Source organism: Levilinea saccharolytica (assembly GCF_001306035.1).
In the GTDB taxonomy this organism is placed as follows: domain Bacteria; phylum Chloroflexota; class Anaerolineae; order Anaerolineales; family Anaerolineaceae; genus Levilinea; species Levilinea saccharolytica.
The window spans coordinates 1-56971 of the sequence record NZ_LGCM01000038.1 but is presented as its reverse complement, the minus strand read 5'-3'; the positions used below and the strand labels follow the sequence as shown (position 1 = coordinate 56971).

Here is a 56971-nt window from a genome sequence, read left to right as displayed (position 1 = left end):
GCGTTCCAAATTGCGCCGCAGCAGCCGCGATACCAGCGTACACCAGGGCGTGCCCGCCGCCTCCATATCCTCCACATCAGCCACGTAAATGCCGCCGCATTCCATGATCGGATCGAGGGCGATCATGGTCAGGGGGATGCCGCTGCGGAAGACCAGATCGGCGGCTTCAGGGTCGGCATAAATGTTAAATTCCGCGGCCGGGGTGGAATTGCCCGCGTTGATGCCGCCCGCCATCATGGTAATCGAGCGGATCTTGGAAGCCAGACGCGCATCCTTGGCCAGCGCCAGGGCCACGTTAGTCAGCGGGCCGATGGTGATCAGATCCAGGTCGTTCTGGCTCTCCAAAAAGGCGCGCACCAGGAAATCCACAGCGTGTTCAGCTTCCACGCGGATTTTCGGCTCCGGATATTCCAGGTCGCCAAAGCCTTTGCGCCCGTGCACCGAGGCCGCCGTCTCCCAGGCGCCCATCAAAGGCCGGTAGGCCCCCGCGTACACCGGCACGCGTTTGCCGGAAAGCTCCACCACCGTCAGCGTGTTGCGGATGACGTGCTCCAATTCCACATTCCCCGCCACGCAGGTGATGCCGACCACTTCCAATTCCGGCGAGCGCAGGGCCAGGCTCAAAGCCATGGCGTCGTCCACACCGGTATCACAGTCAATGATCACTTTTCGAGGTGTCATCTTTTTGGCGCTCCTTGTGCCAAGACAATAGAATACCAGAGGGGAAACGAGGGGTTTCCCCTTGGTTCAGGGCTGTTCAATTCCGGCTAAACCGAATGCTTATGCGCCGGCTGCAGCGTCCGCCTGTGCAATCGCTTTCATCGCTTCCAAAGCGATGCGGATGGCGTTTTCTTCTCCGCGCCGGAAAGCCTCTTCTCCCCATTCAGGCTTGGTTTCTTTGGAAGTACCGTCATTGGCATACAAAGCACCGGCGCGCCACCCGCGTAAGGCGGCGATCACGAACAAAGTGTCGCTTTCCATCTCACCCGAAATAATCCCGGACTGCTTCAAATAGTCGCGGCTGGATGGGTCGCGGGGCGCATAAAAGGCGTCTCCGGCCGAGCCCAGGCCCACATGTACCTTTAAATCCAGCCGTTTGGCCGCTTGAACCAGGGCCGCGGTCACATCGTAATTGGGCACCGCTGGAAATTCAATCGGCAGGTAGTTGTTGGCCGTTCCGCCCGCGCGGAAGGTGCCCGTGGCCACCACCACGTCGCCCACGTTCACGTAATCCTGCATGGTGCCGCAGGAGCCCACGCGGATCATCGTATCCGCGCCCATGTGGCCCAGTTCTTCCACCGCAATGGCTGTGGTCGGCCCACCCATGCCGGTAGAAGACACGGTCATAAAAATGCCGTCCACCATGCCCGAATACACCAGGTAGCCGCGGCTGTCCGAAACCAGGCGGCACTCCTGAAAATGTTCTGCCATCATCTTGGCCCGCGCGTGGCTGCCGGGCACAAACACGTACCTTGAGATCTCTTCTGGGTTGCAGCGAATATGGAATTCCATGACGTTTCCCTTTCTGCCTCAGGCGGCCTGCCGCTGTTGATCTTCCAGGGCAATGCGCTTCATGGCGCGAACGGCCACCTGGATGGCGCGTTTTTCACCGTCCAGGAAAGCCTGGCGGCCCCATTCGGGTTTGATCTCGGTGGAGGTGCCGTCGCAGGCCAAAACCGCCCCGGCCCGCCAGCCGCGGAAGTTTGAGATGATGAAGAGCGTGTCGCATTCCATCTCAAACGCCATCACCCCCGCCTGCTTCATCTTGGCGTACAGGGCCGGGTCGCCTTCCGCATAAAACGCGTCGCTGGAAGATGCGATGCCCACGTGCGCCCCCGGGCCGGTGGCGCGGGCTTCTTCCACCAGCGCGGTCAACACCCCAAAATCAGGCGCCGCCGGAAACGCCGGGGGCAGGTAATTGTGAGCGGTGGCCCCACCGCGGTACACCCCCGTGGGGACGATGATATCGCCCACGGTGATATTATCCTGCGCCGTGCCGCAAGACCCCACGCGAATGAACACCTTCGCGCCCAAATGGGCCAGCTCCTCCACGCCGATGGCAACTTGCGGGCCGCCCATCCCCGTCGAGCAGACGGTCATGGGAATGCCGTCCACCGTGCCGGTGTAAATGTGATACCCGCGGCTGTCGCTCACAAAGCGAGCCTGATCGAATTGGTCTGCGATTTTCTTGGCCCGGTCGTGATCCCCAGGCACAAAAACGTAAGGGGCGATATCTTCAGGTTTGCAGAGGATGTGAAATTCCATCTCGTCCTTCTTTCTCTCGCCAGGCGCCGCTGAGACGCCTGGCAAGCTAATTACCGCTCATGCTTTTTTGGTGGCGGCCCGCTTGCGCGCGTTTTCACGCCGGATGGTGAAATAGGTCAAAGCGGCCAGGGTGACGATGTAGGGCATCATACTGACAAAGTAAATGGGGATGATGCGCTCAGCCTGCAAGCGGAAACCCAGCATATCCACAAAACCGAACAGCAGGCTGGAGAGGAACACACCCAACGGTGCGCCCCCGCCAAAGGTGTTCACCGCCATGCCGATGAAACCGCGGCCCGCGGCCATCTTGTCCACATAACCTTGCAGATGGCCCAGCGAAAGGTACACCCCCGCCAGCGCGGCGAAAACGCCGCTGGCCATCACCGCCAAAAAACGAATGCGCTGCACATTGATGCCCATCGTTTCGGCGGCTTCGGGGTTCTCGCCCACCGCGCGCAGATGGAAGCCCCAGGGCGTGCGGTACAGGAACAGAGCGGTTGCGGCCACCAGGAACCAGGTCAGGTAGACGATGAAGGTGTAACCGCTGAGCAGCTCGCCCAAAATGGGGATATCTTTGATGAAGGGGATTTCAATGGCCCCAAAGCCCACAATCTTGGGGTCGGTAAAGCCGCCCGCCACCCCAAACACCGAGCGCGTCAGGAAAATTGTGGCGGCGTCTGCAAAAATGTTAATGGCAATACCCATCACGATGATGTGGGCGCGGAATTTGAGCGAAAAGAGCGCAAACAGCGCCCCCACCACCAACCCGGCCACAATCCCACCCAACAGGCCCATCATCGAGCTGCCGAAGAAATAGCTGGCCGCCACAGCGAACCAGGCTCCCAACAGGATCATCCCTTCGCCAGCGATATTCAGAATGCCCGCCCGATCGGTAATCAGCGCACACAGCCCCGCCAGAACCACCGGGGTGGCCAGGCGCAGCATGCCTTGAATGTTGGCGATGTTAAACACGTACCGCGAAAGAATATCTAGCAAGACACTTCCATCCATGGTTTGGTCCGCTCCTTATCGGTTCATCCAGTTCACTTAGCCTGAGCAGCCTGACCGGCGGCTTCCGTCTTTTCGGCGGGTTTGGCCGGTGTCTGTCCGGCGGTGGGGGCGTCGCCGCCGCTCTTGGCAGCCGCCTTGCGCCGCCGCAGGAAATCCCACATGCCTTCGGCGGCCATGAAGAAGATCACCAGACCGACGATGATGTCAATCAACTGGCGGGGAACCCCTGCGCCCCATTCCAAACTGAGCGCGCCCGATTCCATCCCGCCGTAGAAGATGGCCGCCACGGTTGAACCGATGACCGTCTGCCCGCCCAGTAGAGACGCCAGGTTGCCGCGAAAACCGAAGCCAACCGCAAACAGGTTCTTGTATTCGCGCCACACCCCCAAAATTTCCACAATGCCGCCCAGGCCAGCGATGCCGCCGCTGACCAACATGCCGCTGATGAAGGTGCGGTTGAGGTTGACGCCGCCAAATTCCGAGAACATGTGCGAGAGACCCACCATGCGCCATTCGTAGCCCAGCTTGGTGCGGCGGAAGATGAACCACATGATCACCACCACCGCTAAGGCGATGAAGATACCCACATGCGCCTGCGAGCCTTTGCCAAACTCCTTGCTGATCTCCACAAACTGCGGCAGCCGCGCCGTCACCTGCACAGGAGGGGTCTCCGGTGTGGTGGCGCTGGCGCGCATGGGGTAGTTGGTCAGATACGAGATCAAAAAGGTGGCGATGTAGTTGGTCATGATGGTGGTGATGATTTCGTTCACCCCCAGTTTCTGGCGCATGACAGTGGGGAAATACGCCCAGGCCGCCCCGCCGATGAAGCCCGCCAGCAGCGTCAGCGGCAGGTGGATCACCGCGGGCATCTGGAAGGCATAGCCCACCCAGGTTCCCACAATGGCGCCGATGAAGAACTGGCCTTCCACACCCACGTTAAACACGCCCGTGCGGAACGCCAGGGTAGAGGCGATGGCCGTGAAGATCAGGGGCGTGGCGCGCTGCATGGTGATAAACAGCCCACGGGTACTGCCAAACGCGCCTTCCAGCAGCAGCCGGTAGACCTCAATGGGGTTATGGTTATCAATCAGCATAATGATCGAACCCACCAGGATTGCCATCAAAATGCTGAGGCCCAACGTGAATGAGCGCTGAAGAATGCCCCGCATGGAATTCATGAATTTGCTCACGAGAATCCTCCTTTAACCTTTCAACGTCTCGGCGGTGTGTTCACTGGAGGCTTCATGAGCCGCTTCCGCATTTCCGCCAACGCCCGCCATCCACAGCCCCAGGGATTCTTCGTCCGCCTCGGCGCCGCTCACCTCACCCATAATGCGCCCTTCGTACACCACGTTAATGCGGTCGCTGAGCGACATAATTTCTTCCAATTCAGCCGAAACCAGCAGCACGGCTGCCCCCCGGTCGCGGGCTTCGATGATGGTGCGGTGAACAAACTCGATGCTGCCCACATCCAAACCGCGGGTGGGCTGGGCGACAATCAAAAGGGTTGGGTCCAGACTCAGCTCGCGCGCCAACACCACTTTCTGCATATTGCCGCCCGAAAGCGCCCCAGCGGTCACTTTGGAACTGGGGGTGCGCACGTCAAATTTCTTGATCAAATTTTGCGAGAATTCCGTCACCTGGTTCAGATCAATGAGCATCCCTCTGCCAATCGGCTCTTTAAAATAGGATTCCACGATCAAATTGTCTTCCAGGGTGGCGCGCAAAGCCACGCCGCGCACATAGCGGTCTTCGGGCACGCAGGAAATGCCGTCGTCGCGGCGCTGGCGCACACTGGCATGGGTGATCTCTTTGCCTTGCATGACCACCTTGCCGCTGTACACCGGCCGCAGCCCCACGATGGCTTCCACCAGCTCGCGCTGCCCATTGCCTTCCACACCGGCAATGCCGAGGATCTCGCCCGCCCGCACCTGCAAGCTCAAGCCGCGCACGGCTTTCAGATTGCGGTTGTCGAGCACTTCCAGGTCTTGCACTTCCAAAACCACATCTTTGGGGTTGGCCGGGGCCTTATCCACGCGCAGCAGCACGTCGCGGCCAACCATCATGCGGGCCAATTCGGTAGGGTTGGTGTCTTTGGTATCCTTGGTTTCCACCACCTTGCCGTCCCGCATCACCGTTACACGGTCGGAAATCGTCATCACTTCATTGAACTTATGCGTAATGAAGATAACGGTCTTCCCCTTGGCGACTAATGAACGAATCACGCCAAATAAATCGCGCGTCTCCTGGGGGGTCAACACCGCCGTCGGCTCATCCAGAATAAGAATATCTGCGTTATGATACAAAGCCTTCAGAATTTCAACGCGCTGCTGAACGCCCACGGGCAAATCGCGAATGCGGGCGTCAGGGTCCACCTGCAGACCAAAGCGTTTCGAAATTTCCACAATATTGTCATGAGCCGCTTTGCGGTCTACCAACAAGCCTTTGCGCGGCTCACCGCCCAGGGTGATATTTTCGGTCACGGTGAAAGAAGGAACCAGCTTGAAGCTTTGATGAACCATGCCAATGCCCAGCGCAATCGCATCAGAATTCTTGTGTATATGCACCTGCTTGCCGTTAATGAAAATCTGGCCTTCTTCCGGACGGGTTAACCCAAAGAGAACGTTCATCAACGTGCTTTTACCAGCGCCGTTTTCGCCAACCAGGGCGTGAATTTCCCCCGTCGCAACCGAAAAGTTCACATTGTTGTTCGCTATGACCCCTGGGTATACCTTGCGGATCCCAATCATCTCAACTGCGTTCGTCACGTTTGCTGCCTCCTGGTTGAAGGAAACGGGAGGGCAAGGGCAGGCCCCTGCCCTCCGTTCTCTTACGACAAGATCCGCTGCTTACTTACCCATGCCACCTTCGGGGGCCGGATTTTCACAGGGGAACACTTCCATGTAATCCTTCACGCACATCTCACCCGATTTGATCTTTTCCACAGCGGTCTTAACAGCAGGGATTACTTCGTCTTTCATCTTAGCGGCCATATCTGCAGGGCCGTTATCCAGGAATTCGGTATCAATGTCGTACAGGTAGCACATGCCAACGCCGTCTTCTTTCAAACCGAAGACTTTGGTGCCGCCAGAAAGTTCACCCGCCACCAGGGCCTGAACCGCGCCGTAGATGGAGAGGTCCACACGCTTCATCATGGAGGTGATGACATGGCCAGGATAGAGGTAGTCCTGGTCGGAGTCCACGCCGATGGAATACAGACCGCGTTCCTTCGAAGCGTTCAGCACGCCTTCGCCAGCCTTACCAGCCGCCGCGAAGATGATGTCCACGCCTTCCTGATACTGGGTCAGGGCCAATTCCTTACCCTTGTTGGCATCGTTGAAATCGCCGATCCAGCCGGAAACCACTTCGATGGAAGGATCCACGTACTTGACGCCCTGGATGTAGCCCAGTTCGAAGCGGCGCAGCAGCGGAACATCCATACCGCCGATGTAACCGACCTTCTTGGTCTTGGTCAGCATGGCAGCCACCATACCCACGGTGAAGGAGCCTTCGTCCTCGCGGAAGACCAGGCCCGTGCCGTTGGGCTGAGCCAGGGTGGCGTCCACAATGGCGAACTTAGTGTCCGGGAAGGCAGCCGCAATTTCATCGGTCCAGTCCGCGGAGCCGTAACCAATGGTGACGACCAGGTCATAACCCTGCTCGGCCATGGCGCGGGCGGCCAACTGCTGTTCACCGACATCCGCGTTCTCGATGATCTTGGTTTCAACATTGGGCATATTCTCGTTGACCAGCTTAATGCCGGCCGCGGCCGAGTCCATGAAGGACTTATCGCCGAGCAGGGAAGCGATCAACGCCACTTTGTAGGTTTTGGCTTCGGGCTGAGCCGGGGCAGCCGGTTCCGCGGGGGCAGCCGGTTCCGCGGGAGCGGCGGGTTCGGCCGGAGCGGCAGGTTCCGCCGGGGCAGCAGGTTCGGGCGTGGCGGCCGGGGCGCAGCCCACCAGCATGGCCATCATGACCATCAACAGTACCAGGGATGCTAAAGTTTTGCGAATCATGCGTTCTCCATTTGGTAAAACAGGGTTAGGGTTGAAACTGGGTAGAGTTTCTCGCGTGTTTACCCATTCGTTGGAGCGAAATATCTACATCATCTCACGTATAGGCGGTCCTCCTCCTCCTCGCTAAGAATGCGGGCGGCATTTGCGCGCCCACCCACGGCTCACAGACAGGCCTGGAGCCACAATTTGAAAACTGGCCATCCGGCGTTCGGGCGACAATGGGGGCCAGGATTCAACCTGAAGGATGTAGGGTTGTCAAAGTTCGCTGAGTCAGAACCGCTAAGAGTCACTTTTAAGACTGTGGACGTCATACACCGAAATTTGGCGGCTGTGCAGCAGATGGCGTTCCATCGCGAAACGCGCGCGGGCCTCATCGCCCAGTTCAATTGCCTCTAAGACCTCGACAAAATCCTGGTCCAATTCGCTGGCTTTGGAAAAATGCACCTTCTGTTCGGCGCGGTAGTTGTTCCAAATGCCGTGAATGGTATCCAACAACTGACTCAAGAGGTTGTTTTGCGCCATGTTTAAGATGGTACGGTGGAATTCCCAATCCATCTCCACCGCTTTGAGAATATCATCCCCTGAGGTCAAGTAACCTTCGACCACCTCACGCAGATGCGCCAATGCTTCGGGGGTGGCGCGCAGCGCTGCCAACCCGGCCGCCTGAATCTCCAGCGGGTCGCGCACCTCGATGATTTCGACGATATCCGGCTCGGTGAGCAGACGCGACCATTCCAACTGTTCGGCGATCATATCGCTGGCCAGGTTTTCACTCACATAGGTGCCGCCCCCTGGCACGGTTTCCAGCAAGCCCACCAGAGTCAAGGAGCGCAGCGCCTCGCGCACCGGCGAGCGGCTGACTTTGAGCTGTTCCATCAATTCACGTTCAGAGGGGAGTTTGGAACCCGGCCGGAGTTTGCCGGTGTTGATCATGTCAATGATCATCCGGATGATATCTTTACTCATCGTACTGCGAGCAATGGGTTGAAAGCGAATGTCCATGAATCTACCTGCCGTTCCTATGGTATGCTGGTAGGATCAGTTTCGATTGTACAAAATAGCGGATGATATGTCAAGTTGCGACCTTGCAAGCATCACTGCGCTTTTTTGCGCTCGGCCACAATCTCCAACAGGCGCTGGCGGTAGGTGCGGTCGCGGTCGGCCAGTTCCGGCTCCACCTGCGAGCCGACAGCCAGGAAATAATCCAGATCCCGCCCCATCTGCTGCCCGCGGGCGGTGTGCATATCCAGCGCATAATCGGGAATTTCCGGCAGGCGTCCGCCCTCTTCCACCACCGCGTGCATCCAGTTGACCAGCTCGTCCGTTGAGCGGTCCTTCTGGCTCAGGCACAGCACGCGCACGGCGTGAATGCCAAACAGCAGCCGGTCGCCCTCACCGCGCTGGTAGACTTCGTGCATTTTGAAGAGGGTGTACACCTGGCTGGCGGCCTGAGGGTTGCCAAAGCCCACATCTTCCACCGAAATGCACAGCAGCCGCTTCCACATATAGGCTTCCAGTTCCGCGCTGGTGGTCATCATCTCATAGGCGATCAAGGCCGCGTTCTCGGTGTGCCCGCGGCGAATTTCTTTTTGCAAAGCCGAGATGATCTCATCCGCGGGGATATCGTGGCGGGTGCGCACGCGCGTCCAGGGGTCTTGCGAATAATGTACAGGCATGGTCAGTTTTCCTCCGTGTCAGAATTCAATACCGCATGAATGATGCCAGCATACATGGCCATTGTCACCGGTAAACTAGCCAGATCCACCCACTCATCCGCCGCATGCGCGCCGCCGCCTGTGGGGCCAAAGCCGCACAGGGTGGGGATGCCCTGCTCGATGAGCATATAGCCCTCATTGGCTGGTCCAGCCCCCTCCACCGGCCAACTGCGGCCCGTCAGAAGGCGGGTGTAATCCTGCGCAGCCCGCACCAGACGGTGATCCGCGGGCACCAAAGCCGCGGGCAGGCGGTTCTTCACTTCCAGCGACAGGCCCAAACCCGGCCGCGCCGCCGCTACCTCTCGTAAGACACCCTCCACCGCAGCCAACACCGCCTCGGCGCTCATCCCCGGCAGCAGGCGCACATCCACCAGCGCCTCGGCTGCCGCCGGAACCATACTCTCAAATTCCCCCCCGTGCAGCAGCGTCCCCGGGGTCAGCGTGGTGCGCATCCCCGGAAAAGCCGGGTGAGAATCGGGCGGCAGCAGCTTTTCCAGGCGCAGCAAAACCTCGGCCAGGCCGGTGGAAGCGTTCACGCCTTCTTCACCGCGGCTCCAGGCCGGGCTGCCCGAATGCACCGCGCGCCCGCGGGCCAACACGCGAAAACGCAGCAGCCCGCGGTGGCCAATGCAGATGATATCGCTGGTGTAGGTGTAAATGGCCGCCTGTGCCGGAATGAGCCCCTCATCCAGCAAATAGCGCACACCCAGCGGCGAACAGGCGCCGGATTCTTCGTCTGCCACCCCCGCCATCCACACCCGCGCCGCGTCAGGGTCTAAAATGCCCTCATCGCGCAGCAAAGCCAGGGTGTACAGCCCGCAGGCCAGCCCGGCTTTGTTATCCGCCGCACCGCGCCCCAAAAGGCGCCCCCCGCGCACCTCTCCCGCAAAAGGCGGGCAGCTCCACGCCTGCGGGTCACCCGCCGCCACCGTATCCATATGGGCGATCAGCGCAAAACCAGCCCTGCCTCGCCCCCATTCGGCCAAAAAATTGGGCCGCTGCGGGTCGCGCGCGGGCAGAGCCGCCGTCAGCCCCAGGCGCTGCGCCTCTGCGAAAGCCCGTTCCGCCGCAGCTTTTTCGGGGTGGCTGCCGTTCACCGACGGGATGCGCACCAAATCCCCCAAAAAAGCCTCCACCTGGGGGGCGTAGCGGCGCGCGCTGCGGAGCAAGGCTTCGGGCGAAAGCATGTTAACCCGCCGCCTGCACCCGCCGCTGAAGTTCAGCCTGGGCCAAATCTAGCCCTTCGGACATCAACGCATAATCCAGGGTGGTCAGGCGCCCATGCCGCAGCAGCCAGCGCCCGTCCACCATCACATCGCGCACATGGTAGCCGCCCACCGAATACACCAGCGCCGTGTAAATATCCTGCCCGCCGCGCGGGCCCCAGCCAATTTCATCCAGATCCAGGGTGATCAAATCGGCCTTCTTGCCCGGCTCCAGCGAACCAATTTCATGCTCCAGGCCCAGGGCGCGCGCCCCGCCCAGGGTAGCCATTTCCACAATCTCGCGTGCGGGAATGGCGGAGGGTTCCTGTTCCCGCAGCGACATCAGCTTACCCGCCAGCTGCATTTCTTTGAACAGATCGTAGGAGTTATTGTTGGCCACATTATCCGTGCCCAGGGCGGTGTTAATCCCCGCTCGCCGCATGCCTTTCAGCGGGGCAATGGCCGCGCCGCTGCGCATGCAGGCCGAAGGGGCAATCACCGCCGTGAAAGGATGGGCAGCCAGGGCCGCAAAATCCTCTTCGGGGATGGTGATACAGTGCGCCGCCAACAGACGCCGATCCAGCAGCCCCAGGCGCCGCATCTGCTCCACCGCCGAAACGCCGTAGTGCTCGCGGCAGTAGCGTTCTTCTTCGCCGCTGGTGGCCAGGTGAAAATGCAGCCCGGTGGAAAATTCATCCGCCAGGGCGATTTCCATCTGGATGGCTTCCAGGCTGTTATCCACAAAAAAGGCGTGCGGCCCCACCCAACCCGTCAGGCGCGGGTGGTCGCGGATCAGGCTCAAAAAGCGGCGAGCCGAATCCAGTTCGCGGCGGCGGGCACTTTCGTCCCCCAGCTCCACAATCCCATAAGCCAGGGCTGCCCGCAGACCGCTTTGGGCCACCACCGGAAGCACGCGCTCCATGTAGAAGTATTGGTCGGCGAAGCAGGTAGTGCCCGTGCGGATCATCTCCGCGCAGGATACCGCCACCGCCTGAGGGACCATATCGCCGTCCATCACCGCTTCTAACCCGCGAATGCCCGCATACCAGCCTTCAAAGGTGAATAGAGAATAGGGCTCAGCCATGCCGCGAAAGAGAGACATGGGGGTGTGGGTGTGCGCGTTCACCAAACCCGGCATCACCAGCCGCCGCTCCAGGTGAATTGCGCCGTCCAGGCGGCGGCCTTGCAGCGCGCTTTGCGGACCCACTTCAACCAGCCGGTCGTCATCGATCAAGACATAACCCGGCTTAAAAATATCCCCCTGCGAATTGAGGCTCAGCACCTCATCAGCTAAGAAAAGTTTTGGCGTCATCGTCGTTTGGGTGGTATAGTAGGGATAGAAGTGGATTGGGAGGGCAGGCGTCCAGACAATACCGCGAACATGGTATACTGATCCTACCAATATATCTTATATTAGCCAGTAGGTGCGGGTTTGTCAAGCGGTTTTGCGCACCGCTGCCCTTTCCAAACCGCTCCCGCTTATTTGTAGTCAAAACCACCCAAGGAGAAACCACATGCAGCCAATCCAAAGAGCCATCGTGATTGTCTTAGACGGCGTGGGCGCCGGTGAGGCCCCCGACGCCGAATTGTATGGGGATCGCGGCAGCAATTCGCTGGCCAATACCGCCCGTGCTGTGGGCGGGCTGAACGTCCCGAATATGGAAACCCTCGGCCTGGGACATATTCAACCCATTTTGGGCGTTTCGGCCGAAAAGCCCGCCGCGGGCGCTTTTGGGAAAATGCAGCCCAAATCCGCCGGAAAAGACTCCATCAGCGGTCATTGGGAACTGATGGGCGTGCCCCTCAACCAGGCTTTTCCGGTGTACCCCAACGGCTTCCCGCCCGAGGTGCTGGCAGAGTTCAAACGCCTCACCGGTTTAGACGTGCTGGGCAACAAGCCCGCCTCCGGCACCGAGATCCTCGTGGAATTGGGCGAAGAACATATGCGCACCGGCAAACCCATTGTCTATACCTCCGCCGACAGCGTGTTCCAGATCGCCGCGAACGAAGCCGTCATCCCCCTGGAACGCCTGTACGAGCTGTGCCACATCGCCCGTGAAATGCTCACCGGCCCCCATGCCGTGGGACGGGTCATCGCCCGGCCCTTTGTGGGCACCACCGCCGACAATTTCAAGCGCACCCCCAACCGCCACGATTACCCCCTCAAACCCATCTCGCCCACCATCATGGATAAGCTCATCGCCAGCGGGCGCACAGTTTTGGCCACCGGCAAGATTGACGACCTGTTCGCCAACCAGGGCATCACCCGCTCGGCCCACTCCGCCGAAAACGACAAAGCCATGGCCGCCACCATTGCCTTCGCCGAAGAGAAGTTTGAAGGGCTGCTGTTTGCCAATCTGGTGGAATTTGACATGACCTACGGCCACCGCAACGACGCCGCCGGTTATGCCAACGCCCTGGCCGCCTTCGACCGCCAGCTGCCCGATCTGCAAGCCCGCATGCGGCCGGAAGATATTGCCATGATCGTGGCCGACCACGGCGTGGACCCCACCACTCCCGGAACCGACCACACCCGCGAATTCATCCCCCTGCTGGTCTTTGGGCCGCAGGTGCGTGCCAATGTCAATTTGGGCGTGCGCAAGACGTTTGGGGATGTGGCCGCCACCCTGGCCGAAATCTTTAATCTGGAAGCTCCGCTCATCGGCGAAAGCTTCTTAAAAGACGTTCTGGCCTAAAAAGCCCCTCCTCCTCCACAATACCCTCCGCAAAACAAAAAAATCCCCTCCCGTTTGGGAGGGGATTGGCTTTGCTATGGGCTAGGTAAAGCCAGGGATATTTATTGCGTGCCCTGCAAGCGGGGATCCAAAGCGTCGCGCAGACCGTCGCCCACGAAGGTGAAGGCCAACACGATCAAGGAGACGCAGATGGCAGGCAGCAGCAGCAGCCAGGGCTGCGCATTGATGGCCGTCTGGCCTTCCAGCAGCAGCGAACCCCAGGAGGTGATGAAGAAATCTTTGGGGTTGGTGCTGGGGCGCAGGCCCAGGCCCAGGTAGCCCAGAATGGCTTCGGTGATGATCATGCCCGGCACGGTCATAGCCGAGATGATGATGATCGGGCCGAGGCTGTTGGGCAGAATGTGGCGGAACATGATGCGCGAATCGCGGGCACCAATGCAGCGGGCGGCTTCGATGAACTCTTTCTCTTTCAAAGACAACACCTGCCCGCGCACCACGCGCGCCACGCCCACCCAACTGACGATGGCCAGTGAACTAAACAATAGGAACAAGCCGTTTAGCATTTGGCCAATAAACGTATCCCGCAGGGTGATCATCATGATGATGAAGAACAGCAGGTCGGGGAAGGCATACACCACATCCGTCACGCGCATGAGCAGGTTATCGACCCACCCACCGCGGTAGCCGGAGATCAGGCCGATGACCGTTCCCACGATCAAGATGATGAAGGTCGGCACGAAGCCCACCACCATCGAAACGCGGGCCCCGTACAGGGTGCGGCTGAGCACATCACGACCCAGGGTATCCGTTCCAAAGAGGAAGGCTGGGTCACTCTTGTAGCCGTTCGGGCCAACCTCCACAAACGCCGGGGGCAGGAAGCCCTTGCCCGAGTTGATCTGAATGGGGCTGAAGGGAGCCAGGAAGTTCGCGAACAGCGCGCCCAGCACGAAGATGGCGATGATAATCAGACCCACGACCGAAGCTCTGTTACGCAGCAGCCGGTATAGGCCGTCCATCAGCAGATCGCGCTGCGGCGTGGCAACTTCCAACGCAGCAATGCGATTTTTGGTTTCAGTTGCAGAATCATGTGCAGTCGTCATGGCAGTTCTCCACTAATCCAATCGGATGCGCGGGTCGAGCAGAACGTAGGTCAAATCTACGCTCAGGTTGGCCAGCGCCACCAAAACAGCATAAATCAACGTGGTTCCCATAATCATGGAGTAATCACGCTGTCCGATCGCCGTAACGTATGCACGTCCCATTCCAGGGAAACCGAACATGGTTTCGATGATGAAGGAGCCGGTCACCAAAGCAGCCAGGGAGGGGCCCAACATCGTCACCACCGGAATGAGCGAGTTCTTGAGCATGTGGCGGAAAATCACCAGGCGTTCGGCCATACCTTTCGCGCGCGCCGTGCGCACATAATCCATGCGCATCACTTCCAACATGGAAGCACGGGTCAGGCGTGCGGTGCGGGCCATCGTGCCAAATCCCAGGATGATTGCGGGCAAAATCCAGACATCCACCTGATCCCAGCTGCGCGGTACAATACTGACCACATGCAGCCAGGAGGCAAAGATGATAATCAGGAAAATCGCGATCACGAAGTTTGGCACCGAAATACCAATGGTCACGATGAATAGACTGATGTAATCCGCCCATGTGTTTTGTTTGAGCGCAGAGATGATGCCAGCAGGAACGCCCAGAATCACGGCGAAAAGCATAGCATATACACCCAGGCGAATGGAATAACCAAAACGGCTGTAGAAGAAGTTCTTTCCTTCGGGCGGCATGAAGAGGATCTGTTGAATCGTCAGGCCGCGCTGGCGGTATGAGGGGCCAAGATTGCCGCACACCAAACCGCACTTAAAACTGCCGTCTTTGTTGTAATCGCCAATAATATACGCCACAAACTGCCGCCACAGCGGCTTGTCCAGGCCGTAATACTCATTGAGCAAGCGCTGGGTGTTGGGGTCCACCTGGCGCGCGCTCAAATCTCGATCCCAAGGTCCACCGGGGGCGCTGTGCATCAGAATGAAGGTAATACCTGAAACCACCAGGATAACCGGGATCAGCCACAACAAACGCCGAACAACAAATCTGCCCATAGCATCTTCCTAGTAAAAGGGGTGTGGTTCTTCAAAAAGGGCTGGTCGGCCCCGCCCGGAGGGCAAGGCCGACCAGCGGAATTACAAGTTGCTAGATCTTACAGCTTGGTTCGATTTTGCCAGGGATCCTTACGGAACCATGGTGGTGTCGATGGTGATGGTCAGCGGGTCGTTGTCACCCACCCAGCCGGAGTCCTGCGGGGTCTGGATGATGCCCTTGACCCACGGCTTGACCAGGTAGCTGTTGACGTTGTTCCACATGAAGGCCACCGGGGCGCCGTCGGTCAAAAGACGCTGGGCGTCGGCATACAGTTTCATGCGGGCTTCGGGATCGATGGTGCTGTCAGCCTGGGCCAACAGGGCGTCGAGTTCGGGGTTGGAGTAGCCAATCCGCTCGCCAAACGCGCCGGTCTTCCAGTACACGGAGAGCCAGTTCTGGGGATCCGGGTAGTCAGCGCACCAACCGAGGATGAACATCTGCGGGGCCGTCTTGATGTCTTTGGTCAGGCCGGTGAAGGTGGTGGATTCCACGGGGTTGAGTTTCACATCCACGCCCAGGACTTCCTTCCACTTGGCAACCATCCACTCCCAGCGAACGCGGTTGCGGGGGGTGTCGCCGAAGGTGGCGGTGATTTCGGGCAGTTTGTCGACCGAGCCGTAGCTGGATTCAGCAATCGCCTTCTTGGCGGCTTCGGGATCGAAGCCCCAGCGATTTTCCTCAGCATCGTAGCCGGGGAAGCCCTTGGGGATCCAGGTCAGGGTGGAAGAGCCGAGGCCCTTGAGCACGTCCTTCACCCAGGTTTCGCGGTCGAGAGCGTAGGAGAACGCTTCGCGAACCTTCTGATCGGTGAAGGGTTCCTTGAGCTGGTGGAACATGAGCGCGAAGGTGCAGGAGCCGGGGTAGATCTGAGCTTCTTTGCTCAGGACGGCGTCGTTCTGCACGGTGGCCAGGTCTTCAGCACCCAGGGGAACGATATCGAATTCGTTGTTCTTGTAGGCTTCGAAGGAAACCGCGCCATCGGTGATGTAGCGGTATTCGATGTCATAGGTCGCGGCGCCGCGCCAGTAAGCCGCATTGGGGACGAAGTACGCGCGGACGAAGGGCTCCAGGTTCTGGAGAACGAAGGGGCCGTTACCAACATGGAACTTGGAGGCGTTCCACCAGATGTCGCCACCCTCGGCGATCAGTTCTTCCTTCGCGGGGAAGGTGACCCACAGGCCCATCACAACATGGAAGTAGGGGGCGGGTTGGGCAAGACCGATCTTCAGGGTATTGCAGGTGGTCTGTTCGTAGTCGGTGCAGGGCTGGCCAGCATCGTCAAGCGCCTGAACCATCACACCAGCCTTCAGGGTGGCGAGTTCTTCTTCGCTCAGGTTAGCAACATCAGCGGTGCGCCATTCAATTGCACCCTTGATGTCGTCAGTGATGGCGGCATATTCACCAGCGGTAGCGGGGTCAATGTTGCGCAGGATCGAGTACTCGAAGCGCTTGGCATTGAGCAGGGTTCCGTCGCTGTAGGTGAGGCCGGGGCGCATCGTGAAGGTAATCTCGGTGGCGTCGGCGTTGTATTCCCATTTCTCAGCCGCGGCGGGGATGGTGTTCAGATCGCCATCCAGACGGGTCAGACCTTCGTACATCAACTTGAGGTGAGCAATTTCGTTGACGAAGGACGACTTCTGGGGGTCGATCGTGTCGGGGTAGGTCCCCAGGTTGATGCGCAGGACCGCGGGCTTGGCCGCTTCGGGAGCGGGGGTGGCGGTCACGACGACTTCTTTAACCTCGCCCTCGACCACAACGGTCTGGACGATGGTCTCGGGGGCCGGCGCAGCAGCAGGTTGGCAGGCGGCCAAAACCATGCTGGCGACGATCAGCAGTGCTGCAACAGCAAATAACTTAGAACGCATTCTTTCTCCTCCTAGTAGAGATGGATACGAACTGCTTGTAAGCTTGGCACTTGCGTTTAACTGGACCTCTTTTAGCCGTAGCATCACCTCCTTGGAAAAATTATACCAGGTGGCAAGCCACAAAGTGACCAGGACTTACCTCACGGAACTCAGGCTTGGCTTCCGCACAAATCGTGGTAGCCAGCGGGCAGCGGGTGCGGAAATGGCACCCAGAGGGCGGATTGATGGGAGAAGGCACATCCCCTTGCAGGATGATGCGCTGGCGTTTCTCTTCAGCCAACGGATCCGGAATCGGCACCGCGGAAAGCAGCGCCTGGGTATAGGGGTGCAGCGGGTTGTTATAGAGTTCATCCCGAGTGGTCAGTTCCGCAATCACGCCCAAATACATCACGGCCACGCGGTCGCTGATATGGCGCACCATCGAAAGGTCGTGAGCAATAAACAAGTAGGTCAGGCCCAACTGTTCCTGAAGGTCTTCCAGCAGGTTGACCACCTGTGCTTGAACGGACACATCCAGGGCCGAGATGGGCTCGTCGCAGACGATCAGCGACGGTTCCAGGGCCAAAGCGCGGGCCACACCGATGCGCTGCCGCTGGCCGCCCGAAAATTCATGGGGGTAGCGGTTGGCAAAAGCGGCGTTCAAACCCACCAGCTTCAACAGGTGTTCCACGCGGTCCTGAACTTCTTTGCCCTTGTGGGTTTCGTGGATGATCATCGGCTCACCCACGATCTCACCCACGGTCATACGCGGGTTCAGGCTGGCGTAGGGATCCTGGAAGATCATCTGCATCTTGCGGCGCATATGGCGCAGCTCTTCACCCTTGAGGGCTACCAGATCTTTATCCCCAAAAAACACAGATCCAGAAGTGGGGCGGTGCAGCTGCAAAATGGCGCGGCCCGTGGTGGATTTGCCGCAGCCAGACTCCCCTACCAAACCGAGGGTCTCGCCTTCGAAAATATTAAAGCTCACGCCGTCCACGGCGCGCACCGCTCCGACCTGTTTCTGAATCAGCACACCTTTTTTGATCGGGAAATGCTTTACCAGGTTTTCAACACGAAGGAGAACTTTGTTGGATGTCATATTAGCGTTCTCTCCCAGTCTTAGTGTCCACCCAGCAAGCAGCGGTATGATCGGGGCCGACGTTGAAGTCGCCCGGGTTTTCATTCCAGCAGCGGTCCACGGCGTACTTGCAGCGCGGCGCGAACGGGCAGAAGTGCGGGGCTTCCAAAAGCACCGGCGGGATCCCTTCAATCGAGGTCAGGCGTTTGCGGCCGCTCACATCCAGGCGGGGCAGGCTGCCCAACAAGCCCATCGTATAAGGATGGGTCGGGTTGGTGTACAGTTCTTTCACTGGCGCGTGTTCAATAATGAAACCGCCGTACATGACTGCCACCCGATCCGCCAGACCCGCGATAATGCCGAGGTCGTGGGTAATCCAAATAATGGCCATCCCAAGTTCGTCGCGCAGGCGTTTCACCAGATCTACAATCTGCGCCTGAATGGTCACATCCAGGGCCGTGGTCGGCTCATCCGCAATCAGAATCTGCGGGGTACAGATCAGCGACATGGCGATCATCACACGTTGGCGCATACCCCCGGAGAACTGGTGGGGATAATCGTTGAGGCGGTCCTTCGCATTCGGGATGCCCACCATCGCCAGCATTTCTGCCGCCCGATCATAGGCTTGTTGGCGCGAAACCGCGGAGTGAATTTCCAACGGTTCTGCAACCTGTCGGCCGATGGTCAACACCGGGTTGAAGGACGTCATCGGGTCCTGGAACACCATGCTGATTTGCGAGCCGCGAATGTGACGGATTTCCTCATCTGTCGCTTTGAGGAGATCTTTTCCCTGATACATCGCGCTCCCCGCCACAACCTTACCTGGCGGAGATGGGATCAGGCGCAACATTGACATTACCGTTACGCTCTTACCGCAGCCGCTTTCGCCCACGATGCCTAACGTCTCGCCTTCCTTCAAAGAAAACGAGACCCCGTTCACAGCATGAACGGTGCCTTCGCGGGTGCGGAACTGCGTTTCGAGGCCTTGTACATTCAGTATTTCGGCCATGCAGCTATGCCCTCTGGAGATGGATTTTTGGGGATACGAACAATGGATCCTCGCTTTGCCCTTGGCAAGCAGTATAAGTCTTTAGCATTGTACCTTGATTGAACATCTTTGTCAAACATCATAAGACAATCATCACGCCAAGCAGCGATGAACGATATAATTAATCATATGAACCTGAACGCCATTTTGACAAAAATCACATCGTTGGGCGGCTCCTACGCCGTTTTTTGGCAAATTCAAGGCCAATCGCCGGTTTTCTTTGCCAATGCCGAGCGTTTTCCCTCGGCTTCCATCATCAAAGTGCCCCTGCTGCTGGCCTGGCTGCTCCTCGAACGCGAGGGTCAGGTGGATTCCGGTGAGCTTTGTCATCTGGACGCCGAGCCGCAGGTGCAAGGGGCAGGCTTCGCCTGGCAGATGCTCGCCCGCCAGCTGCCCTACGGTGATGTGCTGCGTCTGATGATCGCCCTCTCCGATAACCTGTGCACCAACCTGATTCTCCAGCGGGTGGGCATGCAGCACGCCAACGAAACTTTTCAGCGCCTGGGGTTAACCGGTGTGCGCTTGCAGCGCAAGATGATGGATCTGGAAGCCCGCCAACGCGGCTTAGATAACTGGATCACCCCCCAGGACTGCATGCGCCTTTACACTCTTTTGGATCAGCTGCCCCCCCAGCAGCGGCTCTTTGCCGATTCACTGCTGGCCTCCTGCCAGGATGACAGCCTGCTGATGCGCGATGTCCCCCGCGACACGCTCACCTTTCATCACAAAACTGGCTCGCTCAGCGGCATTCTGCACGACTGGGGCTATACCAGCGGCCGGCAGGTGTTCCTGCTGACCCACGGTTTCATGGATGAGACCGCCGCGGCCCAGGTGTTCGGCGAACTGGGGCGCGCCGTGCTGTTGGACGCCTAGACTCGCTCCATCTCCGTCACCAACAAATCCAGGGCCGCCTCCAGCGGCAGCTTATCGCCGCGCCCCTTGGAGGCCAAATCCATCTCCAGCAGGCGGCGGTAAATACCTTTCAGCTGCCCCAGGCTGTAGCGGCGCGCCTGCGGGAAGGCCTTCTTCATCACAAAGGGTGGTTCGCCGCAGCGCCGCGCAGCTTCGTCCGGCTGACTGATGCCGTCGTCCAGCAGTTCCCGTGCCAAAATCAGCAGCCGGTATTGGCGGATGATCATGCCAAACAGGGCCATAGCGTCTTCTTCGGCCAGCAACTGGTGCAAAATGCGCTGGGCCTTGCGCGCGCTGCCCTCTGCCAGCGCATCCACCAGTTGAAACACGGTGGCCTGTGTGCCGGGGGCCGTCAGCGTTTCCACATCCTCCACGCTCACCGCCCGGCTGCGGTCCACATAGGTGAGCAGCTTATCAATTTCCAGCTCCGCCCAGCGCGTATCGCTGCCGGTGTGCCCGGCCAGCACCTGAGCCGCGTCAGGGCTGAATTCACCCCCAAAATCGCGCGCCTTTTTCACAATCCAGCCCGGCATGTCTTCGGGTTTGGGCAGGCTGTAGCCTTCCATCTTGCGCGTCTTGGGGTCGCGCCGCACCCATTCGCTCAGCCAATGCTTCTCTTGCAGCGTCTCCCATTCCCAAAGGAACTGGTTGTCCTTTTTCTTGAGCTTCAGCTGGTCGTCCAGGGTCATCACCAGGTGCGTGGTGGGCGGCAGCCCGTCCAAAAGGGCCAGGAACCGCTCCCGCGCTTTTTTATCCGCCAGACGCGCCAGCGGGTGACTCAGCACCACCATGCGAAATTCAGATAGAAAGGGAATGGCGCCTGTGGCGCTGCGCAGTTCATCTTCGCTGGCCTGCCGCCCGTCCAGGCGGGTCAAGTTCAGATCCAGCATGCCCGAAGCGTTCAACGGGGCCAGCAGTCCATCCACCGCGTGGCGGATGGCGATCTCATCATCGCCGTGCAGAATCCAAACCTGAACCGAGGTCAAAAGGGGCGCTCCAAAAAACTGAGGTTTCAGAAATTATACGGCAGAACTCAGCCGCCGCGGGTTTTCACCCGGTGAGTCACCACCTGGCCGCGTACATATTGGTTAATCTCCGTCACCTGCAATCCACCCAGGTCGGCCTCGGTGGTCACGCGCGCCTGAAGCGCCGGGCCCAGGGGCTGGGCAGCGATCAGCGCCAGGGTCGCCAGGGTCACGGCCGTGGGCAAACGGTCCAGCTTGCGCCGGAAACTGCCGTCCGCGCCCAGCATGGCCAGCCAGGCGGCCGCCCCCGCCGCCAGACCCGACACCGCGAAGTTGGTGCCGCAGTGCGGGTGCACGGCCAGGGCGCGCTCCCCACCGCGCAGGCGCTTGAGCGCCTCTTCGATCGCCTCTCCCAGTTCGATCGGGTCGGTGTTCCCCACCACCCAAAACCCGCCGGGGTCCGAATACCCCGCCAGCGACCGGTGAGGGTTCCTGCGGGCTAAGATTTGTAAGGTAGCATGTTCCAGCGCGTGATTGCGCCGGGTGCGCAGCACAGCGCCGCGCTGAAAAATGGCTGAAAACATAGATGCAATCCTTTCGGTTAAGACGCTTCGTTCACCAGGGCGGCGCGCTCGCCGATGCTCAGCTCGGTCTGCTCGCGGAAAAGCTGCACATCCACCCGCCCCAACATCCACCACGAGACCAGCAGCATCAGCCCTTGCAGGCTGAAGACCACCAGATAGCCCGATAGGGCCTGGCCCAAAACCGCCGAAACCACATCCCGCACCACCCCACTCATCAGCGTGCCCACCCCGCGCGCCAGTGCATCCGCCACCCCCCACGCGCCGATGAACAGCCCCACCTGATGGGTGGTCATGTCAAACATCAGCGAGAGATTGGCTACGGTAGACAGGCCGGTGCCAAAGCCCAAGATCACCACCCCGGCGTAAAACACACCGCTCTGATGGATCAGCCCGCTGCCCACAATCAGCGCAAATCCCGCCGCCGCTACCCACGCGCTGATTTTGGCCAGGCGCAGCTTGCCCAGGCGGCGTTCAAAAAAGCCCGCCGCCAGCAGGGCGATCAAAAAGGTGCCGCCCCAGATGGAGGTGATGCGCGTGGTGGCCGAAACCGACAGGCCAAAGGCCTCTCCGCCAAACGGCTCCAAAAGCACATCCTGGCCCAAAATGGCCGCCAGCAGCACAATCAGATAGAAAAAGAAGTGGCGCGCCTGCGGACTGCGCAGCACCCCGCGCAGCAGGCTGTTCCAGCCCGTGCGGCTGGGCGCGGGCCCATCGGAACGCGCCGCCTGGCGCGGCTCCAGACCCACCAGTCCCAGCAGCCCCAGGGCCAGCGCCGTCAACGCCACCCATTCAAAGGCAATTTGCAGCTGCTGGGGAGAATATTCGCGCAGCAGGCGGCTGAGGGTGGCCGCGGTGAGGATGATGCCGGTGATCATCACAAACCACATCACCGAAACCGTGCGCGAACGGCCTTTTTCGCCCGAAAGTTCCGAGGCCAGCGAAAGGTAAGACACCGAGGCCACGTTGAAGCCCATGCCCCAGGCCGCGAACACCCCAAAGCTGAGCACGTATCCCCACCAGCCCCAATCGGCCAGGTGATAGACCGCCTGCGGGGCCAACATCACTCCGCCCGCGCACAGCAGCAGTCCCAGGGCAATGTAGGGCGTGCGCCGCCAGCCCCACAGCGGGTGGCGGTCGGAATAGGAGCCAATCCACACCTGGATGGGCGAAAAGATATACGGGAGCGAGGCCAGGATCGACACCAGCGTAGCCGAGAGGGCCAACTCTTTGATCATCACCCGGTTGAGGGTACTGTTGATCGGCACCAGGGTCATGGCCACGGCCATGTGGATCAGGGCCAATTGAATGCGTGCGCGGATCATCGGCTTACCCACGGGTGTGAGCCCCTTCCTCGGCCACCAGGGCCTGCTGAATGGCATCGCGCAGCGAACGCGCCTCCAAAATTTGCATCCCCTCCGGCAGCGGCTCCGAGCGGCGCACGCGGCGGGGGATGATGGCCGTCTTAAAGCCCAGCTTGGCCGCCTCGCGCAGGCGCTGGTTCATCTGCCCCACCCAGCGCAGCTCGCCCGAAAGGCCCACCTCGCCCAACAGCACCGCGTCTGCCCGCACCGGCTGGTCGCGCAGCGAGGAAAAAATCGCCGCCGCCACCGCCAGGTCTGAGGCCGGTTCGCTGATGCGCAGACCGCCCACCACGTTGACAAACACATCCTGCTCGCCCAGCCGCACCCCCATGCGGCGAGTCAGCACCGCCGTCACCAGCAGCAGGCGGTTCATGTCCATGCCGTTGGGCGTGCGCCGCGGGTTGCCAAAACTGGTGGGGCTGGTGAGGCCTTGAATTTCTACCAGCAGCGGGCGGGTGCCTTCCATCATCACCGTGATGGCCGAGCCCGCCGCCGAAGCCAGCCGCTCGGCCAAAAAAGCCTCCGAAGGGTTGGGCACTTCCACCATGCCGCGCTCCCCCATCTCAAACACGCCCACCTCCGAGGTGGCCCCAAAGCGGTTTTTCACCGAGCGCAGCAGCCGGAAGGACAAAAAGCGGTCGCCTTCCAGGTACAGCACCGTATCCACAATGTGTTCCAACACCCGCGGCCCGGCGATGACGCCCTCTTTGGTCACATGCCCAATCACAAACACGGCCATCCCGCCCGATTTGGCCAATTCCCGCAGGCGCGAAGAGCATTCGCGCACCTGGGTCACCGACCCGGCGCTGGATTCCAGTTCGGGCAGATACACGGTCTGGATCGAATCCACAATCAGCAGGTCCGGCTGCACCGCCGCCGCATGCTGCAAAATCACATCCAGGTTGGTCTCGGTCACCAGGTACAGGTCTTCGGGCAAGGCAGGCTCGCCTTCACCCTCCGGCTGCAGCAGACGCACCGCGCGCATTTTGATCTGCCGCTCCGATTCTTCCCCGGAAACGTAGAGCACCTTGTATTGGCGCGACATCTCCATCGCCACTTGCAGCGTGAGGGTGGACTTGCCAATGCCGGGGTCTCCCCCCACCAGCACGATCGAGCCGGGGACAATGCCGCCGCCCAGCACCCGCGCAAATTCCTGCATCGAGAGCGGCAGGCGGTCTTCGGCGTTGCCCTCAATCTCAGCCAAACGGCGCGGCTGCGAATGGGCGCTGCTCAGGCCGCGCGTGCGGCTGGCCGCGGCGGCGGGCGCTGTGGACACAATTTCTTCGATCATCGTGCCGTAACTGCCGCACGAGGGGCAGCGCCCCATTTCCCGCGGTGAGACCCGCCCGCACTGTTGACACACGTACCGGGTTTGTGTTTTTGCCATGCTCCCCTTCCGCTCTTCTCTCAGGAAAAAAGAACACGGGCTGTCCTTTCCTGCTGGACAGCCCGTGTAAATGTGCTGCTTACGCGCTGGCCAAAGGCTCGGCTTCGGGTTCGCGCTGCAAGACCACCTCGCGGTCTTCGTTCAAATCAATCAAAATCGTGTCGCCCGCCACGAACTCCTTGGCCAGGAGCGCATCCGAAAGGCGGTCTTCCACTTTGTTCTGGATCACACGGCGCAGAGGCCGGGCTCCCATCTCAGGATCGTAGCCTTCATTGGCCAACAGTTCCAAAGCTGCTTCGCTGGCATGCAGGCGGATTTCGTATTCCTCCAGGCGCTGCGCCACCTTGTCCAGCTCCAGCCGCACGATCTGGCGGATGTCGGAGCGGGTGAGCGCGCGGAAGACCACCACCCCATCCAGGCGGTTGATGAACTCCGGCCGGAAGACGCGCTTGAGCGAATCCAGCAGCTTTTTGCGCATGTCGTCGTAGGCCTCTTGCTCCTCCTGGGCCTCATCGCGGATGAAGTTAAAGCCCAGGGAGGACTGGCGTTTGATCATGTCCGCGCCGATATTGGAGGTCATCACGATGATGGCGTTGCGGAAGTCCACCTTGTGGCCCTTGGCGTCAGAGAGATGGCCCTCTTCCATGATCTGAAGCAGCATGTTATGGGCTTCGGGGTGGGCCTTTTCAATCTCGTCGAAGACCACGATGGAATAGGGACGGCGGCGGATGGCCTCGGTCAACTGCCCGGCGTCATCATAGCCCACGTATCCCGGAGGCGCGCCCACCAGACGGCTGACCGTGTGGCGCTCCATGAATTCCGACATATCCAGTTGGATCAGGGCTTCTTCGCTGCCAAACAGGAAGCGCGCCAGAGCCTTGGTCAGTTCGGTCTTGCCCACGCCCGTGGGGCCGAGGAACACAAACGAGCCAATCGGCCGCCGCGGGTCTTTCAACCCGGAACGCGCCCGCCGCACCGCCTTGGAGATGTTGATCACGGCTTCTTCCTGGCCGATGATGTGCTTGCGCAGCTCTTCTTCCATGGTCAGCAGTCGGGCTGATTCTTCCTGCGCCATCTGCATCACCGGCACGCCCGTCCACATGGAGACCACCTCGGCGATGTCGTCCGCAGTGACCACCGGGCTGCTGCTGCGGTCCCAGGCGGTGCGCATCTCGTCCAGTTCCTGGGTCAGTTCCGATTCGCGCTCCTGCAGGGCCAACACTTCGTCCGAGCGGCCGTCTTCCAGCGCCAGGGCGCGGTTTTGGCGCACATTGCGCAGATCGCCCATCAATTTTTTGGTGGCCTGGGCCGCCGGGCTTTTGTACATGCGCACCCGCGAGGAGGCCTCATCCACCAGGTCAATGGCCTTGTCCGGCAGGAAGCGCTCAGTCACATAGCGCGAAGACAACCGCACTGCCGCTTCAATGGCCTCATCCGAGATATTCAGGCGGTGGTGTTCTTCGTAGGCGCTGCGGATGCCGCGCAGAATCTGGATGGTTTCATCCAGGTTGGGTTCGTTGACCACAATCGGCTGGAAGCGGCGTTCCAAAGCCGCGTCGCTTTCAATGTGCTTGCGGTACTCGTCCAGGGTGGTGGCGCCGATGACTTGCAGCTCACCGCGCGAAAGGGCCGGTTTGAGGATATTGGCCGCGTCCACCGAGGAGCCGGCCGCCCCTGCCCCCACCAGCATGTGCACCTCATCAATGAAGAGGATAGCGCCGGTGCTCTTCAGTTCGTCAATCACGCGCTTCAGGCGCTCTTCAAACTGGCCGCGGTACATGGTGCCCGCCACCAGCGACCCCACGTCCAACTGCAAAACGCGCTTGTCCAGCAGCAGGGCCGGCACGTCACCTTCGATGATGCGCTGGGCCAGGCCTTCCACGATGGCCGTTTTGCCCACACCCGGCTCGCCAATCAGGGCCGGGTTGTTCTTGTTGCGCCGCGCCAAAATCTGAATGACGCGCTCAATTTCCATCTGCCGCCCGATGACGGGGTCCAGCTTGCCTTCTTCGGCGCGGCTGGTCAAATCCACCGCCAGCTGATCCACCAGGGGGGTTTTGCTTTCCTTGTCTTTCTCTTTTTCGCCCTTGCCCGCGGGTTTGGCGGGCGCAGCCGGGCCGCCCGCCGGTGAAGTGCTGCTCTCTTGCAGCACGCGGCGGGTTTGGCGGCGAATTTGCTCAGGGGTCACGCCCAGTTTGCGCAGCACCTCAGGGGCGTTGCCCTCGGTGGAACGCACCAGGCCCAGCAGCAGATGCTCGGTGCCGATATAATGGTGGCCCATGCGGCGGGCCTCTTCGATGGCAAATTCCAGCACCTGCTGAACGCCAGCCGTGAGGTCAATCTTACCGGTGACTTCCTGCCCAAAACCGCTGATGCGCTCCACCATTTGTTGAATACGATCCGGCTCCAGGCCCAAATCGCGCAGCACGCGTCCGGCGATCCCGCCGTCTTCCAGGCTCAGGCCGACGAGCAAATGCTCGGTATCAATTGAATTTTGGCGCAGCCGCTCTGCTTCCTGGTGAGCCAGGCTCAGAACACGGCGCGCGCGTTGCGTAAAACGCTCCATACCAGCCACGGTGTCATCCTCCTAATCGTCCCCAATCCGCCGCACACCCTGGCGGTTGGCTCGAACGGGAAGGGAACCAATAAAAGAAACCCTTCCGCGAAACTCTTTTGTTCTTAATGGGGATTCTACCAGAGTTTAGGGGGCTTTGCACTCACCCGAAGGGGCGATTGTATAGGTTTTTGATAAGAGTTTTATTAATTATTCGGAGCTTTTGGGCGCGCTTCGCGCCGCACGAAAAATGCCAATGCCAGCGCCGCCGCGGTGGTGACCGCCAGCCCAGCCAGCAGCAGCCCAGTATAGGGCGGGTCGGCGTGGTTTGCCACGGTCTTAATCGTCACGTCCACCGGTGTGAACGGGAACACCGCTGCGGCCGCCGTCACCCGCCAGGCATACGCCTGCCGCAGCAGATCGGCCCCCAACAGTGCGTTCACCCCCAAAAGCAGCGCCCCCCAACCCGCCCGCTGGCGCCCGTCCAACAGGCGCTGCCAGGCCGCCCCGCCCAAGATGCAGGCCATCGTCACCGGCAGGATCAGCATGCGCGAGGAGACGCGCTCGGCGTTCAGCAGCGGGATGGGCAGCCCCGCGAACGGCTGGTACAGGCTGCCCACCGAGAGCAGCGCCAGCACCCCCAACGGGGCCCACAGGGGCGAGAGCCTGCGCGCGCAAATCTGCTGCCAGGCCCAGGCCGCCAGCCCCGCCCCCACCAGGGCCAGTCCCAGCCAGCCCAGGTACAGGTTAAATTCCCAATACCCCAGCGGCGAGTAGAAATTGGCAAAGGGCAGCGAATCGGCGGGGGCGCGCGGCTGAAGCAAAGAACGCGCCGCCGCGCCCAGCGAGGGATAGCCGCCGTAGAAATCGGTGTCAAAGGTCCCCAGCAGCAAGGTGGGCGGCAGCAGGCGCACCATGCTGAGCAAATTGGCAAACACCAGCGCCCGCAGCACCGCCCAGGCCTTGCGCCAGGCCGCCAGCCCCAGAATGCCCAGGAACATCAGCGCCCACACGTACTGGTGAAACGAGCCTTGCAGGAAGATCAGGAACAGCAGGGCTGCCGTCTGCGCCGCCCAGCGCCAGGTGGTATCCCCCGCCAGCAGGCGCAGAATCAGCAGGGCCAGCCAGGGGAACAAAAAGGTGCCGCCCCAGGTGACGTGCCCCACCCCCAAATGCGCGGCCAGGTGGCCGTTGAAATTCAGCAGTAAAAACAGACTGGTAAACACCCCCAACGAAAGGTGCTCCTGCCGGCGCAAGGCCAGCAGCCCGGCAAAGCCCGCGGCATACAGCAGCAGCCAGTTCACCAGGATGAAGACCCCCAAAGGCATGACCCCCAGTAAAAGCAATTGAGGTGAAAGGATCACGTCCGGCAGAGCGTGAAACCGGTCGGTCAGGCCGCGCAGGGCGCTGCTGTCGGGCATGTGCAGCGGCAGCTGCCCGGTGCGCACGGCGTCCTGCACAAAGGCCAGCCGCGGCAGGTTCACCTCGGCCCAGTCGTGGTATTCCCACGGCCCCGCCCCAAAATTGAGGAAGGCGGCCCAAAAAGCCGCCCCCAGCAGGAACAAAACTGTCAAAAACCCCCAGCGGACGGCGGCGGGCAGGCGCGCTTCGGCGTCTTGACGGAAAAATGCGCTGAAAAAAGCCGCAGCAGCCTTCATCTTGCCTTCCTCATGCCCCGCCCCGCTGCGGCATAGCCACCACCCGCGGGGGGTGTTGGGTCAGCGCAAAAAAGCGCAGTAAATCGGCGCGCGGCAGAACCAGGGTGGCCGTGTTCACCAGGGGATGGCAGAAGAAGGCCTGCCCCTCCCAAATGTCCGCGTCCATCAGCACTTCCACCTGCCCCTGCGTGTCGTGGATGACCGCCAGCAGCGTCACCGCGCCGGGGGTCACGCCCAGGCATTCCCAGAGCTGTTCGGGGCTGGCAAAGTGCAGCTTGCCCACGTCCAGGGTCTGCGCCAGGGCTTTCAAGTCCAGCCGCTTGGCGCAGGCGGTGGTGGCCAGGAAAAAGCGCCCGCCGCCGCTCAGGAACAGGTTCTTGGTGTGAACCCCGGGCTGCGGCGGGTGAAATTGGTCCGCCTCTTCGCAGGTATAGACCGGCGGGTGGGCCGTGTAGCTATAGGACAGGCCCTGAGCCTGCAAATACGCCAAAAGCTCCCCTTCGGACAGCGGCATGTCCGGCCTCTTATTCGGCTAAAAGATAGGCCATCACCCAGCGCGCGGTGGCTTCCAGCGCGTCGGTGTGGGTGCGCTCGTAACCGTGCGAGGCGTCCACCCCGGGGCCGATCAGCGCCACGGCCACATCCCCGCCTGCGCGCCAAAATGCCTCGCCGTCCGAGCCGTAGAAGGGGTACACGTCCACCACGTAGGGGATCTGGTGCTCATCCGCCAGTTGGCGCAGGCGGTTGCTCAAGCCGTGATGATACGGCCCGCCCGAATCTTTGACGCACAGCGAGGTCTGATATTCGTTGGAGGTCTGCCCGTCGCCCACCGCGGCCATGTCCACCGTCAGCAGCTCGGTCACCTCGGCGGGGATGCCCGCCGAAGCCCCGTGGCCGACCTCTTCATAATTGCTGATATGAAGGTAGGTGGTCTGCACCGGTTTCAGCCCCGCGTCCGCCAGGGCCTGCACCGCCGCCACCACACAGGCCACGCAGGCCTTGTCGTCCAGATGGCGCGAGCGCACAAAACCGTTAACCACCTCCACCCGCGGGTCAAAGGCCACAAAATCACCCACCTGAATGCCCAGGGCGCGCGTCTCCTCCGCGTTGGTGGTGCGCGCATCCAGGCGCACTTCCATGTTGGCGTCCTCGCGTTTGGTCTCAGTCACGGCCGCGCGGTACACATGCGCCGAGGCCGTGTTCACCAGCAAACTGCCGCGCACGGTTTTGCCGCTGGCGGTGAAGATGGTGCAGCCTTCATTTTCAACCGTGTTCCAGGCAAAACCGCCGATCTGGGTCAGCTTCAGGCGGCCGTTAGGCTTGATTTCTTTCACCATCCCGCCCAGGGTATCGCAGTGGGCGGTCAGGGCGCGCGGAGCGTCGCTGCGCTGGCCCGGAATCACCGCCACCAGGGCGCCCTTGCGCGTGCGGCGCATGCTGATGCCGGGGACAGCCGCCAGAGCCTGCTCGGTGAAGGCAATACCCGCGTCTGCCATTCCGGTGGGGCTGGGGGTGTTCAGCAGACCGCACAGGAACTCAATCATTTTTTCTGTAGCAAGGTTAGGGAGTGTCATGCCGTCCTCAATGAAAACGATTAGAAGGTGCGCCCCTCATGGGCTGAGATGATCTCGCGCCAGCGGGCGGGCACGGGGATGCTTTGGCGGGAGTGGTAATCATAGGCCACCATCACCGTCTCGGCTCTGGCCAGGGCCTGACCGCTGGCGGCGTCTTCCACCAGGTATTCCAGGGTCATGCTCTTCGAGCCGATGCGCGCCATACGCACCCCCACGCGCACATTTTGCTGAATTTCGATGGGGGCCAGATAGCTGACGTGCAGATCCGCCACAATCACCCCCACTTCGAAATAATTCTTGCCGTCAAACAGGCCCAGAGCCATCAGATACGCAAAGCGCGACTGCTCGATAAAGGTCACGGTGTGGGCATGGTTCACATGCCACTGCGCATCAATATCGCCGTAGCGCACTTGAATGGGGTAAAAGAAGCGGTATTCATCCATGCCGCGATTATACCAGAGGGGCGCTCTGAAATCCCACGGGGTACGCTCTATGCAAGCTGGGATACCAATGGTATTTTTAAGCGCAGTGATTCGAACAGGCGTCTCGATCCCGATGGGCGAAGCGGGCGCCGCCGGGCGCACAAAAGCACTTGGCCGGATTTCCAAAAAGGAAACGCTGCTGCACAGCCGAAAGTTTTATGACGTAATCTGTCATCTTTTGGCATGATATATTACACTTGCCGGAAATTCCGGAATATAATAAACTTAAAATCTAGATAAATAAGACCTGATTTTCTGAATGAAGGATTATTGATATGCAAATCACACGGCAGGCCGATTATGCGTTACGGGCGATGATTTACCTCGCCCAGATGGAACCGAACCGCCGCGCCTCCACCAGCCAGATCGCTGGAGATCAACGGATTCCTCCCTCCTTTCTTGCCAAGATCATCTCCCAACTCTCCATCGCCGGGCTCATTCACACCTCCCGCGGTGCGCGCGGGGGCGTTTCGCTGGCTCGCTCGCCAGAAGAAATTTCCGTTTTGGAAGTGGTGGAAGCCATTGACGGCCCAATTGCGCTGAACGAGTGCACCGACAACCCAGAAAACTGCCCCTTTGGCCCCAGCTGCCTGCTGCGCCCTCTGTGGTGCGACACCCAGGCCGAGCTGGTCAACCGCCTGCGCAGCACCACTTTCGCCCAGATCCTGCCCAAACAGGGCGCCTAAACCGAAATCCGTATTCCAAAAAAAGGGGGGGATAACACATGGTCTCTGGAACACCGGTAGATCGTCAGTGGGTTGTGGTTTTAAAGCACGGCCAAGTGGTGATTGACTGGGGTGACGGCTGTTTTCAGGCGGTGGATGACGGCCTGTTCGTGGCCGTGGACCCGCACGAAATCAGCCACACCATTTCAGAAGCGGAAATCGGCCAATTGCTGACCCTGGGGTGGGTGAACGCCTATGACGGGCGTTATCTATACGTGCCTAACCTGCCCGACCGGCCCCAACCGCCCGATCAAGATTAGGAATTCACTCAGCGCTGCCGCACGGCTGTCTGTTCTGAATAGAACGGGCAGCCCGTTTTTTTCTAGGGTACAATAAGCCCTGACCGTTTCATAAAAAAAACCGCGCGGAGGCAGAGTGTCTGTTCCCCCTTCCCGTTCCACCCGATGGCAATGGCTGGCCCTGGCGTTGACCCTGGGGCTCATCGCCCTCACCGCCTTTTTGGCCCCCGAAGAGCGCTCGCTGGGCGCGAATCTGCGCCTGATCATGGTGCACGGGGCCTGGGTGTGGGTCGGCAAGATCGTCTTTGGGGCCGCAGCCCTGGCAGGGGCGGCGGGGCTGCTGCTGCGCCGTCTGGATGTGCATCGCTGGTCTCAGGCCCTGGCCCACACCGGTCTGACCTTCTGGCTGACCTATTTGCCCATGGCCCTGCTGGTGATGCAGCTCACCTGGGGCGGGCTGTATTTAGATGAACCTCGCTGGCGGGTGCCCTTCACCTTCGGCGTGGTGGGGCTGCTGCTGCAAGTGGGCCTGTGGCTGGCGTCCGTGCCCTGGCTGTCCTCGGCGGCCAACCTGGGCTTCGGCGCGGCCTTGTGGTGGTCGCTGGGCGGCCTGCAAAACATTCTGCACCCCGATGCCCCCATCGCCCAATCCGATTCAACCCGCATTCAATTCTTCTTTATCCTCCTATTGGTTTTCACCCTGGTACTGGCCGTGCAAGTGGCCTTCCTGTGGCGGCGAGCCGCCCGAAAGCGCACCCCATGAAGCCTTCTTCCTTTCGCGTTCAACTGATCCTCTTCACCTTCATCCGCACCCTGCTGAACACCGCCGTGCGCATGATGTACCCTTTCCTGGCCGTGTTTGCGCGCGGCCTGGGCGTCACCGTGGATCAGGTCTCCCTGGCCCTCACCGTGCGCCAGTTTATGGGCATGTTCAATCCCTTCCTCTCCCCCCTGGCCGACCGCTTTGGGCGGCGGGTGGGCATGTTGACCGGCCTGGGCATTTTCGTGGTGGGGGCCGGTATTCTGGTGCTCTTCCCGCGCTATGAGGCCCTCTTCCCTGGGCTCAGCCTGTCGCTGCTGGGCATGTTCCTGGTGATCTCCTCCATGCAGGCCTACATCGGCGATCAGGTCAGCTACGAACAGCGCGGGCGTACCATGGCCGTGGTGGAATTCGGCTGGTCGCTGTCCTTCATCCTGGGCATTCCCGCCGTGGGCTTTCTCATCGCCCGGTACGGCTGGCAATCGCCCTTCCCGGTGCTGGCGGGCCTCGGCCTGGTCGCGCTGATCGCCCTGGCGCGGGTGGTGCCCCAAGACCGCCCCCAGCGCGGCGCCGTCCACAATCCCCTGGCCAATCTGGGCGTGGTGCTGCGCAGCCCGGCGGCGCTGGCGGGGCTGGGCATGGGCCTGTGCTTCACCGCTGCCAACGAGGTGGTCAACCTGATGTTCGGCGTGTGGATGGAAGACACCTTTGGGCTGCAAATCGCCGCCCTCAGCGCCGCCTCGGTGGTCATCGGCCTGTCCGAGCTGGGCGGCGAGGGCATCACCGCCCTGATTGTCGACCGGCTGGGCAAGGCGCGCGCCATCCGCATTGGCCTGGCGGCCAACAGCCTGTTTGCTTTGGCCCTGCCCTGGCTCAGCGGCAGCCTGTGGGGAGCTTTGGCGGGGCTGTTCTTCTTTTACCTCAGCTTCGAATTCACCCTGGTCAGCTCGCTGCCCCTGATGAGCGAGATTCTGCCCTCGGCCCGCGCCACCCTGCTGGGTCTCAATATCGCTATCTTTTCGCTGGGGCGCGCCATCGGCACGCTGATCGCGCCGCAGCTGTACGACTTCGGCTTCTGGAGCAACGGTGCCGCTGCGCTGCTGTTTAACCTGGCCGCTTTTCTGCTGCTGGGCCTGGTGCACGTCGCCAAACAGTCCACCCCATCCGATCCGGCTTGACCTGCGAGGAACCATGCTCATTCACTCCGCTTCTCAACTGCTCACCCTGCCCGGCGGCCCCCAACGCGGCCGCGAATTGGGCCGTTTGGGGATCATTCCCAACGGCGCGGTGCTGGTCCGCGGCGGGAAAATTGCCGCCGTGGGTTCCACCGCCGAACTGCGCGCCGATTTCCCCAATGAGCCGGCCCTGGACGCGGGCGGCAAGGTGGTGATGCCCGGCTTTGTGGACCCCCACACCCATCTGGTATGGGCTGGGGACCGCGCCGCCGAATTTGAAATGCGGCTGGAGGGCAAGACCTATCTGGAAATCATGGCGGCGGGCGGCGGGATCGTCTCCACCGTGCGCGCCACGCGCCAGGCCAGCCTGGAAACGCTCAAAGATCAAACCCGCGCGCGCATGCGCAGCCTGCTGCGCCACGGCACCACCACCGCCGAGGCCAAAACCGGCTACGGCCTGGAAACCCAATCTGAACTGCACCAGATGCAGGTGCTTTTGGAATTGGACGCCGAAGGCGGGCTGGAGCTGGTGCCCACCTTCCTGGGCGCACACGCTATCCCGCAGGAAACCAAAGACAACCCGCAGGCCTTCACCGACCAGGTGGTGAGCGAAATGCTGCCCGCCCTGCACGCCTGGTGGCAGGCCCACGGCGGCCAGCGCCCCCTGCCCTATGTGGACGTGTTCTGCGAGACCGGCGCCTTCAGCCTGGAGCAGTCGCGCCAAATCCTCACCGCGGCCAAAGCCCTGGGCTTCCCGCTCAAGATCCACGCGGATGAATTTGACAACCTGGGCGGGGCCAGTCTGGCGGCCGAGCTGGGGGCCGCTTCGGCCGATCACCTGGTGAAGACCTCCGCCGCCGATATCGCCGCCCTGGCGCGTTCCAACACCGTGGCCGTGGCCTTGCCCTGCACGCCTTTCGGCCTGGCCGACCCCCACTACACCCCCGCACGCGCCATCCTGGAAGCCGACGGCCTGCTGGCGGTGGCCTCCGATATCAACCCCGGCACGGCCTGGTGCGAGAGCATGCAGTTCGTCATCGCCCTGGCCTGCCGTTACCTGCGCCTGACCCCCGCTCAGGCCGTGGCCGCCGCCACCATCAACGCCGCCGCTGCCGTGGGCCGCGCCGAGCGCGTGGGTTCGCTGGAGCTGGGCAAACAGGCCGATCTGCTGATTCTGTCGGTGGATGACTACCGCCACCTGGGCTACCGCTTCGGTACCAATCTGGTGCAAACCGTGATCAAGCGCGGACAGATCCTGCCCGCATAGGAGGGCCGCATGCCCAGCATAGAACAGGCGCGTGAATGGTATCAGAGCGCTGACGCCGTCCACGACTTTGAACACGTCCTGCGCGTGTACACCCTTTCCGAACGGCTGGCCCACCTGGAAGGCGCGGATGTGGACATCGTCCATGCCGCCGCCCTGCTGCACGATTCCCGCGGGGCCTCACCCAACGGCAGCGGACGGCAGGAACATCATCTGGCCTCGGCTGAATTTGCTGCCGAAGTGCTGGCCGCGGAGGGCTGGCCTGCCGAGCGCATCGCCGCCGTGCAGCACTGCATCCGCGCCCACCGCTACCGCGACGACCGCGAACCGCCCCAAAGCATCGAAGCCAAGGTGATTTTTGACGCCGACAAGTTGGACGTGCTGGGCGCCATCGGCGTGGCCCGCACCATCGGCTTTGCCGTGCTGGCCGGTCAGCCCATCTACGCGCAGCCCTCCGAGCAGTTTTTACAGACCGGCGAAAAGCTCCCCGGCGAAGCACACAGCTCCTACCATGAATACCTGTTCAAGCTGCGCAATGTGGAAAGCCGCCTGTTCACCCCCAGCGCGCGGGCCCTGGCCCAGGCGCGCACCGCCTACATGGACGGATATTACCGTCAGTTGGCCGCCGAAATGCGCGGGGAGTGCTGAGCCGTCATGGGGGATCGAATCCGCGGTGTGCTCACCCGAAAACCCGGCGCGCTGGAGCTGTGCCTGGTCACGCTTCTGGCGGCGGCGGTGTTCTTTTTCCACCTGCCGCACATCCTGCACACCCCCGATGAAAGCGATTGGATCGCCACCAGCCAGTTTTACGAAGCCTTCATTCAAGGTGAATTCCCGCCGGAAGCCTGGCACGCGGTTTGGGGCTGGCAGGAAACCTATTGGACCCTCACTCAACCCCCCGCTGCCCGCTATCTCATCGCCATCGGCCGCCGCGCTGGCGGTTACGCTGTGCGCGACCTGAACACACCCTGGAACTGGGCTTTAGACGTGCAGGGCAATATCGAGGCGGGCAAAATGCCCACCCCGCGGCTGTTGTTTTGGTCGCGCCTGCCGATGGTGCTGCTGACGGCCTTCAGCGTGGGGCTGCTCTTCGCCCTGGCCGGCGCGCTCAGCGGACGGCTGGGGGCCTACGCCCTGGCTGGCCTATTGCTGACCAGCACCTACCTGCGCGAGACCACCCTGCGCGCCCTGGGGGAAGCCCCCCTGCTCTTCTTTGTGCTGGCCTGCGCCGTGCTCACCATCGCGGGGCTGCAAAGCTGGCTGCGGGCCGCGCAAGCGGAGAACGCCCCCCTGCGGCGCGCCTATCTGTGGTTCGCCCTGGCCGGCATCGCCGCCGGTCTGGCGGCCGCCAGCAAACTCAACGGCCTGCTGGCCGCGGGGGGCGCAGCCGCCGCGGCGCTGTGGGCGGCCCTCTTCTGGCGCGGCTCCATTTCCCCCGCCCGCGCGCGCACCTTCGCCCTGCGGGTTATCCCCCTGGTAAGCCTGCTGGCCATGGGCACCCTCATCGCCGTGTATCCCTTGCTGCACAGCGACCCTCTCACCCGCCTGGGGCGCATGTACAAATTCCGGTTGCAGGAAATGCAGGTGCAGACCGAAGGTTTCCCCCAGGACACCCTCACCTCCCCCCTGGAGCAAATCGGCGCGGCAGCCGTGCATGTCTTTTCCAGCGATGCCGCTTTCCGCTTCCCTGGGGCGGTGCTGCTGAACGGCGCGCTCACCGCCGTGGGGGCTGCCGTGCTGCTGCGCGGGCTTTTCGGCCGCAAAGCCGGTGAAAGCGCCGCGGCCCTGGCCGTGCGCCTGGGTCTGCTGGGGGTACTGGGCCCGCTGGTGGCGGCGGCCTGCTTCAGCCCGCTGAACTGGGGGCGCTATTACCTCTTTCCGGTGCTGCTGGGGCTGATGTGCACCGCGCTGGGCCTCCACCATTTGCTGGAATGGGCGGCGGCGCGTGCGCGTTGAATTGTTGAGGAACTGTAAGCTAATTTGCGTTTCTCGGTCTTGCCTTTCCTCCCCTTCCCTCGTAAAATCTAAAACATGAGCATCCCCTACGGCCCCATCTTAATTGTAGAAGACGTTCCCAACGTTCAGGAACTTCTGGAAGTCACCCTGCGTTTCAAGGGCTATCCGGTGATCACCGCCAACAACGGGCAGGAAGCCCTGGAAAAAATCGCCCATGAGCGCCCGGCCCTGATCATCACGGATATCCTCATGCCGAAGATGGACGGGTATGCCCTGGCGCACAACCTGCGCAAGAATCCGCTCACCAGCGCCATCCCGCTCATCTTTGTCTCGGCCACCTACATCACCGCCGAAGATAAGCGCTTTGCGCTCAGCCTGGGGGGCGTGCGCTTCATCGAAAAGCCCATTGACACCGAAGATTTCCTGCTGACCGTGGCCGAAATTTTGACCCAGGGGGTGCCCACCCTGCCCCAGCCGCTGGAAGACGAGGATTTTTACCGCGGCTACCGCGAACGGCTGGAAGGCAAGCTGCGCTACAAGCACACCCAGATCGCCCGTACCGAGCGACTGCTGCAAACCTTGCCCCCGGATCAAAAACCGGCCTTCGAGACGCTGCTGCAGCACGCCATCAACGACCGCGAGGAAATTCAGCGCGAGCTTAATGAGCTGACCCTCTTTATGGAAAAATTTGAGAAGGGCGAAGAGTAAGTCCCACCCCCCTACCCCCCAGCAAACCCATACGCAGGCTGTTGGCCCGCCAACAGCCTGACTTTTTACCCAAACCCGGAGTGAACCCCCCATGCAACCCCAATTGACAGACCTGATCCGCATCGCCCGCCAGGCCGGAGAGATTCAGCGCGCCGGTTTTGGCCAAGCCCACCAGGTGGGCCACAAAGGCCCCGTGGATCTGGTCACCGAAATTGACCACCGCTGCGAAGCCCACATCCTCAACGCCATCCAAAGCCAGTTCCCCGGCCACCACATTGTGGCCGAAGAAAGCGGCCAGATCAACGGCGGCAGTCCGCATACCTGGTATGTGGACCCCCTGGACGGAACCGTCAACTACGCCCATTCCGTGCCGCTGTTTTCCGTGTCCATCGCCTACGCCGAGGGCGGCCAGACCCAACTGGGGGTGGTGTATGACCCCATGCGCGACGAGTGTTTCAGCGCCCAGCGCGGGCGCGGCGCCTGGCTCAACGACCAGCCTATCCGCGTTTCCAGCGCAGATCAACTGATTGACGCCCTGCTGGTCACCGGTTTCCCTTACGAACTGGAGCAGCGCCAGCTGAATCTGGAACTGTTCGCGGATTTCTCGCTGCAGTGTCAGGGTGTGCGCCGCCTGGGTTCGGCGGCTTTAGACCTGTGCTACGTGGCCTCGGGACGCCTGGACGGCTATTGGGAGCTTTCGCTCAAGGCCTGGGATGTGGCCGCGGGCGCGCTGATTGTGCAGGAGGCTGGGGGCCTCTTGACCGCGCCGGACGGGCAGACGGATTTCTTCCGGCCGCCCTTCGCCCTGCTCACCGCCAACCCGCAGCTCTACCCGCTGATGCTGAAGGTGCTGCGCCAGCACATGCCCGCCTGAGGCTGTAAACAACACAAAAGGGCTGCCCTCGTAAAGGCAGCCCTTCTTTTTTATGGATGACAAAATGGAGAGGATTAGCTCTGCGGCTCCACCACCTCAGGCATCAGCGGTTCCACCGGGTCCGGCCGCGCGGCCGCTTCAGCGTCGCCAAATTCCCGCCCCGTCAGCCGCCGGAAGGTGATCACCCAGGCGCTGGACAGGTAGGCTTGCAGCACGCCGCTCAGTACCCAGGCCAACGGCAGGTACAGGGCCAGGAAGACGACCGAGACGATAAAACCGGTGCGCATGGCTTCAAAGGTGCCCGCGATCAGCCCGCCAAAGATGGGGATGAGGATCAGCAGGGCCGGCAGGCCGATGACCAGCGAAATCAGGCCGCCGCCAATCCACAGGATCAGACCCATCACCAGCATGGCGGTCACGTTGCTGCGGATCACCGCGAAGCCGCGCTTCAGGCTGTCAATGACGCCCAGATTCTCGCCCACCAAAGCCGCCATGCTCTGCTCAACCCACACGCCGATCAGCAGGGAAATGGGGATCAAGAGGCACAAGAGCGGCAGCAGGCACAACAGGCCGATGCCCAACGTGGCCACCGCGATTGCGATCATGGGCAAGGCGATCACCAGTCCCAGAACAATGCCGCCAGCCGCCAGCAAAAGGTTCAGCAAAACCACCCGCCAGAAGTAGGGTTTCAGCTCAGCCCACACTGTGCGCAGGTTCAGCTGCGGACGGCCTTCATCTGCCAACCAGGCCCCGCGCATCAGGCCGGTTTTGCCCAGACTGGAAACGAAGAAGACCACCACCACCAGGATCAGCGTGACGCAAATGAGGACGAAAGGCAGCCACACCGGCATGTTTTCGAAGAAATTTTCCATCTGGCCGAAAAATTGCTGCATTTCAGGAGGCAGGTTCATTCCACTGCCGTTGTTGGGGGAATAACTGCCGCCCCCACCGCCCCCACCGCCGCCTCCGCCCCCACCGCCGCCGCTGCCGCAGCTGGCCAGGAAACCGAACAGCCATAAGATCTTATTTTTCCAGATCACTTTCCAAGCGCGTTGTAACACTTCACCGTAGTTCATAGGAACCTCCTGGAACTATATACGTGAAGGGCGCAAAAAAGTTGCGTGCGGGCTGTGCTCATTCCCATTCGATCGTGGCGGGGGGCTTGCTGGTCACGTCGTACACCACGCGGTTCACGCCCTTGACCTCATTCACAATCCGGCTGGAGACGCGCGCCAGCAGCTCATACGGCAGCCGCGCCCAATCGGCGGTCATAAAATCTTCGGTGGTCACCGCCCGCAGCGCCGCGGTCTCGTGATAGGTGCGTTGATCGCCCATCACGCCCACCGAATACACCGGCAGCAGCACGGCAAAGGCCTGGGCGATCCCACCGGCTTCGCGCTCTTTTTGGTTCAGCATGCCCGCCCGTCCCAGCTCATCGGTGAACACTGCGTCCGCCTGGCGCAAAATCTCCAATCGCTCGGCGGTGACTTCACCCAGGCAGCGCACGGCCAGCCCCGGCCCAGGGAAGGGCTGCCGCCAGATCAGCCCGGCGGGCAAACCCAGAGCCTGCCCCACGGCGCGCACTTCATCTTTAAACAGGTAGCGCAGCGGCTCAATCAGGCGGAAGGTCAGGCCCTCCGGCAGGCCGCCCACGTTGTGATGGGTTTTGATGCGCGCGGCCTTGTTGCGGTCGGGCGCGCTGGATTCCACCACGTCGGGGTAAATGGTGCCCTGCACCAGGAAGGGAACTTCGCCCAGCTTGCGCGCCTCGTGCTCAAACACGCGGATGAAGGTCTCGCCGATGATGCGGCGTTTGGCCTCCGGCTCGGTCACCCCGCGCAAGGCCCGCAAGAAGGTGTCGGCCGCGTCCACCACCACCAGCCGCGGCCCCAGCGTGCCTTCAAAGGCCGCCCGCACCTGCTCCCGCTCCCCCATGCGCAGCAGGCCGTTATCCACAAACACGGCGGTTAACTGCTCGCCCACGGCGCGGTGGGCTAAAGCCGTGGCCACGCTGGAATCCACGCCGCCGGAGACGGCCGTCAGCACCCGCTGGCCGCCCGCCTGGGTGCGAACACGTTCCACCGCCTGGGTGATGATCGATTCGGGCGTCCAATCCGGTTGGGCGCCACAGATGCCGACCACAAAATTGCGCAGAACTTCCAGGCCGCCGGGGGTGTGGTGCACCTCAGGGTGGAACTGCACCCCGTAGCGGCGCGCGGCTACATCGCCCATGGCCGCCGCGGGGGAATTGGGGCTGGCCGCCAGAATCTGAAAGCCCGCCGGGGCCGATTCAATGCGGTCGCCGTGCGACATCCACACCCGTTGGCGGCCAGAGGGCAGCAGCGGGTTAGGCAGCACGGTTTCAATCTCGGCCGGGCCGTATTCGCGCTCCTGCGAAGCCGCCACCCGCCCGCCCAGGGCATGGGTCAGGGTCTGCATACCGTAGCAAATGCCCAGCACCGGCAGGCCCGATTCCAGGATAAAGTTTGGAATGGCCGGCGCGCCCGCGTCGTAGACTGAATTCGGCCCGCCGGAGAGGATGTAGCCTTTCGGCTGGATGGCGTCCATCTGTGCCTGGGGCGCATCCCAGGGGAAAAGTTCGCAGTACACGTGCAGCTCGCGCACGCGGCGTGCGATCAGTTGGGCGTATTGCGAACCAAAATCGAGAATGGCAATCGCGTCGGGCATGGTTCAGTCATCCAGGAAAGTGATTTGCTGATTGTCCATGTTGGTGATGGTGACCAGCGAGACCACCGGCACCCCCAGCGGGGCCAACAGTTCGCGCCCGCCCTCAAAGGATTTTTCCACCAGGGTGCCGATACCCACCAGGTCGGCTCCCGCCGCCTGAACCAGCCGCACCAGGCCCTGAATGGTCGAGCCAGAGGCCAAAAAATCGTCAATGATGAGCACTTTTTCGCCCCGCGGCAGGTATTCCGGCGAAACGATCAATTCCACCATGTGACCTTTGGTATGCGAAGGCGCCACCGTCAGATACACTGTGTTGGGCATGGTGATGGGTTTGGATTTGCGCGCGTACACCACCGGCAGGTTCAGGTAGCGGGCTGCCATCACCGCCGGGGCAATCCCGCTGATCTCGGCGGTCAAAACGCGGGTCGCGCCCACCCCCGCGAAAAGCCGCGCAAATTCCTGCCCGCAGGCGTCCATCAACACCGGGTCCACTTGATGATTGATGAAACCGTCCACCTTGAGGATCCCACCCCCCAGGTTCTTGCCGTCGCGCAAAATCCGGTCTTTCAAGAGCTGCATCATCCTACTGGTCCTCCGCATGAATTGAGTTGTGTAGACATTTTACCGCTCGACAGCCTTTTGTGCCAAACCAAAAACCAACCTCGTCCGAACCATTGTGCCTGACCGCGCAGCCAAAGGTCCCCCACCCACCTGAAAAGCAAATCGCTTCCGCAGCGTCCGGAGGGCTTGCGGTTCTGTGTTAGAATCGGGAGGATGAATTCCGTTTTCTCTCTCACCCTGGCGTCCAATTCCCCTCGACGCCGCCAGATGCTGGCCTGGACCGGCTGGGAATTTCAGACCGCCCCCGCGGATATTGATGAAAGCCCGCGCCCAGGCGAAACCCCGGCCGAGTACGTGCGCCGCCTGGCCCGCGAAAAAGCCCTGGCCTCCGCCCAAACCCAGCCCGCCCATGTGCTCATCCTGGCCTCGGATACCACCGTGGCAGACGGCAGCCAGCTGCTGGGCAAGCCTGCGGATGCTGAGGACGCCCGCCGCATGCTGCGCCAGCTGCGCGGCCGCACCCACCAGGTCTACACCGCCCTGGCGGTGCGCCCCCCCCACAGCGGCGAGCTGCTGGAAGATCTGTGCTGCACGGATGTGCCCATGCGCGAATACACCGAAGCCGAGATCGAAGCCTACCTCGCCACCGGCGACCCGTTTGACAAAGCCGGCGCGTACGCCATCCAACATCCCGGCTTTCGGCCGGTTGAAACCCTGCAAGGGTGCTATGCCAGTGTGATGGGCCTGCCCCTCTGCCATCTGGTGCGCACTCTGCGCCGATTAAATCTTGAACCCCTGGCCGCCATTCCCCCGGTCTGCATGTCTAACCTGGGTTACACCTGCCCGGTGTGGCAGTCTGTCCTGGCTGGCAAAATGTGAGGTTGTATGAAGATCCAGAAATTAAGCGCCTACTTTTTATTGTTGGCTCTTCTGCTCAGCGCCTGCAGCGGGGGGAACACCCCCACGCCTGAGACCCCTGTGACCCCCACCGCGGATCTGCCCGCGCCCGTGGTCAACATTACCGCCGCACCCGATGCACGCGCGGCTTTTCAAGCCTTTTTGGACGCCTGGGCTGCCGAAGATTTTGGCAGCATGTACGCCATGCTGGCCACCGTCAACCGCGACGCCGTGACCCAGGAAGAATTCACCAACCGCTACCTGGAAACCGCCACCAGCCTGACCCTCACCGGCCTGAAAACCGAGATTCTCTCCACCCTCACCAAACCCACCAGCGCCCAGATGGCCTACCGCGCCACCTACATCACCAGCCTGATGGGCGAAATCTCCCGCGAAATGACCGCCACCCTGGCTCTGGAAAACGGTGAATGGAAAGTGCAGTGGGAAGACGGCATGATCCTGCCCGAACTGCGCGGCGGCAACCGCCTGGCCCTGGAGCTGAAGACCCCCAGCCGGGCCGACATTTACGACCGCAACGGGCAGCCCCTGGCCACCCAAACCGAAGCTGTGGCTTTGGGGATTGTCCCCAACCAGATCGAAGATGGGCGCGAAGGCCGCCTGTTGGACGCCCTCTCGCGTCTGACCGGCAAGACCACCCCCGAAATCCAGGTTCTCTACGATGATCTGCGCAGCGCCAACTGGTACATTCCGGTGGGCGAAGCCCTGTCTCAGGAAGTGCAGGAGCGATACGATGTGCTTTCTGGCCTGGGCGGGTTGGTGATGAACCCCTTCACCTCGCGCTATTATTACCGCGGTGGCATCGCTCCGCACGTCACCGGTTATGTCCAATACATCCCCAAAGAAGAGCTGGAAGATTGGAAGCGGCGCGGCTACCGCGGCGATGAAAAAGTCGGCATGGCCGGTCTGGAAAAATGGGGCGAAGATTACCTGGCGGGCAAGCGCGGCGCCAGCCTGTACGTGGTCAACCCCCAGGGCGAAATTCTCTCGCGCCTGTCCCAAAGCGACCCGCAGCCTTCGCAGTCGCTTTACACCACCCTGGACGGTGATTTCCAATACCTGGTACAGCGTTCCATCGCGGGTTTCCGCGGCGCAGTCGTGGTGATGGAGCGCGATACCGGCCGCATCCTGGCGATGGCCTCCTCGCCCAGCTTTGATCCCAACTCCTTCGAACCGGGCAACTACAACAGCGGCTATTACCTGACCGATATTTTCAACTCGGATTCTCAGCCCCTGGTCAACCGCGCCGCTCAGGGCGGCGGTTACCCCCTGGGTTCGGTGTTTAAAATCATCACCATGGCCGCCGCGCTGGAAAGCGGCCTGTACACCCCCGAAACCACCTACGAATGCGGTTACGAATTCACTGAGCTGGAAGGTCAGGTGTTTGACGATTGGACCAAGGCCAAAGGTGTGGCACCTTCGGGCACGCTGAACCTGCCCGAAGGCCTGATGCGCTCCTGCAACCCCTGGTTCTACCACATCGGCCTCGATCTTTACCGCCAGAATCGCCCGCAGGACGTGTCCAAACTGGCGCGCGCCTTCGGCCTGGGTGCAGCCACCGGCATTGACCAGATCGCAGAATCCACCGGGAATCTGCCCGATCCCGAAAATGAGGGCGACGCGGTGCAGTTGGCCATCGGCCAGGGGCGCATGCTCGTCACCCCGCTCCAGGTGGTGGATTTCATCGCCGCCATCGGCAACGGCGGCACGCTCTACACCCCGCAGTTGGTGGAAAAAATCACCGGCCCCGACGGCAACCCCACCTACAGCTTTGCCCCCAAAGAGCGCGGCAAGCTGCCTGTGAAGCCGGAGACCCTCAAGGTCATCCAGGACGCGATGGCCTCGGTGATCTCGAACCCGCGCGGCACGGCCTACCGCACCTTCATCGGCATGAACATCAACATGCACGGCAAAACCGGCACCGCCCAGGACCCGCGCGGCAAACCGCACGCCTGGTTTGCGGGCTATACCGATTCGCCCCGTGAGGATAAACCCAATATCGCCGTGGTGGTGCTGGCAGAAAACTCCGGCGAAGGCTCCGAAATCGCTGCGCCCATTTTCCGGCGCGTGATTGAGCTGTACTACGACGGCAAGCCTGGACGCCTGTATCCCTGGGAGACCTCCTATTGGATCACCGAAACGGCCACGCCGCTGTACACCAACACGCCCATCCCGCAGGATACGCCCACACCCTCGCCGGAAGAAGTGACCGAGACGCCCGAACCATGAAAGCCGAATGGATCCCTGGGCGAGTGATGCGCTTGCAGTCCGGCTTCTACTCGGTAGAAACCGGCCAGGGGACCTTTGTCTGTCAGGTGCGCGGGCGGGTTAAACGCCGCCGCGACCGCACCGATTTCATCGCCATCGGCGACCGCGTGCAGGTCAGCCTGCTGCCAGACGGCAGCGGGGTGATTGAACAGGTGGAAGAGCGCCGCAGCGCCCTGGTGCGCCTGGATCCGCGCCCCGGCGGGGATTACCGACAGATTCTGGTGGCCAACGCCGACCAGATGGGGCTGGTGTTTGCCTGCGCCCATCCCACCCCCCACCTGCGCATGTTGGACCGCTTTCTGGTCATCTGCGAAAAACAGAGCATCCCCGCCTTCATCGTCGCCAACAAGGTGGATCTGGTGGGCATGCAAGCCGCCCGCGAGTGGTTTGGCCGCTATGAGGCCGTGGGCTACCCCGTGCTGTACACCTCCGCCGCCCAGGGCCTGGGCATTGACGCCCTGCACAGCCGCCTGCAGGGCCGTCTGACAGGCCTGGCGGGGCCTTCGGGGGTGGGCAAATCCAGCCTGCTCAACGCTGTGCAGCCTGAGCTGGGCCTGGCGGTGAGCGAAGTTTCACAGTTCACCCAGAAAGGCCAGCACACCACCGTGGTGCGCGAGATGTTCGCCCTCAACGGGGGCGGCTACGTGGTGGATTTACCCGGCCTGCGCAGCCTGGCCCTGTGGGATACTCAGCCGGAGGAATTGGACGGCTACTTCCCCGAACTGCGCGAGCTGGTGGCCGACTGCCAGTACAATGACTGCACCCATCAAAATGAAAGCGGCTGTGCGGTGCGGCGCGCGGTGGAAGACGGCGCCGTCCACCCGGAACGTTACATCTCTTACCTGCGCATGCGCTTTGGGGATGCCGAAGTGCCGGAAGAAGAGAGCGAAGCCTGATCCGCCCCCCTTCCTCAGCCGTTTAAATATTACTTCACGGTTTCACACCACACCCACAACCAGTCCGTTCAACATGTTGGGAGGGAATTGCATTGAGCACGCCGTCAAAACTCACCTGGGAAATGCTGACCCTGAAGCTGCGCAACCCGTTTCGCCTGTCTTACGGCGTCAGCGAAGAGCGCCAGGCCTATTGGATCCGCCTGCAGGACGACAGCGGCTGGGGGGAGGGCACCATCCCGCCCTATTACCGCGTGGACGCCAGCGCCATGACGAACTATTGGGCGCAGACCGCGGCGAATCCAGCCGCCCTGCCAGATGACCCGGCTGATTTCGCCGCCTTTGTGGGCAGCGCCGGCCCCGCCCCCGCGCGCTGCGCCGTGGATCTGGCGCTGTACGACCGTCTGGGTAAACGCCTGGGCCAGCCCCTCTACCGCCTGTTGGGCCTGCCCCAACCCCAGCCCCAGCCGACTTCTTTCACCATCGCTATTGACACCCCTGAAGCCATGGCGCAGATGGCCCAGCAAATCGCCAGCTACCCCATCATCAAGATCAAGCTGGGCAGCGATGACGACCGCGCCCGCCTGGCTGCCATCCGCGCCGCCCGCCCGGACGCCCGTCTGCGCGTGGATGCCAACGCCGGTTGGAGCCGCGCCGAAGCCCAGACCCGCCTGGAAGAGCTGCTGCCTTTTGACCTGGAAATGATCGAGCAGCCCCTGGCCAAAGAGGACATCGAGGGCATGGGCCAACTGCAAGCCACTTGCCCCATCCCCATTGTGGCGGATGAATCGGTGCAGACTCTGGAGGATGTGGAGAATCTGGCCCGCGCGGGTGTGCACGGCATCAACCTCAAGCTGATGAAGATCGGCGGGTTGACCCCCGCCCTGGTGCTGCTGAAGCGCGCCCAGGCCCTGGGCCTGCGCATCATGCTGGGGTGTATGATCGAAACGTCCATCGGAACCACGGCCATGGCGCATCTGGCCGGAACCGCCGAATGGCTGGATCTGGACGCCCCCATGCTGATTTCCAATGATCCCTTTGACGGCGTGCAGTTTGACCCGCAAGCCACCCTGTCTGTGCCGGAGCGCGCGGGCATCGGGGCCATTTTGAAGGAGACGAACTAATGGAATCCGTACAAACCGCCCTGGCCGAAACCGCCGCCCTGTTCCGCGATACCCGCATGTGGGTCTTTGATGTGCAGATTGAGCGCATGGAAGCCGATCAAGTCACGCTGCGCGGGCGTGTATTGGAGCAAAACCAGCTCGACGCCCTGCGCGAAGCCGTCGCCAGCCGCGCCCCCCAGGTCTGCCTGGACAGCAGTGCTGTGACGGTGCTGCGCACGCCCAGCACTCCCTGCGTGCACGTGGGCACCAACCTCACCAGCCTGCATGCCGGCCCCTCCTGGCTCAGCGAACAGCTCAGCCAGCTGCTGTTCGGCATGGAAGTTGAGATTTTAACCCAGGAGGGCAACTGGGTGTACGTGCGCCAGGCGGACGGCTATTTGGGCTGGGCCTACCGGCCGTATCTGTCGGATGCGCCCGTGCCCGAACCCACCCACATCGTGGTGGAACCGGCGTCCATCATGCGCGCCGCGCATAATCCCCAGGGTGAAATCCTCTCGCGCGTTCTGGGTGGAACCTATGTGCGCCTACTCTCGGTGCAGGGAGACCGCGCCGAAATTCAGGCCCACCAGCGCGGCTGGATCAACAAAGCCGATCTGCGCGCCCTAAACGCCCTGCCCCAATCCAATACCGCCCGCCGGCCGGTGATGATGGTGGACGGCACGCGCATGATTGGGGTTCCCTATCTGTGGGGCGGCTGCTCAGCCAACGGCATTGACTGTTCCGGTCTGGCCCAGCTGATGCACCGCTGGGTGGGGCTGAACATCGCCCGCGACGCGGATATGCAGTACGAGGCGGGTTTCAAGGTGGAGCCGCCCTACCGTCCCGGCACGCTGCTCTTCTTTGGTGAAAACGGCAGCGCGCGCCACATCACCCATGTGGCGGTCAGCCTGGGCGGCTGGACCATTCTGCATTCTTCCCGTGCCCGTAACGGGGTGTATGTGGACGATGTGCAGGGCGTGGCCCACCTGCGCGAGAGCTTCGCCGGGGCAGCCACCTACCTGTATTAGCCTTTAGATCCTCAAGAGATTTGCAAAGAAGCCCCATGTGGGCTTCTTTTTTTATCCTTCCGCGGCAGCGTCTTCCCCCGCCAGACGGTCAATTTGGTGGGCAGGGGTGAAGCGCACGCTGCCGTCCGGCTGCAGATGGATATACACCGGCCGGGCTGGGTCGGGCTCCACCTTGCGCATCAGACGCTGCAAGATCTCCGGCAGCCGCTGGGGCGGCGGGCCTCCCTCCGGCCAAACAGCCGCGCACAGCGCCGCGGCGGTGAAGGTCATATGCGGGTGCAGCATCAGATATTCCAGCAGGTCCCCTTCTGCGTCCGTCAGCGCCTGGGTTTCCCAGGCAGCCGGGGCTTTTTCCACCGGCTTCAGCAAGGCGATCTTGTCCAATTGCAGCCGTTCCAGCTCGCCCGCGCTGGGGGACTGCGCCCACACCGCGTCCACGCGCCGCACAACGGCCGGATGGATGCGCAGATCTTCCAGGGTCAACGGGCAGCCGTCTGCGAAAGCTTCGCAGGCCGCCGTGATCAAAGCCGGGTAGCCGCCCGTTAAGGATACCAGCGTGCTCAGGGCCTGCGCCTCCCAGGCGAAGCCCATCCGCGCCGCCGCCTGGCGCGCCGTCCAACGCGCATCCTCCACCCCCAGCGGCCCCAGCCACAGGGTTTGTTCAGTGAACAGTTCATCCAGTTCAGAGGCATAGGCCGGGGCGCGCCGCGCGGTGGTCACATAGCTCAGGCGGCGGTCAAAATCATCATGCAGACTGCGCAGGTGCAGCTCCACAGCGGAATTAGCCGCGCGGTCGTAGCCGTCCAGCAGCAAACAAACCCGCCCCGGCGAGCGCAGCAGCCTGCGCTCCACCGCCACTTCCAGCGCAGAAAACCAGTCGCCGTGCGAAGGCATAGGTTCGCCCAGGGCCAGCAGCGCCGCCCGAAACAGGCTGGCCGCATCCGGCGGCTCCAGCGCCTGCATATTCACCCACACCGCGCCTAAGGCTGCCCCCTCGAACTGCATCAGGGCCGCCAGCAAGGCACTCTTTCCGCAGCCGCTCAGGCCCGCTACCCAGGCGCACTTCCCCGCCTGCAGCCAGCGGCGCAGCGTCTGGATCTCCGTCTGTCGGTAACGGGGTGGGTAATCAATGCCGATATTCATGAATATGCCCCTCCAGCCCGGTCACACCGCCGCCAGGGCCGCCTGCAAAGCCGCCTGATTGCTGGTCACCACCGGCAGTCCGCTGACCTGGCTCAGGGCATCCCTCAGGTCAAAGGCCGGAAAATTGGTGCAGGACACAAACAGCGCGTCTGCATCGGCCTTCTGCACCAGCACACGCGCTCCTTCCAAAATCACCTCCGGCGGCACCGCCGCGATCTGGGTATTATCGCTGATCCCCAAACCCGCCAAAGCTGCCACCTCTAACCCATCCGCCTCCAGGCTGGCGCGGATAGGGCCGTTAAGCGCATCCACATAGGGCGTCAGCACCAGCCAGCGCCGTGCGCCCAGGTCGCGCATCTGCTGGCGCACCGCCTGGGCCACGCTCACCACCGGCGCCCCGCACTGCGCCGAAAGCCGCCGCACCAGTTCCGCCTCAAAGGCGTTGCCGCGCAGCGCCCCAGCGCTGGTGCAGCCGAAGACCACCACATCCGGCCGCAGCCCCGCCAGCGAGTGTGCCGCGGGCAGGGCGTACTCGTCCAGCATGCGCGCCTCGGCCTCCGGCGTCACCGCGTCCAAAAGCATACGTGCGGTGTGCAAACTCCAGCCCGCGGGCAGCCGCCGGTAAAAATCCGGTTCCATCACCGTGTTGGTGGAGGGCACCAACAGTCCCAAACGGCAAGGGCAGGTGTGCATATTTTCTCCTGTCAGGGTTTAAGCATCTTCAGGCCGGGTCATCCCCGCGAACAACCCCCTCGCGCCAGGCGTACACCGCCGCCTGCGTGCGGTCGGCCAGGTGCAATTTGCCCAGGATATTGCTCACGTGGCTTTTGACGGTTTTCTCGCTTAAAAACAGCCGTTGGGCGATCTCCGCGTTGGAAAGCCCCTCGGCAATCAGCCGCAGCACTTCCAATTCGCGCTCGCTCAAATCGGAATACACCGCGCCGCCCGACTTACGCTCCCCGCGCATCTCCTGCACCAGGCGCGAAGCCACCTGCGGGTGCAGAATGGCCTCATGCCGGGCGGCGGCGCGGATGGCGTCGGCCAGCTCATCGGGGGCAATATCCTTGAGCAGATACGAGAGCGCCCCGGCTTTAATCGCCGGAAAAATGTGCGAATCCTCGTGGTAGGAGGTCAGCACCACCACATTGCTGCGCGGGCTGACCTGACGCAGCCGCCAGGTGGCCTCCACCCCGTCCATCTCCGGCATCACCAGATCCATCAGCACCACATCCGGCACCAGTTCCGCGGCCAGTTTGACCGCCTCAGCCCCCGAACTGGCCTCGCCCACCACTTCCAGGTCGGGCTGCGTCTCCAAAAAGGCGCGCACCCCCCCGCGGACAATGGCATGGTCGTCCACCAGCATCACGGTAATGGTTTCATTCATGAGCCACCTCGGTGTTTCGATCGGGTGAGAGAACTGGGATTTGCGCTGACAGGTGGGTGCTGCCTGGGCGGCTTTCCACGGCGAAGACCCCGCCCAGGGCGTGGATGCGCTCACGCATCGAACGCAGTCCCAGGCCGGAGACGGGTTGGTTGGGGTCAAATCCCTGGCCGTCATCGCGCACCTCCAGGGCGGCAGAGTCGTGGTTAAAGATCAAAGCCATCTCCACCATGCTGGCGCGGCTGTGGCGGGCAATATTGGAAAGGGCCTCCTGCGCCATGCGGAAGAAAGCCTGCTCCGTCTCCGGGTGCAGCGGCTGCGGGCTGCCCTCCACATGGAAAGCTGCCCGGCAGTTATTCTGCCTGGCCCACTGCCGCACGAGTTCATCCAGCGCCGCCGGCAGGCTTTTCTCGCTGAGCTGGGGCGGGCGCAGAGTCTGAATCAGGGTGGTCAGTTCCTGTTGAGTCTGGCGCGAAACCTCGGTGGCAATGTCCAGCCGCTGGCGGGCCGCCTGGGGATCGCGTTCCCACAAGGCCTGGGCCGCCGCCAGATTCATGCTGACGGCAAACACCTGCTGCTTAACGCTGTCGTGCAGGTCGCGAGCCAGCCGGTTGCGTTCTTCCAAAGCGGCCAAATCCTGGCGGGTCTGCATCAGATTTTGCAGCTCATCCGCCATCTGGTTCAAATCCTGAGCCAGCAAGCCGATTTCATCCGCTGAACGATCCTGCAGCCGCTGGCGAAAATCGCCCTGACCCCAGGCATCGGTGGTGTGCATGATCCCCTTAATGCGCTTCACCAGGCTGCGTGCAGTCAACGCCCCAAAGACCATGCCGATCAGTCCGGCCACCAACGTCAGCGGCGCCACCGTGGGGGCTACTGAAAAGAGCGTGGAGATCAATAAATCCAACTGGTTGGGCCGTTCCAACACCACCAGAGTCACCCCCAAAAGCCGGCCGCTCTGGTGAATGGGGGCCGCAGCGATCTGGCGGTTTTCCTCGCGCGACCACAATTTGCGCGCGTCGCGCTCGCCGCCCAGCGCCTGCCGCAGCAGGTTCAACCCCGCGGGCGAAGCCTCCGCCGTCAACGGCCGCCCCGCAGACCAGCGTTCTGGATGATTGCTGGCAATGACGTGACCCTGCGGGTCGGCCACCACCAGGAGGGTGTTTTTGGAGGCCATCGAGGTGAAGGAGTAGCTGATTTCCTTCGTTTCAGCAGGCTCATCCTCCCCTTCATCCACCTCGCTGCTGATGAAGAGCATGCGCCCGTCAAACACCTTATCCACCCAGGCCTCCGCCGCGGCCGCATCCACCGGCTGCGCCGAAAGTGCCGGGGCAAGGTCTTGCGCCGCCAGACTGAGCGCGTCGGCCATGTTGGCGGTCAGCATAGGCACGCTGTAAACCATCTGATTGGAGAGGAACACCGCCGCCGAGATGAGAATCAGCAGCACCGCCACCGTCACCAGGGTGTAAAGCAGGGTCAATTTCCACTGCAGCCGCAGGAACAGGCGGGTGATTTTTTGGAGGAAGGCCAGAATTTTCTGCGGCAGGTTTTTCAATCGACGCTCCACTGCACATCATACGATCCGTTTTGGGCGTCCTCACCCTCGAGGATGATTCGGTAAATTTGCAGGTCACTCGAGGTGCCCACCCAGCGGCTGTCTGCCCCTCGCTCGGCGCTGGCGGTGTCTTCTAAAAGCACCGTCCCGCTGCGGTCTACAATGCGAAGGGTCAGACGGCCGTCGGTCACATGCAGTTGATAATCCACCTGGGCCATCTGCCCCACCGCGGCGCTGAAGCGGTAGCGCTCCTGCCCATTGAAAACCTCAAAACGATAGGACGCCTCCCCCGGATGGTGGGAACCCATCCACGACAGCTTGCTGCGCGAACAGCCCCAGGCGCCGAGCCCCACAATCGCCAGGGCGAAAATCAGCGCCCACCAGCGCAAAGCCGGCCGTTTTTGCAACCAACGGGTTAATTGTACGTCCATTTTTCCTCAAGACCCATCCATGCGCGAACCCAATGGTTCAGGCCACGCCTTCGGGTAAAACGGTCTTGGCCTCGCGAAAAGCGCGCACCGCCAGCCACCCGCACAGCCCCGCCGTCAGGAGGTGGAAACCGATCACCAGGTTGCTCAGCACCGGATACAGTCCCTGAGTCACGTCAATGCCCGCCACCGGAATGAACAGGGTCTGACCCATCATTTCCAACGGCTGCAGCGTGTAGGTCGGGGCGATCATCGCCACCGAGATGAGCGAGCCCAGCGCCGCCAGGCCAGCCCCCGCCACCCAGGCCACCTTGCCCCAGCGCGGGTAGTAGCTGATGAACAGCAGCACCGGAACGGCGAGGCCCAAAATGCCGTTCAGCGCGCCCATCCACAGCCCAGAGCGGAACATGACCACTGAGCCGCGCAGCGTGCCAAAGATGGAAAATGCGCTCACCGCCAGCATGGCCGCGATTTCCAGGATGAAGACCACCAACGCAGCCACCGCCAGGCGGCGCGCCGCGGGGCCAACCCGTTTGCTGTCCTGGAAAATCAGCACCAGCGCGTTCAGGTTCAGTGCCCAGCCCACGACGAGCAGCTTGTAGGTGGAAAATACGCTCACCACCAGCACAGCCACCGCCAGGCGGCGCGCCGCACGGCCAACCCGTTTGCTGTCCTGGAAAATCAGCACCAGCGCGTTCAGGTTCAGTGCCAAGCCCACCAGCCACAGGCAGGTCGCCGCCAGCCCGCCCGTCTGCGAGCCGGAGGAGGCATTCACCGCCATCGCGCCCGCGTCTTTGGGCATATTGGCCACCAGGATCATCGAATAGATGGACATGCCGGAGGCAAAGAACGACGCCGCAGCCTTCAGCACCGCCGCCCAGGCGGTCTTCTTAGAATACGTCAACGTTGAATCCATTTCTGCCTCCATTTTTTGCAATTATTCTGAACGTAAGGCCTCAACCGGCTGCAGGTTGGCCGCACGGTTGGCCGGATATAACCCAAAGAACACACCAATGGCCGAAGAGAACAGGGTCGCCAGCAAGATCGCGTCCAGACCCACCGCCGGATTGATATCGGCGTTGTTGGCCGCCGCGATCAGGCCCACCACAAAGGCGATCAGCCAGCCCAAAATAATTCCGATGATGCCGCCCGCCATCGAAAGCACCGCCGCCTCGCTGAGGAACTGCACCAGGATGTCGCGTTTGCGCGCGCCCAGGGCCTTGCGCAGGCCGATTTCGCGCGTGCGTTCCGTCACCGATACCAGCATGATGTTCATGATGCCGATGCCGCCCACCAGCAGCGAGATGGCCGCCACGCCGCCCAGAAAGATGGTCAGCACGCTGGTGATCTGGTTGAGGGTATCCACCAGCTGTTTGGCCGCAAAGATCATAAAATCGTCCGTGCCCACCGGCGTGCGGTGGCGCGTGCGCAGCAGTTGGCTGACCTCTTCGGTCACGCGGTCCAGGTCGGTCACATTGGCCACTTCCACCGAGAGGATATCCACCTGGCCGCGCCGCTGGCGGGGCATCAGGCGGGTTTGGGCCGTGGTCAGCGGCAGCAGCAGGGCGTCATCCGTGCTGCTCATGCTGATGCCCGAAGAGCCTTTTTCGGCCAGCACGCCCACAATGCGGTAGGGCTGCCCCTCTACGCGGATCAGCTCACCCACCAGGCCGCGCGAGCGGTCAAAGAGCTTGTCGGCCAGCTTGGAGCCAATCACCACCGAGGAGGTCTGACCGGCCATGTCCTCTTCCGTCAAAAAACGCCCTTCGATCACGTCCAGGTTGTTGACGCTGCCGAAATTGGCCGAAACGCCGTAAATATTGCTGGTGGCGCTCTCGCTGCCGTAAGAGATCAGCGCGCTGCCCGAAAGCTGCGAAGCCACCTGACGCACGCCCGATGCGCTCAACTGTTCCTGAATGGCCTGCGCATCGTCCAGGGTGAGGGGTTGGGGGTTGCGCAGTTCCGCGCTGCCCATCGAGAAAATGGTCAGCTGGTTGGTGCCCACGCCTGCCATCTGTCCGGTGACGGAATTCTGCACGCCGCGCCCCAGAGCCACCATCGCGATGACCGAAGCCACGCCGATGACGATGCCCAAGATGGTCAGCCCGGAGCGCAGTTTATTGGTGGTCAGGCTGCCTAACGCTTCCCATAAAGACTGCATGAAGTTCATTTTTGACGCTCCACATCTGCGATCAGTTCAATTCAATTTCGCCGTCGCGCAGGCGAATGGTGCGCTGGGCCTGCTCCGCGATTTTCGGGTCGTGCGTCACCAAGATGATGGTGGTGCCGCGCTGCGCGTTCAGGTCCAACAGCAGCTGCATAATTTCCGCGCCGGTTTTGGTATCCAACGCGCCGGTGGGCTCATCCGCCATGATGATGGCCGGGTCGTTCACCAGGGCGCGGGCGATGGCCACGCGCTGCTGCTGGCCGCCGGACAGCTCAGTGGGCTTGTGATCCACGCGGTCGCCCAGCCCCACCAGTTCCAGCGCCTGACGGGCGCGCTGCTTGCGCTCCCCATTCACGCCTGCGTAGCGCAGGGGCAGTTCCACATTGGTCAGCGCCGTCGAGCGGGGCAGCAGATTAAAGCTCTGAAAAACAAACCCCACTTTCTGGTTGCGGGTGCGGGCCAGCTCATCATCGCGCATCTGCGAAACCTTCACCCCGTCCAGAACGTACTCGCCGCCGGTGGGACGGTCCAGGCAGCCCAAAATATTCATCAGGGTCGATTTACCCGACCCGCTGGGCCCCATAATGGCCACCACCTCGCCGCGCTGCACCTGAAAGGAAACCCCGTTCAGCGCGCGCACTTCCACCGTGCCCATCTGGTACACCTTTTCCAGCTCTTGGGCGTCAATCACCAGTTCTGTCATGTGCGCTTCTCCTTACTGAACCGTCATACCGTTCATCTGACCGATAAGCAGATCGGGGTTCATCACCACCAGATCGCCGGCTTTTAATTCACCTTCCAGCACCTGGCTGTAGGTTTCCGAAGAAACGCCCAGGACAATTTCCACCTTCTGCGGTACGCCGCCCGCAGGCTGAATGTAGACCACGCGCTTGCCGTCCACCATGCGCACAGCCCGGTTGGGCACCATGAGCACATCGTTGACCGAATCCACCTGAATACTCAGCGCCGCGGTCATGCCGCTCTTCACGGCCTCATCCCGCTCCAAAAGCTCCACCGTCACCGGGAAAACCACCACACCCTGATTATTCTGTCCGCTGCCGCCGATGGCGGTCACTTTTCCGGCGTATTCCTTGCCGTAGATGGCGTCAAAGGTGACGGCAACCGGCTGGCCCAGCTTCATGCGGTTGATGTCAATTTCCGAAATCTCGGTGTCAATGTACAGATGGGTGGCGTCTTCAATATGGGCCGCCAGCTCACCAGGCTGAATGCGCTCGCCGCTGCGCGCGCTGACATAGGTGATGCGCCCGTCAAAGGGAGCCAGGATGAAGGCCTGATTCAGGGTCGCCTGGGCCACATCCACCCGCGCCTGCGCCGCCGCCAGTTCGTTTTCCGGCACGCCGTTCTTCACATCTTCATAGGTGCGCTGGGCTTCGGCCAGGCGCGCCTTGGCCAGGGCCAGTTCGGTCTCGGCCGTGGCAATTTCCAGTTCCGAAGGATGCCCCAGCAGGTAATTCAACTGCGCCAGGGCCGCGTCGCGCTGCTGGCGGGCTACCGCCAAAGACTTGAGGGCCGCGACCCGCGCCAGATTCTCTTCGGGCAGGGAGGACAGATCGTTGAAGGCCGTCTCGGCCTGCTTGAGGTTCTCTTCGGCCATCAAGTAATCGGCGCGAGCGCCGTCAATGAAAGCCTGACCGACCTTGCGCTTTTCGGGGCTGAGGGTATTGCGCTTGCGCTCTGCGTCCTTCACCGCGTCCTCCGCGTTCAAAACGTCCAAAGCGGCCTGCTCCACCCGCGCCGAATTGTTTTTCAGGCTTTCCAAATCTTTTTCAGCCTGCAGCAGCTCGGCCCGCGCCGAAATCACCTGCGACGGCAGCGAGGAGGCCTTCAGTTCGGCCAGCTTCTGCCCTTCGCGCACCTCTTCCATATTGTCCACCAACACTTCTCCAATTTCGCCTTCCAGCTTCCAGATCAGATCCTGGGCGCGGCTGGGGCGCACCTTGCCGTTGGCCACCAGGTTGGCGGTCAGATCCCCGGTTTGCAGGGCCTCGGTTTGGAACATTAAGCTGTTGTTGCCGCCGGAACAACCGGCCAGCAGCGCCGCCGCCAAAAGGAGGTTAATGAGCAGAAACCAGGCAGAACGTTGAGTTTTCATGACGGTATCCTCTGAAAGAAATCCAATTTCACACAGCCTAAGCATACCCCAAAGCCCCGCGTGCGCCATCGGCCCGAAGAAGGGGGCGCACTCCATCTCCAGACGGATTTCGCACCTATCCACCCCACCCGGGGTACATACCGTATAATCAAGGTATGACACCGCGCTCTCAACTGCCAGAGGGAAGATGAAATCCGCGGGGCGCGCCCGGCTTTTCGTGGTGATCGGCCTGCTGGGGCTGCTCATCTGCCTGTGCGCGGGGTGCAGCGCCGCCCTGCAGCAGCGCCAACTGCTCATGGCCCAGGGCGCCAGCTGGCTGCGCCAATGGGCCGGCAACCAGGCCGTGGCCGACCTGGAAGCCCTGGTCTTTCAGGCGCAGGACGGCCTGCGTCAGCGCCTGTACGATTGGGGGCTGCGCCAGGCCGAGGCCCCCTGGCAGGAGTCCCCGCCCAACGGCGCCGCGGCCCGCCCCACCCCCACCCCCCAGCCACCAGCAGCCGCTGCTCAGCCTGACCTCATCA

53 protein-coding genes and 1 pseudogene (1 of these 54 cut by a window edge) are annotated in these 56971 nt (G+C 61.9%); 17 read left to right on the top strand and 37 right to left on the bottom strand.

The features are described 5' to 3' along the window. The 11 genes from ADN01_RS10625 to ADN01_RS10575 form a co-directional block, all read right to left on the bottom strand. Window positions 1-681, bottom strand: partial view of a nucleoside hydrolase gene (locus ADN01_RS10625; RefSeq protein WP_075071123.1) — the 5' portion only. 270 nt of this gene lie to the left of the window's left edge; the window shows 681 of its 951 coding nt (coding positions 1-681); the start codon lies at window positions 679-681; the stop codon falls past the left edge of the window. Window positions 682-780: 99 nt separating this feature from the next. Beyond that, window positions 781-1512, bottom strand: a complete 732-nt coding sequence (locus tag ADN01_RS10620) for a nucleoside phosphorylase (RefSeq protein WP_062419601.1) — start codon at window positions 1510-1512, stop codon at window positions 781-783. An 18-nt stretch (window positions 1513-1530) separates the two neighbouring features. Then, entirely contained in the window at window positions 1531-2265 is a 735-nt protein-coding gene (locus ADN01_RS10615) for a nucleoside phosphorylase (RefSeq protein ID WP_062419602.1), read from the bottom strand. Window positions 2266-2322: 57 nt separating this feature from the next. After that, window positions 2323-3276, bottom strand: coding sequence for an ABC transporter permease (locus ADN01_RS10610; protein WP_062419603.1), 954 nt, complete (start codon window positions 3274-3276; stop codon window positions 2323-2325). A 32-nt stretch (window positions 3277-3308) separates the two neighbouring features. Further along, window positions 3309-4466, bottom strand: coding sequence for an ABC transporter permease (locus ADN01_RS10605; RefSeq protein ID WP_062419604.1), 1158 nt, complete (start codon window positions 4464-4466; stop codon window positions 3309-3311). A 12-nt stretch (window positions 4467-4478) separates the two neighbouring features. Then, window positions 4479-6044 (bottom strand): ABC transporter ATP-binding protein, encoded by a 1566-nt coding sequence (locus tag ADN01_RS10600; protein ID WP_169788115.1) that lies wholly within the window; start codon window positions 6042-6044, stop codon window positions 4479-4481. Window positions 6045-6125: 81 nt separating this feature from the next. Beyond that, a complete protein-coding gene (locus tag ADN01_RS10595; RefSeq protein ID WP_062419606.1) occupies window positions 6126-7292 on the bottom strand; it encodes a BMP family lipoprotein in 1167 nt (388 codons plus the stop codon). Between the two features lie 279 nt (window positions 7293-7571). Continuing rightward, entirely contained in the window at window positions 7572-8294 is a 723-nt protein-coding gene (locus tag ADN01_RS10590) for a FadR/GntR family transcriptional regulator (protein ID WP_062419607.1), read from the bottom strand. Between the two features lie 92 nt (window positions 8295-8386). Continuing rightward, window positions 8387-8968, bottom strand: a complete 582-nt coding sequence (locus tag ADN01_RS10585) for an AAA family ATPase (RefSeq protein ID WP_062419608.1) — start codon at window positions 8966-8968, stop codon at window positions 8387-8389. 2 nt (window positions 8969-8970) lie between these two features. Continuing rightward, window positions 8971-10194, bottom strand: coding sequence for a M20 family metallopeptidase (locus tag ADN01_RS10580; protein ID WP_062419609.1), 1224 nt, complete (start codon window positions 10192-10194; stop codon window positions 8971-8973). Window position 10195: 1 nt separating this feature from the next. Continuing rightward, on the bottom strand, window positions 10196-11524 hold the full coding sequence (locus ADN01_RS10575) for an amidohydrolase family protein (RefSeq protein WP_062419610.1): 1329 nt from the start codon (window positions 11522-11524) through the stop codon (window positions 10196-10198). Window positions 11525-11726: 202 nt separating this feature from the next. On the opposite strand from ADN01_RS10575, the gene ADN01_RS10570 reads away from it, so the two are divergent. After that, window positions 11727-12908 (top strand): phosphopentomutase, encoded by a 1182-nt coding sequence (locus ADN01_RS10570; RefSeq protein ID WP_062419611.1) that lies wholly within the window; start codon window positions 11727-11729, stop codon window positions 12906-12908. 101 nt (window positions 12909-13009) lie between these two features. Here the strand turns inward: ADN01_RS10570 and ADN01_RS10565 are convergent, their stop codons facing one another. The 5 genes from ADN01_RS10565 to ADN01_RS10545 form a co-directional block, all read right to left on the bottom strand. Continuing rightward, on the bottom strand, window positions 13010-14008 hold the full coding sequence (locus ADN01_RS10565; protein WP_062419612.1) for an ABC transporter permease: 999 nt from the start codon (window positions 14006-14008) through the stop codon (window positions 13010-13012). Window positions 14009-14020: 12 nt separating this feature from the next. Next, complete coding sequence (locus ADN01_RS10560) at window positions 14021-15016, bottom strand: ABC transporter permease (RefSeq protein WP_062419613.1); 996 nt, start codon at window positions 15014-15016, stop codon at window positions 14021-14023. A 129-nt stretch (window positions 15017-15145) separates the two neighbouring features. Further along, window positions 15146-16921 carry a peptide ABC transporter substrate-binding protein gene (locus tag ADN01_RS10555; protein ID WP_062419614.1) on the bottom strand — a complete coding sequence of 592 codons (1776 nt, stop codon included), beginning with the start codon at window positions 16919-16921 and terminating at the stop codon, window positions 15146-15148. Between the two features lie 100 nt (window positions 16922-17021). Then, a complete protein-coding gene (locus tag ADN01_RS10550; RefSeq protein WP_062419615.1) occupies window positions 17022-18002 on the bottom strand; it encodes an ABC transporter ATP-binding protein in 981 nt (326 codons plus the stop codon). Window position 18003: 1 nt separating this feature from the next. Further along, window positions 18004-18990, bottom strand: a complete 987-nt coding sequence (locus ADN01_RS10545; RefSeq protein WP_062419616.1) for an ABC transporter ATP-binding protein — start codon at window positions 18988-18990, stop codon at window positions 18004-18006. A 168-nt stretch (window positions 18991-19158) separates the two neighbouring features. Here ADN01_RS10545 and ADN01_RS10540 point away from each other — a divergent pair, with 168 nt between their 5' ends. After that, window positions 19159-19902, top strand: coding sequence for a serine hydrolase (locus ADN01_RS10540; protein ID WP_062419617.1), 744 nt, complete (start codon window positions 19159-19161; stop codon window positions 19900-19902). On the opposite strand, the gene holA is transcribed toward ADN01_RS10540, so the two are convergent. The 9 genes from holA to ADN01_RS10495 form a co-directional block, all read right to left on the bottom strand. Continuing rightward, window positions 19899-20927, bottom strand: coding sequence for a DNA polymerase III subunit delta (gene holA / locus ADN01_RS10535; protein ID WP_062419618.1), 1029 nt, complete (start codon window positions 20925-20927; stop codon window positions 19899-19901). The genes ADN01_RS10540 and holA overlap by 4 nt on opposite strands. A 47-nt stretch (window positions 20928-20974) precedes the next feature. After that, window positions 20975-21490, bottom strand: coding sequence for a DUF6391 domain-containing protein (locus ADN01_RS10530; RefSeq protein WP_062419619.1), 516 nt, complete (start codon window positions 21488-21490; stop codon window positions 20975-20977). Window positions 21491-21507: 17 nt separating this feature from the next. Further along, on the bottom strand, window positions 21508-22824 hold the full coding sequence (locus ADN01_RS10525; protein WP_236691007.1) for a BCD family MFS transporter: 1317 nt from the start codon (window positions 22822-22824) through the stop codon (window positions 21508-21510). After that, the gene (gene radA / locus ADN01_RS10520) at window positions 22817-24238 is read right to left on the bottom strand and encodes a DNA repair protein RadA (RefSeq protein WP_062419621.1); all 1422 of its coding nucleotides are present in this window, start codon (window positions 24236-24238) and stop codon (window positions 22817-22819) included. Before radA ends, ADN01_RS10525 begins: the two co-directional genes overlap by 8 nt. Window positions 24239-24317: 79 nt before the next feature. Further along, window positions 24318-26804, bottom strand: coding sequence for an ATP-dependent Clp protease ATP-binding subunit (locus ADN01_RS10515; RefSeq protein ID WP_062419622.1), 2487 nt, complete (start codon window positions 26802-26804; stop codon window positions 24318-24320). 194 nt (window positions 26805-26998) lie between these two features. Then, window positions 26999-28450, bottom strand: a complete 1452-nt coding sequence (locus ADN01_RS10510; protein WP_075071122.1) for a hypothetical protein — start codon at window positions 28448-28450, stop codon at window positions 26999-27001. Window positions 28451-28460: 10 nt separating this feature from the next. Next, the gene (locus tag ADN01_RS10505; RefSeq protein WP_075071121.1) at window positions 28461-28964 is read right to left on the bottom strand and encodes a prolyl-tRNA synthetase associated domain-containing protein; all 504 of its coding nucleotides are present in this window, start codon (window positions 28962-28964) and stop codon (window positions 28461-28463) included. Window positions 28965-28974: 10 nt separating this feature from the next. After that, window positions 28975-30024 (bottom strand): M42 family metallopeptidase, encoded by a 1050-nt coding sequence (locus tag ADN01_RS10500; protein ID WP_062419624.1) that lies wholly within the window; start codon window positions 30022-30024, stop codon window positions 28975-28977. Between the two features lie 20 nt (window positions 30025-30044). After that, a complete protein-coding gene (locus ADN01_RS10495; RefSeq protein WP_062419625.1) occupies window positions 30045-30467 on the bottom strand; it encodes an acyl-CoA thioesterase in 423 nt (140 codons plus the stop codon). 314 nt (window positions 30468-30781) lie between these two features. On the opposite strand from ADN01_RS10495, the gene ADN01_RS10490 reads away from it, so the two are divergent. From ADN01_RS10490 to ADN01_RS10450, 9 genes are all read left to right on the top strand, one after another. Further along, complete coding sequence (locus ADN01_RS10490; RefSeq protein ID WP_062419626.1) at window positions 30782-31192, top strand: RrF2 family transcriptional regulator; 411 nt, start codon at window positions 30782-30784, stop codon at window positions 31190-31192. A gap of 38 nt (window positions 31193-31230) precedes the next feature. Further along, entirely contained in the window at window positions 31231-31491 is a 261-nt protein-coding gene (locus ADN01_RS10485) for a hypothetical protein (protein ID WP_062419627.1), read from the top strand. A 115-nt stretch (window positions 31492-31606) separates the two neighbouring features. Then, window positions 31607-32233: a hypothetical protein gene (locus tag ADN01_RS10480; RefSeq protein WP_062419628.1), complete on the top strand. Its 627-nt coding sequence runs from the start codon at window positions 31607-31609 to the stop codon at window positions 32231-32233. Next, window positions 32230-33408 (top strand): MFS transporter, encoded by a 1179-nt coding sequence (locus ADN01_RS10475; RefSeq protein ID WP_062419629.1) that lies wholly within the window; start codon window positions 32230-32232, stop codon window positions 33406-33408. Before ADN01_RS10480 ends, ADN01_RS10475 begins: the two co-directional genes overlap by 4 nt. A 13-nt stretch (window positions 33409-33421) precedes the next feature. After that, window positions 33422-34672, top strand: a complete 1251-nt coding sequence (gene hutI / locus ADN01_RS10470; protein ID WP_062419630.1) for an imidazolonepropionase — start codon at window positions 33422-33424, stop codon at window positions 34670-34672. Window positions 34673-34681: 9 nt separating this feature from the next. After that, complete coding sequence (locus tag ADN01_RS10465) at window positions 34682-35317, top strand: HD domain-containing protein (RefSeq protein ID WP_062419631.1); 636 nt, start codon at window positions 34682-34684, stop codon at window positions 35315-35317. Window positions 35318-35323: 6 nt separating this feature from the next. Further along, window positions 35324-36625 carry a phospholipid carrier-dependent glycosyltransferase gene (locus ADN01_RS10460; protein WP_062419632.1) on the top strand — a complete coding sequence of 434 codons (1302 nt, stop codon included), beginning with the start codon at window positions 35324-35326 and terminating at the stop codon, window positions 36623-36625. Window positions 36626-36700: 75 nt separating this feature from the next. Then, entirely contained in the window at window positions 36701-37333 is a 633-nt protein-coding gene (locus ADN01_RS10455) for a response regulator (RefSeq protein ID WP_062419633.1), read from the top strand. A 91-nt stretch (window positions 37334-37424) separates the two neighbouring features. Next, window positions 37425-38207 (top strand): inositol monophosphatase family protein, encoded by a 783-nt coding sequence (locus ADN01_RS10450; RefSeq protein ID WP_062419634.1) that lies wholly within the window; start codon window positions 37425-37427, stop codon window positions 38205-38207. 74 nt (window positions 38208-38281) lie between these two features. Here ADN01_RS10450 and ADN01_RS10445 read toward each other — a convergent pair whose 3' ends face one another. Genes ADN01_RS10445 through xpt form a run of 3 tightly spaced genes read right to left on the bottom strand, consistent with a single transcriptional unit; the run spans window position 38282 to window position 41477 of the window. After that, entirely contained in the window at window positions 38282-39283 is a 1002-nt protein-coding gene (locus tag ADN01_RS10445) for a hypothetical protein (RefSeq protein WP_075071120.1), read from the bottom strand. Between the two features lie 58 nt (window positions 39284-39341). Then, the gene (gene guaA / locus ADN01_RS10440; RefSeq protein WP_062419638.1) at window positions 39342-40895 is read right to left on the bottom strand and encodes a glutamine-hydrolyzing GMP synthase; all 1554 of its coding nucleotides are present in this window, start codon (window positions 40893-40895) and stop codon (window positions 39342-39344) included. A gap of 3 nt (window positions 40896-40898) precedes the next feature. Next, window positions 40899-41477 (bottom strand): xanthine phosphoribosyltransferase, encoded by a 579-nt coding sequence (gene xpt / locus ADN01_RS10435; RefSeq protein WP_236691006.1) that lies wholly within the window; start codon window positions 41475-41477, stop codon window positions 40899-40901. 192 nt (window positions 41478-41669) lie between these two features. Here xpt and ADN01_RS10430 point away from each other — a divergent pair, with 192 nt between their 5' ends. The 5 genes from ADN01_RS10430 (at window position 41670) to ADN01_RS10410 (ending at window position 47663) form a co-directional block, all read left to right on the top strand. Further along, on the top strand, window positions 41670-42335 hold the full coding sequence (locus tag ADN01_RS10430) for a Maf family protein (RefSeq protein ID WP_075071119.1): 666 nt from the start codon (window positions 41670-41672) through the stop codon (window positions 42333-42335). A gap of 6 nt (window positions 42336-42341) precedes the next feature. After that, the gene (locus ADN01_RS10425; RefSeq protein ID WP_062419639.1) at window positions 42342-44600 is read left to right on the top strand and encodes a penicillin-binding transpeptidase domain-containing protein; all 2259 of its coding nucleotides are present in this window, start codon (window positions 42342-42344) and stop codon (window positions 44598-44600) included. Continuing rightward, on the top strand, window positions 44597-45535 hold the full coding sequence (gene rsgA / locus ADN01_RS10420) for a ribosome small subunit-dependent GTPase A (RefSeq protein ID WP_062419640.1): 939 nt from the start codon (window positions 44597-44599) through the stop codon (window positions 45533-45535). The genes ADN01_RS10425 and rsgA overlap by 4 nt, the downstream gene beginning before the upstream one ends. Before the next feature lie 92 nt (window positions 45536-45627). After that, window positions 45628-46656 (top strand): dipeptide epimerase, encoded by a 1029-nt coding sequence (locus ADN01_RS10415; protein ID WP_062419641.1) that lies wholly within the window; start codon window positions 45628-45630, stop codon window positions 46654-46656. Beyond that, the gene (locus ADN01_RS10410; RefSeq protein ID WP_062419642.1) at window positions 46656-47663 is read left to right on the top strand and encodes a C40 family peptidase; all 1008 of its coding nucleotides are present in this window, start codon (window positions 46656-46658) and stop codon (window positions 47661-47663) included. The genes ADN01_RS10415 and ADN01_RS10410 overlap by 1 nt, the downstream gene beginning before the upstream one ends. 51 nt (window positions 47664-47714) lie before the next feature. Here the strand turns inward: ADN01_RS10410 and ADN01_RS10405 are convergent, their stop codons facing one another. The 9 genes from ADN01_RS10405 to ADN01_RS10365 all read right to left on the bottom strand — a co-directional run bounded on the left by ADN01_RS10405 (window position 47715) and on the right by ADN01_RS10365 (window position 56450). Further along, entirely contained in the window at window positions 47715-48806 is a 1092-nt protein-coding gene (locus ADN01_RS10405) for a winged helix-turn-helix domain-containing protein (RefSeq protein WP_062419643.1), read from the bottom strand. A 21-nt stretch (window positions 48807-48827) separates the two neighbouring features. Then, window positions 48828-49499: a maleate cis-trans isomerase family protein gene (locus ADN01_RS10400; protein ID WP_062419644.1), complete on the bottom strand. Its 672-nt coding sequence runs from the start codon at window positions 49497-49499 to the stop codon at window positions 48828-48830. A gap of 28 nt (window positions 49500-49527) precedes the next feature. Beyond that, window positions 49528-50190, bottom strand: coding sequence for a response regulator (locus tag ADN01_RS10395; RefSeq protein WP_062419645.1), 663 nt, complete (start codon window positions 50188-50190; stop codon window positions 49528-49530). Further along, a complete protein-coding gene (locus ADN01_RS10390) occupies window positions 50183-51742 on the bottom strand; it encodes a histidine kinase (protein ID WP_062419646.1) in 1560 nt (519 codons plus the stop codon). The genes ADN01_RS10395 and ADN01_RS10390 overlap by 8 nt, the downstream gene beginning before the upstream one ends. Beyond that, window positions 51739-52149, bottom strand: coding sequence for a hypothetical protein (locus ADN01_RS10385; RefSeq protein ID WP_152974015.1), 411 nt, complete (start codon window positions 52147-52149; stop codon window positions 51739-51741). Before ADN01_RS10385 ends, ADN01_RS10390 begins: the two co-directional genes overlap by 4 nt. A gap of 61 nt (window positions 52150-52210) precedes the next feature. Continuing rightward, window positions 52211-53086 carry a hypothetical protein gene (locus ADN01_RS10380; protein ID WP_062419648.1) on the bottom strand — a complete coding sequence of 292 codons (876 nt, stop codon included), beginning with the start codon at window positions 53084-53086 and terminating at the stop codon, window positions 52211-52213. Window positions 53087-53107: 21 nt separating this feature from the next. Then, window positions 53108-54340: an ABC transporter permease gene (locus ADN01_RS10375; RefSeq protein WP_062419649.1), complete on the bottom strand. Its 1233-nt coding sequence runs from the start codon at window positions 54338-54340 to the stop codon at window positions 53108-53110. 22 nt (window positions 54341-54362) lie between these two features. Further along, window positions 54363-55040, bottom strand: coding sequence for an ABC transporter ATP-binding protein (locus tag ADN01_RS10370; RefSeq protein WP_062419650.1), 678 nt, complete (start codon window positions 55038-55040; stop codon window positions 54363-54365). A 12-nt stretch (window positions 55041-55052) separates the two neighbouring features. After that, a complete protein-coding gene (locus tag ADN01_RS10365) occupies window positions 55053-56450 on the bottom strand; it encodes an efflux RND transporter periplasmic adaptor subunit (protein ID WP_062419651.1) in 1398 nt (465 codons plus the stop codon). 187 nt (window positions 56451-56637) lie between these two features. On the opposite strand from ADN01_RS10365, the pseudogene ADN01_RS10360 reads away from it, so the two are divergent. Then, window positions 56638-56971, top strand: a pseudogene (locus ADN01_RS10360) (hypothetical protein); the annotation flags it as partial.

Bases quoted from the DNA above. Each gene is read 5' to 3' on its own strand.
- ADN01_RS10365 (WP_062419651.1), bottom strand. From the start codon at position 56,450: ATGAAAACTCAACGTTCTGCCTGGTTTCTGCTCATTAACCTCCTTTTG.
- ADN01_RS10615 (WP_062419602.1), bottom strand. From the start codon at position 2,265: ATGGAATTTCACATCCTCTGCAAACCTGAAGATATCGCCCCTTACGTT.
- ADN01_RS10460 (WP_062419632.1), top strand. From the start codon at position 35,324: ATGGGGGATCGAATCCGCGGTGTGCTCACCCGAAAACCCGGCGCGCTG.
- ADN01_RS10575 (WP_062419610.1), bottom strand. From the start codon at position 11,524: ATGACGCCAAAACTTTTCTTAGCTGATGAGGTGCTGAGCCTCAATTCG.
- ADN01_RS10370 (WP_062419650.1), bottom strand. From the start codon at position 55,040: ATGACAGAACTGGTGATTGACGCCCAAGAGCTGGAAAAGGTGTACCAG.
- ADN01_RS10620 (WP_062419601.1), bottom strand. From the start codon at position 1,512: ATGGAATTCCATATTCGCTGCAACCCAGAAGAGATCTCAAGGTACGTG.
- guaA (WP_062419638.1), bottom strand. From the start codon at position 40,895: ATGCCCGACGCGATTGCCATTCTCGATTTTGGTTCGCAATACGCCCAA.
- radA (WP_062419621.1), bottom strand. From the start codon at position 24,238: ATGGCAAAAACACAAACCCGGTACGTGTGTCAACAGTGCGGGCGGGTC.
- ADN01_RS10540 (WP_062419617.1), top strand. From the start codon at position 19,159: ATGAACCTGAACGCCATTTTGACAAAAATCACATCGTTGGGCGGCTCC.
- ADN01_RS10595 (WP_062419606.1), bottom strand. From the start codon at position 7,292: ATGATTCGCAAAACTTTAGCATCCCTGGTACTGTTGATGGTCATGATG.
- ADN01_RS10580 (WP_062419609.1), bottom strand. From the start codon at position 10,194: ATGCTTTCGCCCGAAGCCTTGCTCCGCAGCGCGCGCCGCTACGCCCCC.
- ADN01_RS10465 (WP_062419631.1), top strand. From the start codon at position 34,682: ATGCCCAGCATAGAACAGGCGCGTGAATGGTATCAGAGCGCTGACGCC.
- ADN01_RS10510 (WP_075071122.1), bottom strand. From the start codon at position 28,450: ATGAAGGCTGCTGCGGCTTTTTTCAGCGCATTTTTCCGTCAAGACGCC.
- ADN01_RS10550 (WP_062419615.1), bottom strand. From the start codon at position 18,002: ATGACATCCAACAAAGTTCTCCTTCGTGTTGAAAACCTGGTAAAGCAT.
- ADN01_RS10515 (WP_062419622.1), bottom strand. From the start codon at position 26,804: ATGGAGCGTTTTACGCAACGCGCGCGCCGTGTTCTGAGCCTGGCTCAC.
- ADN01_RS10500 (WP_062419624.1), bottom strand. From the start codon at position 30,024: ATGACACTCCCTAACCTTGCTACAGAAAAAATGATTGAGTTCCTGTGC.
- ADN01_RS10545 (WP_062419616.1), bottom strand. From the start codon at position 18,990: ATGGCCGAAATACTGAATGTACAAGGCCTCGAAACGCAGTTCCGCACC.
- ADN01_RS10430 (WP_075071119.1), top strand. From the start codon at position 41,670: ATGAATTCCGTTTTCTCTCTCACCCTGGCGTCCAATTCCCCTCGACGC.
- ADN01_RS10410 (WP_062419642.1), top strand. From the start codon at position 46,656: ATGGAATCCGTACAAACCGCCCTGGCCGAAACCGCCGCCCTGTTCCGC.
- ADN01_RS10485 (WP_062419627.1), top strand. From the start codon at position 31,231: ATGGTCTCTGGAACACCGGTAGATCGTCAGTGGGTTGTGGTTTTAAAG.
- rsgA (WP_062419640.1), top strand. From the start codon at position 44,597: ATGAAAGCCGAATGGATCCCTGGGCGAGTGATGCGCTTGCAGTCCGGC.
- ADN01_RS10405 (WP_062419643.1), bottom strand. From the start codon at position 48,806: ATGAATATCGGCATTGATTACCCACCCCGTTACCGACAGACGGAGATC.
- ADN01_RS10425 (WP_062419639.1), top strand. From the start codon at position 42,342: ATGAAGATCCAGAAATTAAGCGCCTACTTTTTATTGTTGGCTCTTCTG.
- hutI (WP_062419630.1), top strand. From the start codon at position 33,422: ATGCTCATTCACTCCGCTTCTCAACTGCTCACCCTGCCCGGCGGCCCC.
- ADN01_RS10395 (WP_062419645.1), bottom strand. From the start codon at position 50,190: ATGAATGAAACCATTACCGTGATGCTGGTGGACGACCATGCCATTGTC.
- ADN01_RS10375 (WP_062419649.1), bottom strand. From the start codon at position 54,340: ATGAACTTCATGCAGTCTTTATGGGAAGCGTTAGGCAGCCTGACCACC.
- ADN01_RS10505 (WP_075071121.1), bottom strand. From the start codon at position 28,964: ATGCCGCTGTCCGAAGGGGAGCTTTTGGCGTATTTGCAGGCTCAGGGC.
- ADN01_RS10400 (WP_062419644.1), bottom strand. From the start codon at position 49,499: ATGCACACCTGCCCTTGCCGTTTGGGACTGTTGGTGCCCTCCACCAAC.
- ADN01_RS10475 (WP_062419629.1), top strand. From the start codon at position 32,230: ATGAAGCCTTCTTCCTTTCGCGTTCAACTGATCCTCTTCACCTTCATC.
- ADN01_RS10585 (WP_062419608.1), bottom strand. From the start codon at position 8,968: ATGCCTGTACATTATTCGCAAGACCCCTGGACGCGCGTGCGCACCCGC.
- ADN01_RS10565 (WP_062419612.1), bottom strand. From the start codon at position 14,008: ATGACGACTGCACATGATTCTGCAACTGAAACCAAAAATCGCATTGCT.
- ADN01_RS10450 (WP_062419634.1), top strand. From the start codon at position 37,425: ATGCAACCCCAATTGACAGACCTGATCCGCATCGCCCGCCAGGCCGGA.
- ADN01_RS10610 (WP_062419603.1), bottom strand. From the start codon at position 3,276: ATGGATGGAAGTGTCTTGCTAGATATTCTTTCGCGGTACGTGTTTAAC.
- ADN01_RS10560 (WP_062419613.1), bottom strand. From the start codon at position 15,016: ATGGGCAGATTTGTTGTTCGGCGTTTGTTGTGGCTGATCCCGGTTATC.
- ADN01_RS10530 (WP_062419619.1), bottom strand. From the start codon at position 21,490: ATGTTTTCAGCCATTTTTCAGCGCGGCGCTGTGCTGCGCACCCGGCGC.
- ADN01_RS10490 (WP_062419626.1), top strand. From the start codon at position 30,782: ATGCAAATCACACGGCAGGCCGATTATGCGTTACGGGCGATGATTTAC.
- xpt (WP_236691006.1), bottom strand. From the start codon at position 41,477: ATGATGCAGCTCTTGAAAGACCGGATTTTGCGCGACGGCAAGAACCTG.
- ADN01_RS10590 (WP_062419607.1), bottom strand. From the start codon at position 8,294: ATGGACATTCGCTTTCAACCCATTGCTCGCAGTACGATGAGTAAAGAT.
- ADN01_RS10570 (WP_062419611.1), top strand. From the start codon at position 11,727: ATGCAGCCAATCCAAAGAGCCATCGTGATTGTCTTAGACGGCGTGGGC.
- ADN01_RS10380 (WP_062419648.1), bottom strand. From the start codon at position 53,086: ATGGATTCAACGTTGACGTATTCTAAGAAGACCGCCTGGGCGGCGGTG.
- ADN01_RS10445 (WP_075071120.1), bottom strand. From the start codon at position 39,283: ATGAACTACGGTGAAGTGTTACAACGCGCTTGGAAAGTGATCTGGAAA.
- ADN01_RS10495 (WP_062419625.1), bottom strand. From the start codon at position 30,467: ATGGATGAATACCGCTTCTTTTACCCCATTCAAGTGCGCTACGGCGAT.
- ADN01_RS10455 (WP_062419633.1), top strand. From the start codon at position 36,701: ATGAGCATCCCCTACGGCCCCATCTTAATTGTAGAAGACGTTCCCAAC.
- ADN01_RS10555 (WP_062419614.1), bottom strand. From the start codon at position 16,921: ATGCGTTCTAAGTTATTTGCTGTTGCAGCACTGCTGATCGTCGCCAGC.